Annotated in this window: 45 protein-coding genes, 2 tRNA genes and 1 riboswitch; of the genes, 19 read left to right on the top strand and 28 right to left on the bottom strand. The window is 73.1% G+C overall.

What is annotated here, in order from left to right; genetic code table 11:
- Positions 1-116 precede the first annotated feature (116 nt).
- Positions 117-1,406 carry an extracellular solute-binding protein gene (locus ACFVQZ_RS19830; protein WP_030492709.1) on the bottom strand — a complete coding sequence of 430 codons (1,290 nt, stop codon included), beginning with the start codon at positions 1,404-1,406 and terminating at the stop codon, positions 117-119.
- A 282-nt stretch (positions 1,407-1,688) separates the two neighbouring features.
- Here ACFVQZ_RS19830 and ACFVQZ_RS19825 point away from each other — a divergent pair, with 282 nt between their 5' ends.
- The 6 genes from ACFVQZ_RS19825 (at position 1,689) to ACFVQZ_RS19800 (ending at position 8,812) form a co-directional block, all read left to right on the top strand.
- Positions 1,689-2,453 (top strand): GntR family transcriptional regulator, encoded by a 765-nt coding sequence (locus tag ACFVQZ_RS19825; RefSeq protein ID WP_030492710.1) that lies wholly within the window; start codon positions 1,689-1,691, stop codon positions 2,451-2,453.
- 188 nt (positions 2,454-2,641) lie between these two features.
- On the top strand, positions 2,642-2,896 hold the full coding sequence (locus tag ACFVQZ_RS19820) for a DUF3311 domain-containing protein (RefSeq protein ID WP_383624315.1): 255 nt from the start codon (positions 2,642-2,644) through the stop codon (positions 2,894-2,896).
- Positions 2,893-4,518, top strand: coding sequence for a monocarboxylate uptake permease MctP (gene mctP / locus ACFVQZ_RS19815; RefSeq protein WP_030492712.1), 1,626 nt, complete (start codon positions 2,893-2,895; stop codon positions 4,516-4,518). The genes ACFVQZ_RS19820 and mctP overlap by 4 nt, the downstream gene beginning before the upstream one ends.
- 83 nt (positions 4,519-4,601) lie before the next feature.
- The gene (locus tag ACFVQZ_RS19810; protein ID WP_030492713.1) at positions 4,602-5,105 is read left to right on the top strand and encodes a GNAT family N-acetyltransferase; all 504 of its coding nucleotides are present in this window, start codon (positions 4,602-4,604) and stop codon (positions 5,103-5,105) included.
- 54 nt (positions 5,106-5,159) lie between these two features.
- Positions 5,160-5,298, top strand: a riboswitch (cobalamin riboswitch).
- Between the two features lie 125 nt (positions 5,299-5,423).
- Entirely contained in the window at positions 5,424-7,802 is a 2,379-nt protein-coding gene (locus tag ACFVQZ_RS19805; protein WP_383624312.1) for a ribonucleoside-diphosphate reductase subunit alpha, read from the top strand.
- A complete protein-coding gene (locus ACFVQZ_RS19800; RefSeq protein ID WP_030492715.1) occupies positions 7,793-8,812 on the top strand; it encodes a ribonucleotide-diphosphate reductase subunit beta in 1,020 nt (339 codons plus the stop codon). The genes ACFVQZ_RS19805 and ACFVQZ_RS19800 overlap by 10 nt, the downstream gene beginning before the upstream one ends.
- A gap of 25 nt (positions 8,813-8,837) precedes the next feature.
- On the opposite strand, the gene ACFVQZ_RS19795 is transcribed toward ACFVQZ_RS19800, so the two are convergent.
- The 9 genes from ACFVQZ_RS19795 to ACFVQZ_RS19755 form a co-directional block, all read right to left on the bottom strand.
- A complete protein-coding gene (locus ACFVQZ_RS19795) occupies positions 8,838-9,137 on the bottom strand; it encodes a hypothetical protein (protein WP_383624309.1) in 300 nt (99 codons plus the stop codon).
- Between the two features lie 3 nt (positions 9,138-9,140).
- Positions 9,141-9,791, bottom strand: a complete 651-nt coding sequence (gene def / locus ACFVQZ_RS19790) for a peptide deformylase (protein ID WP_030492719.1) — start codon at positions 9,789-9,791, stop codon at positions 9,141-9,143.
- A gap of 66 nt (positions 9,792-9,857) precedes the next feature.
- Complete coding sequence (locus ACFVQZ_RS19785; protein ID WP_030492720.1) at positions 9,858-10,838, bottom strand: hypothetical protein; 981 nt, start codon at positions 10,836-10,838, stop codon at positions 9,858-9,860.
- An 80-nt stretch (positions 10,839-10,918) separates the two neighbouring features.
- Positions 10,919-12,175, bottom strand: coding sequence for an HD-GYP domain-containing protein (locus ACFVQZ_RS19780; RefSeq protein ID WP_383624305.1), 1,257 nt, complete (start codon positions 12,173-12,175; stop codon positions 10,919-10,921).
- Positions 12,172-13,536 carry an HD-GYP domain-containing protein gene (locus tag ACFVQZ_RS19775; RefSeq protein WP_383624581.1) on the bottom strand — a complete coding sequence of 455 codons (1,365 nt, stop codon included), beginning with the start codon at positions 13,534-13,536 and terminating at the stop codon, positions 12,172-12,174. Before ACFVQZ_RS19775 ends, ACFVQZ_RS19780 begins: the two co-directional genes overlap by 4 nt.
- A gap of 122 nt (positions 13,537-13,658) precedes the next feature.
- Positions 13,659-13,982, bottom strand: a complete 324-nt coding sequence (gene rsrA / locus ACFVQZ_RS19770) for a mycothiol system anti-sigma-R factor (RefSeq protein ID WP_383624303.1) — start codon at positions 13,980-13,982, stop codon at positions 13,659-13,661.
- Positions 13,979-14,635 carry a sigma-70 family RNA polymerase sigma factor gene (locus ACFVQZ_RS19765; protein ID WP_030492724.1) on the bottom strand — a complete coding sequence of 219 codons (657 nt, stop codon included), beginning with the start codon at positions 14,633-14,635 and terminating at the stop codon, positions 13,979-13,981. The genes rsrA and ACFVQZ_RS19765 overlap by 4 nt, the downstream gene beginning before the upstream one ends.
- A 251-nt stretch (positions 14,636-14,886) precedes the next feature.
- Positions 14,887-15,522, bottom strand: coding sequence for an alpha/beta family hydrolase (locus ACFVQZ_RS19760; protein WP_383624301.1), 636 nt, complete (start codon positions 15,520-15,522; stop codon positions 14,887-14,889).
- Between the two features lie 38 nt (positions 15,523-15,560).
- Positions 15,561-16,376 carry an SOS response-associated peptidase gene (locus ACFVQZ_RS19755; RefSeq protein ID WP_030492726.1) on the bottom strand — a complete coding sequence of 272 codons (816 nt, stop codon included), beginning with the start codon at positions 16,374-16,376 and terminating at the stop codon, positions 15,561-15,563.
- A gap of 49 nt (positions 16,377-16,425) precedes the next feature.
- Between ACFVQZ_RS19755 and ACFVQZ_RS19750 the strand changes: the two genes are divergently transcribed.
- The 4 genes from ACFVQZ_RS19750 (at position 16,426) to ACFVQZ_RS19735 (ending at position 19,919) form a co-directional block, all read left to right on the top strand.
- Positions 16,426-17,109, top strand: coding sequence for a M50 family metallopeptidase (locus ACFVQZ_RS19750; RefSeq protein ID WP_030492727.1), 684 nt, complete (start codon positions 16,426-16,428; stop codon positions 17,107-17,109).
- Between the two features lie 19 nt (positions 17,110-17,128).
- The gene (gene aroA / locus ACFVQZ_RS19745; RefSeq protein WP_383624297.1) at positions 17,129-18,481 is read left to right on the top strand and encodes a 3-phosphoshikimate 1-carboxyvinyltransferase; all 1,353 of its coding nucleotides are present in this window, start codon (positions 17,129-17,131) and stop codon (positions 18,479-18,481) included.
- A 3-nt stretch (positions 18,482-18,484) separates the two neighbouring features.
- On the top strand, positions 18,485-19,495 hold the full coding sequence (gene rsgA, locus ACFVQZ_RS19740; protein ID WP_383624295.1) for a ribosome small subunit-dependent GTPase A: 1,011 nt from the start codon (positions 18,485-18,487) through the stop codon (positions 19,493-19,495).
- Positions 19,496-19,595: 100 nt separating this feature from the next.
- The gene (locus tag ACFVQZ_RS19735) at positions 19,596-19,919 is read left to right on the top strand and encodes a multidrug efflux SMR transporter (RefSeq protein ID WP_030492730.1); all 324 of its coding nucleotides are present in this window, start codon (positions 19,596-19,598) and stop codon (positions 19,917-19,919) included.
- On the opposite strand, the gene ACFVQZ_RS19730 is transcribed toward ACFVQZ_RS19735, so the two are convergent.
- Positions 19,811-20,446, bottom strand: a complete 636-nt coding sequence (locus ACFVQZ_RS19730) for a TetR/AcrR family transcriptional regulator (RefSeq protein ID WP_383624292.1) — start codon at positions 20,444-20,446, stop codon at positions 19,811-19,813. The two genes, ACFVQZ_RS19735 and ACFVQZ_RS19730, sit on opposite strands and share 109 nt — an antisense overlap.
- Before the next feature lie 124 nt (positions 20,447-20,570).
- On the opposite strand from ACFVQZ_RS19730, the gene hisN reads away from it, so the two are divergent.
- The 3 genes from hisN (at position 20,571) to ACFVQZ_RS19715 (ending at position 22,397) form a co-directional block, all read left to right on the top strand.
- Positions 20,571-21,383: a histidinol-phosphatase gene (gene hisN, locus ACFVQZ_RS19725; protein ID WP_383624289.1), complete on the top strand. Its 813-nt coding sequence runs from the start codon at positions 20,571-20,573 to the stop codon at positions 21,381-21,383.
- 137 nt (positions 21,384-21,520) lie between these two features.
- Entirely contained in the window at positions 21,521-21,907 is a 387-nt protein-coding gene (locus tag ACFVQZ_RS19720) for a CBS domain-containing protein (RefSeq protein ID WP_030492733.1), read from the top strand.
- Positions 21,908-21,980: 73 nt separating this feature from the next.
- Positions 21,981-22,397 (top strand): Fur family transcriptional regulator, encoded by a 417-nt coding sequence (locus ACFVQZ_RS19715; protein WP_030492734.1) that lies wholly within the window; start codon positions 21,981-21,983, stop codon positions 22,395-22,397.
- A 145-nt stretch (positions 22,398-22,542) separates the two neighbouring features.
- Here ACFVQZ_RS19715 and ACFVQZ_RS19710 read toward each other — a convergent pair.
- The 4 genes from ACFVQZ_RS19710 to ACFVQZ_RS19695 form a co-directional block, all read right to left on the bottom strand.
- Positions 22,543-22,616, bottom strand: a tRNA-Met gene (locus tag ACFVQZ_RS19710).
- 47 nt (positions 22,617-22,663) lie between these two features.
- Positions 22,664-24,706: a sel1 repeat family protein gene (locus ACFVQZ_RS19705; protein WP_383624285.1), complete on the bottom strand. Its 2,043-nt coding sequence runs from the start codon at positions 24,704-24,706 to the stop codon at positions 22,664-22,666.
- Between the two features lie 202 nt (positions 24,707-24,908).
- Positions 24,909-24,982 (bottom strand) — tRNA-Met (locus tag ACFVQZ_RS19700).
- Positions 24,983-25,025: 43 nt separating this feature from the next.
- Positions 25,026-27,926 carry a UPF0182 family protein gene (locus tag ACFVQZ_RS19695; protein ID WP_383624282.1) on the bottom strand — a complete coding sequence of 967 codons (2,901 nt, stop codon included), beginning with the start codon at positions 27,924-27,926 and terminating at the stop codon, positions 25,026-25,028.
- 135 nt (positions 27,927-28,061) lie between these two features.
- On the opposite strand from ACFVQZ_RS19695, the gene ACFVQZ_RS19690 reads away from it, so the two are divergent.
- Complete coding sequence (locus ACFVQZ_RS19690; protein WP_030492737.1) at positions 28,062-28,601, top strand: PPA1309 family protein; 540 nt, start codon at positions 28,062-28,064, stop codon at positions 28,599-28,601.
- Positions 28,602-28,635: 34 nt separating this feature from the next.
- On the opposite strand, the gene ACFVQZ_RS19685 is transcribed toward ACFVQZ_RS19690, so the two are convergent.
- From ACFVQZ_RS19685 to ACFVQZ_RS19670, 4 genes are all read right to left on the bottom strand, one after another.
- Entirely contained in the window at positions 28,636-29,724 is a 1,089-nt protein-coding gene (locus tag ACFVQZ_RS19685; protein WP_030492738.1) for a PDZ domain-containing protein, read from the bottom strand.
- A gap of 84 nt (positions 29,725-29,808) precedes the next feature.
- Complete coding sequence (locus tag ACFVQZ_RS19680; RefSeq protein ID WP_081958880.1) at positions 29,809-30,021, bottom strand: hypothetical protein; 213 nt, start codon at positions 30,019-30,021, stop codon at positions 29,809-29,811.
- A gap of 201 nt (positions 30,022-30,222) precedes the next feature.
- A complete protein-coding gene (locus ACFVQZ_RS19675) occupies positions 30,223-30,684 on the bottom strand; it encodes a molybdenum cofactor biosynthesis protein MoaE (protein WP_030492739.1) in 462 nt (153 codons plus the stop codon).
- Positions 30,685-30,764: 80 nt separating this feature from the next.
- Positions 30,765-31,874 carry an SDR family oxidoreductase gene (locus ACFVQZ_RS19670; RefSeq protein ID WP_030492740.1) on the bottom strand — a complete coding sequence of 370 codons (1,110 nt, stop codon included), beginning with the start codon at positions 31,872-31,874 and terminating at the stop codon, positions 30,765-30,767.
- Between the two features lie 191 nt (positions 31,875-32,065).
- On the opposite strand from ACFVQZ_RS19670, the gene ACFVQZ_RS19665 reads away from it, so the two are divergent.
- Both ACFVQZ_RS19665 and ACFVQZ_RS19660 read left to right on the top strand, forming a co-directional pair.
- Positions 32,066-33,517, top strand: coding sequence for a zinc-dependent metalloprotease (locus ACFVQZ_RS19665; protein ID WP_383624277.1), 1,452 nt, complete (start codon positions 32,066-32,068; stop codon positions 33,515-33,517).
- Entirely contained in the window at positions 33,514-34,035 is a 522-nt protein-coding gene (locus ACFVQZ_RS19660) for an NUDIX hydrolase (RefSeq protein ID WP_383624273.1), read from the top strand. The genes ACFVQZ_RS19665 and ACFVQZ_RS19660 overlap by 4 nt, the downstream gene beginning before the upstream one ends.
- 71 nt (positions 34,036-34,106) lie before the next feature.
- On the opposite strand, the gene ACFVQZ_RS19655 is transcribed toward ACFVQZ_RS19660, so the two are convergent.
- From ACFVQZ_RS19655 to ACFVQZ_RS19640, 4 genes are all read right to left on the bottom strand, one after another.
- On the bottom strand, positions 34,107-34,862 hold the full coding sequence (locus ACFVQZ_RS19655; RefSeq protein ID WP_030492743.1) for an AIM24 family protein: 756 nt from the start codon (positions 34,860-34,862) through the stop codon (positions 34,107-34,109).
- A 19-nt stretch (positions 34,863-34,881) separates the two neighbouring features.
- On the bottom strand, positions 34,882-35,562 hold the full coding sequence (locus ACFVQZ_RS19650) for an AIM24 family protein (RefSeq protein ID WP_030492744.1): 681 nt from the start codon (positions 35,560-35,562) through the stop codon (positions 34,882-34,884).
- A gap of 14 nt (positions 35,563-35,576) precedes the next feature.
- Complete coding sequence (locus tag ACFVQZ_RS19645; protein WP_030492745.1) at positions 35,577-37,235, bottom strand: TerD family protein; 1,659 nt, start codon at positions 37,233-37,235, stop codon at positions 35,577-35,579.
- Between the two features lie 123 nt (positions 37,236-37,358).
- The gene (locus ACFVQZ_RS19640; protein ID WP_081958881.1) at positions 37,359-37,904 is read right to left on the bottom strand and encodes a M48 family metallopeptidase; all 546 of its coding nucleotides are present in this window, start codon (positions 37,902-37,904) and stop codon (positions 37,359-37,361) included.
- Between the two features lie 181 nt (positions 37,905-38,085).
- On the opposite strand from ACFVQZ_RS19640, the gene ACFVQZ_RS19635 reads away from it, so the two are divergent.
- Together ACFVQZ_RS19635 and ACFVQZ_RS19630 are read left to right on the top strand one after the other, a co-directional pair.
- A complete protein-coding gene (locus ACFVQZ_RS19635; RefSeq protein WP_383624267.1) occupies positions 38,086-39,294 on the top strand; it encodes a ThiF family adenylyltransferase in 1,209 nt (402 codons plus the stop codon).
- Positions 39,287-40,657: an AarF/ABC1/UbiB kinase family protein gene (locus ACFVQZ_RS19630; protein ID WP_030498055.1), complete on the top strand. Its 1,371-nt coding sequence runs from the start codon at positions 39,287-39,289 to the stop codon at positions 40,655-40,657. Before ACFVQZ_RS19635 ends, ACFVQZ_RS19630 begins: the two co-directional genes overlap by 8 nt.
- Before the next feature lie 15 nt (positions 40,658-40,672).
- On the opposite strand, the gene ACFVQZ_RS19625 is transcribed toward ACFVQZ_RS19630, so the two are convergent.
- The 5 genes from ACFVQZ_RS19625 to ACFVQZ_RS19605 form a co-directional block, all read right to left on the bottom strand.
- Positions 40,673-40,855: a hypothetical protein gene (locus ACFVQZ_RS19625; RefSeq protein WP_030498054.1), complete on the bottom strand. Its 183-nt coding sequence runs from the start codon at positions 40,853-40,855 to the stop codon at positions 40,673-40,675.
- A gap of 99 nt (positions 40,856-40,954) precedes the next feature.
- Positions 40,955-41,314, bottom strand: coding sequence for a hypothetical protein (locus ACFVQZ_RS19620; RefSeq protein WP_030498053.1), 360 nt, complete (start codon positions 41,312-41,314; stop codon positions 40,955-40,957).
- On the bottom strand, positions 41,311-41,679 hold the full coding sequence (locus ACFVQZ_RS19615) for a WhiB family transcriptional regulator (protein WP_030498052.1): 369 nt from the start codon (positions 41,677-41,679) through the stop codon (positions 41,311-41,313). The genes ACFVQZ_RS19620 and ACFVQZ_RS19615 overlap by 4 nt, the downstream gene beginning before the upstream one ends.
- A 171-nt stretch (positions 41,680-41,850) precedes the next feature.
- The gene (locus ACFVQZ_RS19610) at positions 41,851-42,183 is read right to left on the bottom strand and encodes a hypothetical protein (RefSeq protein WP_030498051.1); all 333 of its coding nucleotides are present in this window, start codon (positions 42,181-42,183) and stop codon (positions 41,851-41,853) included.
- 172 nt (positions 42,184-42,355) lie between these two features.
- Positions 42,356-44,563, bottom strand: a complete 2,208-nt coding sequence (locus tag ACFVQZ_RS19605) for an ATP-dependent DNA helicase UvrD2 (RefSeq protein ID WP_383624260.1) — start codon at positions 44,561-44,563, stop codon at positions 42,356-42,358.
- Between the two features lie 240 nt (positions 44,564-44,803).
- Between ACFVQZ_RS19605 and ACFVQZ_RS19600 the strand changes: the two genes are divergently transcribed.
- Positions 44,804-45,058, top strand: coding sequence for a mycoredoxin (locus tag ACFVQZ_RS19600; protein WP_030498049.1), 255 nt, complete (start codon positions 44,804-44,806; stop codon positions 45,056-45,058).
- Positions 45,059-45,113 lie beyond the last annotated feature (55 nt).

Genomic DNA, 45,113 nt, shown 5'->3' with positions numbered 1-45,113 from the left:
GCGCATCAACCAGCAGTAGTCCCACCCCGGGGGGGGGGGGGGGGGGGCGCCCCCCCCCCCCCCCCCCGGGGGGGGGGGGGGGGGGGGGCCCCCCCCCCCCCCCCACCGGGGTGGGACTACTGCTGGTTGATGCGCTCGGCGATGACCTTGTCGGCCTCTTCGCCGGCCTTCTGCGGGTCCTCGCCCTTCAGGACCTTGGTCATGTAGCCCTTGATCGGGTTGGGCTCGGTCTCGACGTTGGCCCAGCCACCGGTGATCGGGGTGATGTGACCGACCTCGGCGACCTTGACCATGGCCTCGGCGAAGGAGCCGGCCTCCGGCTGGACCTGCGCGGACGGGTCGACGGGGATGATGCCGCCCTTGTTGGCGGTGCCGTACGACTCCAGCTGCTTCTTGTTGGTGACGAAGGCCAGCCACTCCTTCGCGAGCTCCTGGTTCTTGGAGCGCTCGGCGACGGCGAGGTTGGAGCCGCCGAAGAAGACGGAGCCCGGCTTGTCGGCCGTCTTGCCCGGGATCGGGAAGTAGCCGAAGTCGGCCTTCTTGCCGGCCTTCTCGATGGCGGCGATCGCGCCGCCGGCCTCCCAGCCGAGACCGATCCAGGAGGAGACGCCGCCCTTGGGGACGATGTCGACGGACTGCTGCGGGGTCGCCTCGTCCTTGTCCTTCGGAGCGGTCGAGAAGGACTGCAGCTCCTTGTAGAAGTTCATGGCGGCGGCGGCCTGCGGGGTGGCCAGGCCACCCTTCCACTTGTCGCCGTCCTTGACCGCGAGCTCGCCGCCCTCGTCCCACAGGAAGCCGGCGAAGACGTACCAGCTCTGGCCGGGCAGGTAGAGGGGCTGCGACTTCGGGTCGGCGGCCTTGAGCTTCTTCAGGCCGTTCACCCACTCGTCGCGGGTCTTCGGCGGGGTGACGCCGGCCTTCTTGAAGGCGGCCTTGTCGTAGATCACGACGCGGCTGGCGGCCCACCACGGAGCGGCGTAGAGCTTGCCGTCCAGCTCGGCCGAGGGCAGCATGCCCTTGCTCCAGTTGTTGTAACCGAGCTTGTCCTTCTCACCCGTGAGGTCGGCGAGGCCGCCGGTGACGGCGTAGCCGGTGGTCTGGGTGTTGCCGAGCTCCAGGACGTCCGGCGGGGTGTCCTCGGAGAGGGCCGTGGTGACCTTGGTCTGGATGTCGGTCCACTGCTGGACCTCGACGTTGACCTTGACGCCGGGGTGGGCGGCCTCGAACTCCTTGTTGACGCCGTCGATCCACTCCTTGGGAGCGGAACCGTCCATGACCCAGACGGTGAGCGACTTGTTGCCGCCCTCGGCCTTGTCCTTGTCGCCACCGCTGTCGGAACCACCACACGCAGCGATGGAGACCATCATGCCCGCGACGCCGATCGCCGCGATGAGCTTGCGCTTCACGCCACCCTCCTCAGGGATGCCTGCAACCCCTGCCCACCGCGCGAAGACATACGTCAGGTAATGCTCGTGGGGCTGGGACCTGGTCTTTAATGGTTTAGACCAGTACCCGGAGCTTGGCCTAGACCTTTGGGGGTGTCAAGGGTGTATAAGAAGGGCAGTCGCGTCCGTTATCGGACCGACACCTGAGGGAGGCCGACGACCCGTGACCGGTCCGTGCCACCATGTGAGCCGCGACAGACGGAGGAGCCGGTGACGGCAGCAGCACAGTCGGGAAGGCAGGCCATGGCCACGGAGGCGGGCAGCACGGAATCAGAGGGCGGGGCGGCGACCCGCACCGCGCGCGTGCCCAAGTACTACCGGCTGAAAAGGCACCTCCTCGACATGACGGAGACCCTTCCGCCCGGCACCCCCGTGCCGCCGGAGCGGACGCTCGCGGCCGAGTTCGACACCTCGCGCACCACCGTGCGCCAGGCCCTCCAGGAGCTGGTCGTCGAGGGCCGGCTGGAGCGCATCCAGGGCAAGGGCACCTTCGTGGCGAAGCCCAAGGTCTCCCAGTCCCTCCAACTGACCTCGTACACCGAGGACATGCGCGCCCAGGGCCTCGAACCCACCTCGCAGCTCCTCGACATCGGGTACGTGACCGCCGACGACACCCTCGCCGGACTGCTCGACATCACGGCCGGCGGCCGGGTGCTGCGCATCGAGCGCCTCCGCCTCGCCAACGGCGAGCCGATGGCCATCGAGACCACCCACCTTTCGGCCAAGCGCTTCCCCGCGCTGCGCCGTTCGCTCGTCAAGTACACCTCGCTCTACACCGCCCTCGCCGAGGTCTACGACGTCCACCTCGCCGAGGCCGAGGAGACCATCGAGACCTCCCTCGCCACCCCGCGCGAGGCCGGACTGCTCGGCACCGACGTCGGCCTGCCGATGCTGATGCTCTCCCGCCACTCGCTGGACGCCCAGGGCGAACCGGTGGAATGGGTGCGCTCGGTCTACCGCGGCGACCGCTACAAGTTCGTCGCCCGCCTCCAGCGCCCCAACGGCTGAAAATCGATCTGAACCCGTACCCCGGCACATCCGTGTGATGTGTCGGGGTACGCCGTTTCCCGGGGCGCGGTTCGACGCCGAGACCCGCCCGATACACGTCCGTTATTCGGACGAGGGTTCCCAGGAAGTGAGCGGTCCCCTACATTTCCTCGGCATTAACCGGTGATCAGTGAGGGGACGCACTCGCCATGACAGAAACCACGACCGGGAAACAACCGGTCATCACACCCGCCAGGATCGTCATAGCGCTCTGTCTGGCGGCGCCGTTCGTGGCGATGCTCTGGGTCGGTTCCTACTCGAAGACCGAACCCCTCTTCGCGGGAATCCCGTTCTTCTACTGGTACCAGATGCTCTGGGTGCTGGTGTCGACCGCGCTCACGATGATCGCGTACAAGCTGTGGCAGCGCGACCAGCGCGCCCGCAAGGGGGGTGACGCGCGATGAAGGACGGCGTCAACGGCGTCGCGCTCGCCGTCTTCGTGTTCTTCTTCCTGGCCGTCACGGTCATGGGCTTCCTCGCCTCCAAGTGGCGCAGGGCCGAGAACGAGAACAGCCTCGACGAATGGGGCCTCGGCGGCCGGTCCTTCGGCACCTGGGTCACCTGGTTCCTGCTCGGCGGCGACCTCTACACCGCGTACACCTTCGTCGCCGTCCCGGCGGCCATCTACGCGGCGGGCGCGGCCGGCTTCTTCGCCGTCCCGTACACCATCCTGGTCTACCCGCTGATCTTCACCTTCCTGCCGCGCCTCTGGTCGGTCTCGCACCGGCACGGCTACGTCACCACCTCCGACTTCGTGCGCGGCCGGTTCGGCTCCAAGGGCCTCTCGCTCGCCGTGGCCCTCACCGGCATCCTCGCCACCATGCCGTACATCGCGCTCCAGCTCGTCGGCATCCAGGCCGTCCTGGACGTGATGGGCGTCGGCGGCGGCGAGACCACCCACTGGTTCATCAAGGACCTGCCGCTGCTGATCGCCTTCGGCGTGCTCGCCGCGTACACGTACTCCTCGGGCCTGCGCGCCCCCGCGCTCATCGCGTTCGTCAAGGACACCCTGATCTACCTCGTCATCGCCGTGGCGATCATCTACATCCCGATCAAGCTCGGCGGCTTCGACGAGATCTTCGCCAAGGCCGGCGAGGCGTACGCGACGGTCAACCCGGCCACCGACAAGCCGCGCGGCTCCCTGGTGCCGGGCGAGGCGAGCCAGTGGACGTACGCGACGCTCGCGCTCGGCTCGGCGCTCGCGCTCTTCATGTACCCGCACTCGATCACGGCGACCCTGTCGTCGAAGAGCCGCGAGGTCATCCGCCGCAACACCACGATCCTGCCGCTGTACTCGCTGATGCTGGGCCTGCTCGCGCTGCTCGGCTTCATGGCGATCGCCGCCGGCATCAAGGTGAGCAACGGCCAGCTCGCCATCCCGCAGCTCTTCGAGAACATGTTCCCCGACTGGTTCGCGGGCGTCGCGTTCGCCGCCATCGGCATCGGCGCGCTCGTCCCCGCCGCGATCATGTCGATCGCCGCGGCCAACCTCTTCACCCGCAACATCTACAAGGACTTCATCAAGAAGGACGCCACCCCCGAGCAGGAGACCAAGGTCTCCAAGGTGGTCTCGCTGCTGGTGAAGGTCGGCGCGCTCGCCTTCGTCCTCACCATGGACAAGACGGTCGCCATCAACTTCCAGCTCCTCGGCGGCATCTGGATCCTCCAGACCTTCCCGGCCCTCGTCGGCGGTCTGTTCACCAACTGGTTCCACCGCTGGGCGCTGCTCGCCGGCTGGGCCGTCGGCATGGTCTACGGCACCGCCGCCGCGTACGGCGTCGCCAGCCCGACCCAGAAGCACTTCGGCGGCTCCTCCGCCGAGATCCCCGGCATCGGCGAGATCGGCTACATCGGCCTCACCGCCTTCGTCCTCAACCTCGTCGTCACGGTCGTCCTCACCTTCGTCCTCCGGGCCCTCAAGGCCCCCCAGGGCGTCGACGAGACCTCCCCGTCGGACTACACGGCCGACGCCGGCGACGCCGGGGTCAGCACCGAGCTCCCGAAGGTGGGGGCCGGCACCCACTGATCCGGCGGTACGCGGACGGTGGCGAGGGCCCGGGGGCGGAAAACCCCGGGTCCTCGCCCGTTCCTGCGGGCAGACTGCCCGCCATGGACTTCACGATCAGGGCCGTACGGCCCGAGGAGTACGAGGAACTCGGCGAGATCACCGCCCGTGCCTACCTCGACGACGGACACCTCACCTTCGGCGAGGACGACCCCTATCTGCCGGTGATGAAGGACGTGGCCCGGCGGGTCGCCGAGGCGGAGGTGCTGGTCGCCGTCGACGCCGACGGCCGGCTGCTCGGCGGGGTGACCTTCACCGCCGGCGGTGGCGCGTACGCGGACGTCGCCGGGCCCGGCGAGGCCGAATTCCGGCTCCTGGCCGTCGCCCGCGCCGCGCGCGGCCGGGGCGTCGGCGAGGCGCTCGTCCGGGCCTGCGTCGAACGGGCCCGGGCCCTCGACGGCTGCACCCGGATGCTGCTCTCCACCCAGGACCGGATGGCGGAGGCCCACCGGATCTACGAGCGGGTCGGCTTCACCCGGCTCCCCGAACGGGACTGGAGCCCCGTTCCGGAGCTGTCGCCGCTGCTCGTCCTCGCCCTGGACCTCTGACCGCACCGACGTCCGGCGACACAACATGTGGGGGGTGCCGCGATCGGCGCCCCCCACATGTATGCTCGTGCTCGCTGTCGACGCAGGGGAATCCGGTGCGAATCCGGAACTGTCCCGCAACGGTGTGCTTCGTGCGCTTTCCTCACTTCCGCACGGGCGAGTCCGAGCACCTGCGCGCGGTGCGCCCGGTCCGACCGTTCCGGGCGCCGACGACGTCCGGGCCTCGCGGAATGGGCCGGTGGACGCGGGCGCTTCCGCGCGTGCGCACGCCCGCCCTCCCCCGCCGCTGCCCCGGGCCGAGCGAGGGAGAGCCCCCACGTGACCATCGCGCCTGCGGGTCCGTCAGCCACCGAGGCCGCCACGAGCGAGAGCGACGGCCCCGGAACCGTATTGCTGCGGACCCTGACCGACCTCACCGCCGACCTCACCGACACCGACCCCGGCCGGGTCGCCGCCGCCGCGCTGCGCGGCCGGCACGCCGGATCGGACGAGGCGGAGCTGCGCGAACTGGCCACCGAGGCCGCCGCCGGACTCATCTCCGAGGACCCCGCCTACTCCCGGCTCGCCGCCCGCCTGCTCACCCTCACCATCGCCGAGGAGGCCGCCGGACAGGGCGCCGTCTCCTTCTCCGCCTCGGTCGCCACCGGCCACCGCGAGGGCCTGATCGCCGACCGCACCGCCGCCCTCGTCGCCCGGCACGCCGCGCGGATGGACGCGCTGATCGACCCGGCCGCCGACGACCGCTTCGGCTACTTCGGCCTGCGGACGCTGTACTCCCGCTACCTGCTGCGCCACCCGCTCACCCGCAAGGTCATCGAGACCCCGCAGCACTTCATGCTCCGGGTCGCCGCCGGCCTCGCCGAGGACGACTCGGACCGCGCCCTGGACGAGGTCGCGGCGCTGTACGGGCTGATGAGCCGGCTGGACTACCTGCCGTCCTCCCCCACGCTCTTCAACTCCGGCACCCGCCACCCGCAGATGTCCTCCTGCTACCTGCTGGACTCCCCGCAGGACGAGCTGGACTCCATCTACGACCGCTACCACCAGGTCGCGCGCCTGTCGAAGCACGCCGGCGGCATCGGCCTGTCGTACTCCCGCATCCGCTCGCGCGGTTCGCTGATCCGCGGCACCAACGGGCACTCCAACGGCATCGTGCCCTTCCTGAAGACGCTGGACGCCTCGGTCGCCGCCGTCAACCAGGGCGGCCGGCGCAAGGGCGCCGCCGCCGTCTACCTGGAGACCTGGCACGCCGACATCGAGGAGTTCCTGGAGCTCCGCGACAACACCGGCGAGGACGCCCGCCGCACCCACAACCTGAACCTCGCCCACTGGATCCCGGACGAGTTCATGCGCCGGGTGAACGCGGACGCCGAGTGGTCGCTCTTCTCCCCCGCCGACGTGCCCGAGCTGGTCGACCTGTGGGGCGAGGAGTTCGACGCCGCCTACCGCGCCGCCGAGGCGAAGGGCCTGGCCCGCCGGACCATCCCGGCCCGCGACCTGTACGGCCGGATGATGCGGACCCTCGCCCAGACCGGCAACGGCTGGATGACCTTCAAGGACGCCTCCAACCGCACCGCCAACCAGACCGCCGAGCCCGGCACCGTCGTCCACTCCTCCAACCTCTGCACCGAGATCATCGAGGTCACCAACGACGGCGAGACGGCCGTCTGCAACCTCGGCTCGATCAACCTCGGCGCCTTCGTCCACCCCGAGATCGGGGGCATCGACTGGGCCCGCCTGGACGACACGGTCCGCACCGCCGTCACCTTCCTCGACCGGGTCGTCGACATCAACTTCTACCCGACCGAGCAGGCCGGGAACTCCAACGCGAAGTGGCGCCCCGTGGGCCTCGGCGCGATGGGCCTCCAGGACGTCTTCTTCAAGCTGCGGCTGCCCTTCGACTCCGCCGAGGCGAAGGCACTGTCCACGAGGATCGCCGAGCGGATCATGCTCGCCGCGTACGAGGCGTCCGCCGACCTCGCCGAGCGCAACGGCCCGCTGCCGGCCTGGGAGCGGACCCGCACCGCGCGGGGCGTGCTCCACCCCGACCACTACGACGTCGAGCTGAACTGGCCGGAGCGCTGGGCGGCGCTGCGCGAGCGGATCGCCGCCGTCGGCATGCGCAACAGCCTGCTGCTCGCCATCGCGCCGACGGCGACCATCGCGTCGATCGCCGGCGTGTACGAGTGCATCGAGCCGCAGGTCTCCAACCTGTTCAAGCGCGAGACGCTGTCCGGCGAGTTCCTGCAGGTCAACACGTACCTGGTGGACGAGCTGAAGCGGCTCGGCGTGTGGGACGCGCAGACCCGGGAGGCGCTGCGCGAGGCCAACGGCTCGGTGCAGGGCTTCGGCTGGGTGCCGGCCGAGGTGCGCGAGCTGTACCGCACGGCCTGGGAGATCCCGCAGCGCGGCCTCATCGACATGGCGGCGGCCCGCACCCCGTTCCTGGACCAGTCGCAGTCCCTGAACCTGTTCATGGAGACGCCGACCATCGGCAAGCTGTCGTCGATGTACGCGTACGCCTGGAAGCAGGGCCTGAAGACGACGTACTACCTGCGCTCCCGCCCGGCGACCCGGATCGCCCGCGCCGCGTCGGCGTCCGCCGCCACCCCGATCCCCGTCCAGCAGGCGGCCCCCGACGCGGACGCCGTCGCCTGCTCCCTCGAAAACCCCGAGTCCTGCGAGGCATGCCAGTGACCACCCGTACGAACAACCTCCTCGACCCGGGCTTCGAGCTGACGCTCCGCCCGATGCGCTACCCGGACTTCTACGAGCGCTACCGGGACGCCATCAAGAACACCTGGACCGTCGAGGAGGTCGACCTCCACTCGGACGTCGCCGACCTCGCCAAGCTCACCCCCGGCGAGCAGCACATGATCGGCCGGCTCGTCGCGTTCTTCGCGACCGGCGACTCGATCGTGGCGAACAACCTGGTGCTGACGCTCTACAAGCACATCAACTCCCCCGAGGCGCGGCTCTACCTCTCCCGCCAGCTCTTCGAGGAGGCCGTGCACGTCCAGTTCTACCTGACCCTGCTGGACACCTACCTGCCCGACCCGGACGACCGCGCGGCGGCCTTCGCGGCCGTCGAGAACATCCCGTCGATCCGCGAGAAGGCGCAGTTCTGCTTCCGGTGGATGGACTCGGTCGAGAAGATCGACCGCCTGGAGACGCGGGAGGACCGCCGCCGCTTCCTCCTCAACCTGATCTGCTTCGCCGCCTGCATCGAGGGCCTGTTCTTCTACGGCGCCTTCGCGTACGTCTACTGGTTCCGCTCGCGCGGCCTGCTGCACGGCCTGGCGACGGGCACCAACTGGGTGTTCCGCGACGAGACCATGCACATGAACTTCGCGTTCGAGGTCGTGGACACGGTCCGCAAGGAGGAGCCGGAGCTCTTCGACGACGAGCTGCGGCAGCAGGTCACGGACATGCTGCGGGAGGCGGTCGAGGCGGAGCTCCAGTTCGGCCGCGACCTGTGCGGCGACGGCCTGCCCGGCATGAACACCGAGTCGATGCGCGAGTACCTCCAGTGCGTCGCCGACCAGCGCCTGGTCCGCCTCGGCTTCGCCCCGGTCTACGGCTCGGAGAACCCGTTCTCCTTCATGGAGCTCCAGGGCGTCCAGGAACTCACCAACTTCTTCGAACGCCGCCCCTCCGCCTACCAGGTGGCGGTCGAGGGCACGGTCGACCTGGACGAGGACTTCTGACCTCGCAGGTGGGGGGCGGCCGGTCTCAGCCGACCGCCCCCCACCGCACGGCCGCCACGACGCCCAGCAGCACCGCCGGCACCACCCACGGCCAGCCCATCACCCGCCGCACGGACGGCGCCAGCCACAGCGCCACCACGGCCCCGGCCGCACCGACGGCGATCGCCCCGGCCAGCTCGATCCCGGCGTAGGCGTCGTCGTCCCACACCCCGGACGGCCGGATCGTCACCGCGAGCCGGCAGAAGTACCCCGCCACCAGCGTGAGCAGCCCCACCGGCACGGCGAACACGACCCGCAGCCACCGGCGGTCGTCGTCGGGCGTCACGCGTCAGTCGTTGGGGACGACCGGGTAGCGGGGGGTGCCTTCTTCCATCTGGCGGAGGGCGTCCTTGCGGTCGCGCTTGGAGAGCTTGTCGATGTACAGGAAGCCGTACAGGTGGTCCGTCTCGTGCTGGAGGCAGCGGGCGAAGTAGCCGGTGCCGCGGACCTTGATGGGGTTGCCGTGCAGGTCCTGGCCGTGGACCTCGGCGTAGTCGGGGCGGGCCAGGGCCGCGTAGGCGGTGGGGACCGAGAGGCAGCCCTCGTTGGAGTCGTCGAGGTGGCGGCGGTCGGCCGGGAGGTCCTGGAGCACTGGGTTGACCACGTGGCCGGTGTGGCGGACGCCCTCGTCGTCGGGGCAGTCGTAGACGAAGACCTTCAGGCCGACGCCGATCTGGTTGGCGGCGAGGCCGACGCCCTCCGCGGTCTTCTGGCTGGCGAACATGTCGTCGACCAGGGCCGCGAGTTCGGGGCCGAACTCGGTGACGTCCTTGCACTCGTGGTGCAGCACCGGGTTGCCGACGACCGTGATCGGGCGGGAGGTGCCCCGCTCGCGGTGGGCGAGCTCACGCGCCTCGCAGTCCTCGGTGTCCACGATGTAGCCGTCGTCGTCCAGGGCGTAGCCCGTGAAGATCTGCTCGCCCGTCTCCTGCTGCGCCATGTGCCGCCGCGCCTTCCTGAAAACCCGATTCCGTCGGGGACAGCCTACGGGGCCGGGGCGGAAGGCTCAGCAGACCTCTTCGAGATCGCGCCATTCCCGGCTGTCGGGGCTGTCGGCGACCCAGCCGTCGAGGAGGCCGCGGACCAGGTCGGCGGGGGCGGCGATGCCGCACTCGCGCTCGGGCACCCACAGCTCGCCGGGCGAGCGGTGGCCGAGCGGCCCGGGGTGGCCGGGCTCGCTGTGGTCGTGCGGGTCGACGTGGTCGCCCTCGCCCTCGGCGCTGGGCATGGTCGACTCGGAGCAGGCGCGGCACAGCAGCCGTACCGACGACGACCAGTCCTCGGCGGCGAAGCCGGCCTCGGCGGCCAGCTGCTCCAGGGCGTCCCGGTCGTCCTCGGTGGCGGCCTCCAGGAGGACGACCCAGGTGGGGACGGGGGACGGCGCCCACAGCTCGATCTCGTCGAAGACCGGGTAGGAGGGGCCGGCGCTGGTGGTCCGCTCGCCGTTGGGCACGCCGTCGTGGAGGACGACCTCGCCCCAGCGGCGGCCGGAGGACGGCAGCGGGATGGAGAGGACCTCGATGCGGGCCGGGTCGAGCCGGCGGCCCCAGACGACCTCGGCCTCGCCCTCGGGCGAGAGGCGGACGGCGGCGCTGCCGAGCTCCATCCCGGCGGGCTCGCCGGTGGCGGAGGATGCGCCGGGGACCTTCAGCCCGTACGCCTGCCAGGCGCGGCGGGCCAGCGGCCAGTCCTGGAGGGCGGTGGCGGCGATGCCGACGTTCCACCAGTCGGGGGCGCCGGTCTCCTTGTCGAGCAGGGCCACGGCCCGCAGTCCGGCGGCCCGCGCCTGCTCCCAGTCGTGCCGGAACTTGTGCAGCAGCGCCAGGTTGAACCAGGACTCGGAGAGCCAGGGCTCCAGATCGGCCGCCCGGGTGAGCAGCGCGCCCGCGTCCTCGTACCGGCCGTCGCCGATCAGCGTGAACGCGCGGTCGGTGGCCTGCCGCCACGAGGCGGAGGGCCGATGCCGTACCTTCCCGAAGATCCTCACGATTCCCGCCTGCCCGGTCGCTTCACCCTCTTGTTCGCATCCAACCATGCCGGGTCGGACGCGCGCTCATTACCCATGGGTTACCCCGTGGGGACCGAGGTCACCCCCGGCGTTCCGCCGCGGGCCAGGACCCGGGCGAGGCAGGCGACGACGTCGGGGTGGTAGTCGCGGGCGGTGCCGAGGCGCAGGCGCTCCAGGGCTTCCAGGGCGGTGGCGGCGCCCTCCCCCGCGAGGTCGTCGTAGGCGTTGACGGCGCGGACGATCCGGGCGGCGGGCGGTTGTTCGCGGTACGGGTCGGCCTGCCGCTCGACGATCTGGGCGACGGCCGCGGGGACGCCGGTCATGCGGACGACCTCGCCGCCGAGCAGCGCGATCCGGCGCTGCTCGGCGGCGGGCAGGAGGGCGGTGGCGCCGCCGGCGACGGGGTCGACGAGGGACAGCTGCCCGATGTCGTGCATGAGGGCGGCGTACTCCAGGACGGTCAGCTCTGACCCGCCGAGGCCCAGCTCGCGGCCGACGGCGGTGGAGAGGGCGGCGACCCGGCGGGCGTGGCCGGGCGGGGTGCAGCCGGCGATCTCGGTCGCCCGGGCGAGGGAGGTGATGGTCTGCCGGTTGACGGTGCGGATGGCCTCGTACCGCCGGAGGGAGACCTGGGTGAGCAGGAGCGGGACGGCGAGTACGGGCAGCGCCCAGAGCCCGGCGGCGCCGACGCCGAGGGCCATGACGACGCCGGTGGCGCAGACGGCGGAGCCGATGCCGAGGAGGGCGCGCAGTTCGTCGCGGAGGAGGGGGCCGTACGGGTAGGCGGTGCGGGCGCGGAGCAGCAGCGCGGCGAGTACGGCGTCGCAGAGGCCGGTGAGGCCGAGGACGAGGAGCAGGAAGAGGGCGTAGGCGGCGCCGAGGCCGAGTCGTCCGGTGACGGTGCCGGAGTTGTAGAGGGGCTGGAAGCAGAGGGCGGCGAAGCCGACGGTGAGGACCCGGCGGGCGAGGTGGTCGAGGCCGGGGCCGTGTCCGCGGGCGACGTGCGGGACGATCCCGGCGAGGCCGCCGGCGCAGGCGACGGCGACGACCTGGAGGACGCCGTGGGTGGTGGCGGCGCCGGCGTCGTCGCCGAGGAGGGCGTACGCGAGGGCTCCGGCGGCGGCGAGCGGAGCGGGTTCGCGTTCGCCGGGGTGGGCGCCGCGGCGGGCCAGTTCGCCGAGGGCGACGAGGGCGCCGAAGGCGAGGGCGTTGCCGGGTTCGGCGACGCCGTGCCAGAGGGTGTGGGCGAGGCCGGCGGCGCCGAGGAGGAGGGCGGCGCCGTGGACGGCGCCGACGGTGACCGCCCCGGGTCTCATGCGGGCTCCTGGGTCTTGGCGGTGCGCGGGCCGGGGGTGCGGGGTCCGGGGACCTGGGTGCCGGGTTCGTCGGCGGTGACGGCGGTCTGCCGGCCGTCCCGGGCGAGGGCGCGGACGAGCGCGTCGACCATCCGGGGGTCGAACTGGGTGCCGGCGCAGCGGCGGAGTTCGGCGAGGGCGGTGGCGACGGGCCGGGCGCGGCTGTAGGTGCGGGTGGAGGTCATGGCGTCGAAGGCGTCGGCGACGGCGACGACGCGGGCGCATTCGGGGATCTCGTCGCCGCGGAGCCCGTAGGGGTAGCCGCTGCCGTCGATCCGTTCGTGGTGGTGGAGGACGGCTTCGCGGGCCTCGCCGAGGAAGCCGATGCCGCGGATCATCTCGTGGCCGTACTCGGGGTGGAGTTCGATGATCCGGCGCTCCTCGGGGGTGAGCGGGCCGTCCTTGCGGAGGACGCGGGTGGGGACGCCGAGCTTGCCGACGTCGTGGAGGATGCCGGCGAAGCGGACGGTGTCGAGGCGGTCGCCGTCCATGCCGAGTTCGCGGGCGATGAGGACGGAGGCGTGGCCGACGCGTTCGCTGTGGCCGCGGGTGTAGCTGTCCTTGATGTCGACGGCCTGGACGAGGGCGCGGATGGTGGCCTGGTGGGCGGCGCGTTCGCGGTGGTACTGGGCGAAGACCCAGCAGGAGAGGTACATGGGGAGGAGGACGAGGAGGGCGGCGGCGGGGCCGTGGGCGCTGCGCCAGAGGACGCCCATCATGAGTCCGGCGAGGCCGTGGACGAGGTGGGGGGCGAGGGCCCGGCCGAGGAGGCCGCGCCAGGCGGCGCGGAGCGGGAGGCCGTCGGCGGTGGCGCGGATGCCGCCGTCGAGGGCGGTGAGGGCGAGGCAGAAGACGAGGGACGCCGCGAGGGCGGGGAGTAACGCGAGGGGCAGGTCGGGGGCGCCGGGGCCGAGGGCGGCGGGGGCGCCGAGGGCAGCGGCGGTGTGGGCGGCGGCCCAGGCGGCGAGGGCGGTGGCGGCGGCGCGCCAGGTGCGGCGCCAGCCGGCGGGGGGTTCGCCGACGCGGGCGAGGAGGCCGCCGGGGAGGGCGGCGAGGGCGGCGGCGGCCGGGGGCAGCAGCAGGGCGGCGGCGAGCAGGACGGGGAAGAAAGACCCGGCGCCCACGGGGACGGAGCCGCCGGGGGCGCGGCCGAGGAGGCGGCAGCGGGCGGGCAGCTCGCAGAGCGCGTACAGGGCGGCGAGGAGTCCGGCCGTCGCCCAGGGGGTGGGAGACGGGGGGAGGAGTGCGGGCAGGGCGCACGCTCCGGCGCCGAGGGCGGCGCAGACGATGTACGCGCGGGCCGTTCGCGGGAGGGGCTTCACGACCGTCACGCGGTCACGCTAGCGAGGACGGCGGCCGCGGGAGGCGGGCCCTCGTCGATTCCTCCCAACGGGTGATACAAGCTGACGGGTGCACGGGCGAAGGCCCGCACACCCGTCCGAGGTCATTCCTGGGCGGCCGGTGTCTGCGGCGCCGGGCTCTCCGCCGCGGCGTCCTGCTCGGGCACCAGGTGCCCGGCGCGGATCAGCTCGATCCGGCCCATGACCTTGGCGCGCAGGTCGGTGGGGACGTCGTCGCTGCCGCAGCAGCGCTTGACGAGCTTCTTCACCGCCTGCTCCAGGCCGTACTTCTCCAGGCAGGGGGAGCACTCCTCGAAGTGCACCTCGAACTTGGTGCACTCACCGTCCGGCATCTCCCGGTCGAGGAACTCGTAGAGATGGTCGAGGACTTCCGAGCAGTCCGTCTCGTGCGGGTCTCCGCAGCTCATGAGTCCGCGCCTTTCAGATCCTTGGACGACTCTCCGGCGCCGGCGGGGACGAGGCCGCGCTCGCGGGCGTAGTCCTCGAGCATGCCGCGGAGCTGGCGGCGGCCCCGGTGCAGGCGGGACATCACCGTACCGATGGGGGTCCCCATGATGTCGGCGATCTCCTTGTAGGCAAAGCCCTCGACGTCCGCGAGATAGACCGCGATGCGGAACTCCTCGGGGATCGCCTGCAGCGCTTCCTTCACGTCCGAGTCGGGGAGGTGGTCGAGCGCCTGCGACTCGGCGGAGCGCAGACCGGTCGACATGTGCGACTCGGCGCGGGCTAGCTGCCAGTCCTCGATCTCCTCGGCGGCGCTGCGCTGGGGCTCGCGCTGCTTCTTGCGGTACGAGTTGATGAAGGTGTTGGTGAGGATGCGGTACAGCCAGGCCTTGAGGTTGGTGCCCTCGCGGAACTGGTGGAAGGAGCCGTACGCCTTCGCGTAGGTCTCCTGCACCAGGTCCTCGGCGTCCGCGGGGTTGCGCGTCATCCGCAGCGCGGCCGAGTACATCTGGTCGAGGTAGCCGAGGGCGTCCCGCTCGAAGCGCGCGTTGCGCTCCTCGGTCGTCTCCTCGGGGCCGTCGTCGGTCCCTGTGTCGGTCCCAGTGACCGGACCCACCTCCTCCAGCGCGGTGACGGGGCCGGTGCCGGACCCGCTCGTCTCGGAGGATAGACGAGGATCGGCTCCGCCCGCCGCCCGAATCGGGACGGCCTTGGGGGCGGGCAGCACGGTCCAGTCGAGCTCGGCGGACCTGGCCCGCTCCGGGCAGATGGTCGAACCCATGCGACGGACTCCCTCTCTCGCTTCTCTCACCGACGCTCACCACAACAGCGGCCCCTGCGCGTGCATTCCCGGGCCGGGAGCGGGTGTCAGGACAGGGCGGCGAGCCAGTCGGTGACACCCGCCACGACGCGTTCGACGGTCTCGTCCTGGCCGGCCGGCGCCCGCTTGGCGACGGCGAAGCCGTGGTCGCCGTACGGGATCTCCACGAGTTCGTACGTCCCTCCGGCCGGGAACTCGTCCGGCCGTCCGAAGGGGTCGTTGCCGCCCTGGACGACGAGCGTCGGGAGGCCGGTGCCGAGGAGTTCCGCCGCGCGGGAGCTCTCGGGCCTGCCCGGCGGGTGCAGCGGGAAGCTGAGCGCGAGGACGGCGGCGGCGCCGAGCTCCGCGCCGGTCCGGCAGGCGACCCGGGCCCCGGCGCTGCGCCCGCCCGCGACGACCGGGAGGCCCGGCGCGGCGAGGGCCGGCCACACCCCGCGCCAGCCGGTGTCGAGGGTCTTCGGCGCGGGCGCGACCTTCTTGCCGGCGACCCGCCAGGGCTGCTCGACCAGGGCGACGGTGACGCCGTGGGCGGGCAGCGCGGCGGCGAGCGCGGCCAGATCGCGGGCCTCGATGCCGCCGCCGGCGCCGTGGCCGAGGGCGAGGACGCGGCGGGGCCGGGGGGCGGGGTGCCAGGTGATACGGGCGTCACCGGCGTCGGTGGGCACGGTCTCGGTCTTCGTCACGTCCCCATCCTGCCGTCCCCGTCCGCGCCGGGCGGCGTTCAGAACAGCGTGCCGACCTCGGGTCCGGCCAGTTCTGCAAGGAGTTCGGGGCCGTTGTTGCGGACGTTGCTGACGGCGGTGGAGACCGGGTAGGCCCGCATCAGGCCCCCGGGCGGCGGGGCGAGCAGGGCGCGCAGCTCGTCGAGGCCGGTGGTGGCCGGGTCCAGCCAGGCGTCCCAGCGGTCCTCGGTGAGCATCAGCGGCATCCGGGGGTGGATCTCGGCGAGCGAGCCGGGGCCCTCGGCGGGCGCCACGCCGAGCGGGCCGGTCTCCGCCTCGGTGGTGATCACGGAGCAGGTGGCCCACCAGGCGTCCGGGTGCTCGGCCGGCAGCGCGGGGTCGCGCCAGAACTCGTACAGCCCGGCCATCGCGAAGACGGAGCCGTCCGCCGGGGTCACGAAGTACGGCTGCTTCCGGGGCCGCTTCCGCTTCCCCTCGACCTCCAGGTCGCGCTCGGCTGCGCCGGTCACCCACTCGTAATAGCCGTCGGCGGGCAGGATGCAGCGGCGGGCCTGGAAGGCGCGCTTGAAGGACGGCTTCTCGTGCAGCGTCTCGGCTCGGGCGTTGATCATCCGGGCGGCGCCCTCCGGCGACTTCGACCAGGACGGGACCAGTCCCCACTTCAGGGCGCGCAGCTGGCGAACCGGGCGGCGCGTCTCCGCGTCTTTCACAGGGCGTTCGAGGACCGCGTAGACCTCCTTGGTGGGGGCCACGTTCCAGTCCTGCTCCAGGGTCTCCTCCGGCTCCCACTTCTCGATCCCGAAGACGTCCACGAGGTCCTCGGGCCGCCGGCTCGCCGCATAACGTCCGCACATACGTGCCACACTGCCACGATCCCCGAGCCAGAGAGGAGCGTTCCGGAGGATGGACCTCTTCAGCCCGCAGGCCGCCCCGGCGGAGTGGCTGGTGATCGCCACCGGCGTCGCCGCGCTCGCCGTCACCGTGCCCCGGCGGATCTGGCTGGTCGCGCGGAACGCGATCACCATCGCCCACGAGGGCGGTCACGCCCTGGTCGCCCTCGCCTGCCGCCGCCGGCTGATGGCGATACGGCTCCACTCCGACACCAGCGGCCTCACCGTCACCCGGGGCCGCCCGACCGGCCTCGGCGTCGTCCTGACCCTCGCCGCCGGCTACACGGCGGCCCCGCTGCTCGGCCTCGGCGGGGCGGCGCTGCTCGGCGCCGGCCGGGTCGCGGTGCTGCTGTGGGCGGCGACCGCGCTGCTGCTCGCCGTGCTGGTCATGGTCCGCAACGCGTACGGGATCCTCTCCGTGCTCCTCACCGGCACGCTCTTCGTCCTGGTGTCGTGGCTGGCGGCCCCGGAGGTCCAGGCGCTCTTCGCGTACGCGGTCGTGTGGTTCCTGCTCCTCGGCGGGGTGCGGCCGCCCTTCGAGCTCCAGGCGAAGCGCCGGCACGGCGGGGCCCCGGACTCGGACGCCGACCAGCTGTCCCGGCTCACCCACGTGCCCGCCGGCGTGTGGCTGGCCTTCTTCCACACGGTCTCCCTCAGCTGCCTGATCGGCGGTGCCACCTGGCTTCTGGGCCGCTGACCCCCCGTACAGTGAGGGCATGACCGCAGCTTCCCCCGCGCACCCCGATCCGTCGCCGTCCACCGCCCCCGCCGAGCCGGACCTCTGGCCCGCCCCGTACGCGAGCGGCCCCGTGGACGCGACCGTGACCGTGCCCGGTTCGAAGTCGGTCACCAACCGCGCCCTGGTGCTCGCCGCGCTCGCCGCCGAGCCCGGCTGGGTGCGCCGCCCGCTCCGCTCCCGCGACACCCTCCTGATGGCCGAGGGCCTGCGCACCCTGGGAGTGAAGATCGAGGAGGGCGTGGGCCCGGACGGCACCGGCGAGGCGTGGCGGATCATCCCCGCCCCGCTGCGCGGCCCCGCCACGATCGACGTCGGCAACGCCGGCACCGTCATGCGCTTCCTGCCGCCGGTCGCCGCCCTCGCCGACGGCCCGGTCCGCTTCGACGGCGACCCCCGCTCCCACGAGCGCCCGCTGCACGGGGTGATCGACGCGCTGCGCGCGCTCGGCGCCCGGATCGACGACGAGGGCCGCGGCGCCCTCCCGATGACCGTGCACGGCTCCGGCGGCCTGGACGGCGGGACCGTCGAGATCGACGCGTCCTCGTCCTCCCAGTTCGTCAGCGCCCTGCTGCTCTCCGGCGCCCGCTTCAACCAGGGCGTCGAGGTCCGGCACGTCGGCGGCCGGCTGCCGTCGATGCCGCACATCCGGATGACCGTGGACATGCTCCGCGCGGTGGGCGCCAAGGTCGACGAGCCGGAGCACGGCGGCGAGCCGGACGTGTGGCGGGTCGCCGCGTCGGCGCTGCGCGGCCGGGACCTGGTCATCGAGCCGGACCTGTCGAACGCGCAGCCGTTCCTGGCCGCCGCGCTGGTCACCGGCGGGCGGGTGACCGTCCCCGACTGGCCGGCCCGCACCACCCAGCCGGGTGACGAGCTGCGCCGGATCTTCACCGAGATGGGCGGCTCCTGCGAGCTCACCGACGCCGGGCTCACCTTCACCGGCACCGGCCGGATCCACGGCATCGACGTGGACCTGGGCGAGGTCGGCGAGCTGACCCCCGGCATCGCGGCGGTCGCCGCCCTGGCCGACTCCCCCTCCACCCTGCGCGGCGTGGCCCACCTGCGGCTGCACGAGACCGACCGGCTGGCGGCCCTCACCCGGGAGATCAACGGCCTCGGCGGCGACGTCACCGAGACCGAGGACGGCCTCCACATCCGCCCGCGCCCGCTGCGCGGCGGCGTCTTCCACACGTACCACGACCACCGGATGGCGACCGCGGGCGCCATCATCGGCCTCGCGGTGAAGGACGTGCGGATCGAGGACGTGGCGACCACGGCGAAGACCTTGCCGGACTTCCCGGGGATGTGGACCGAAATGCTCGGAGCCTGAACCATGCGGCACTACGGCAAGCGCACCGACGAGGACGACATCCGCCAGCGCCCCAACCGCAAGGGCACCCGGCCGCGGACCAGCATCCGCCCCAAGCACGAGGACGCCGTCGAGGGCATGGTCCTCACCGTGGACCGCGGCCGGCTGACCTGCCTGGTCGACGACCGGACCGTGCTCGCGATGAAGGCCCGCGAGCTGGGCCGCAAGGCGGCCGTGGTCGGCGACCGGGTCTCGCTGGTGGGCGACCTGTCGGGCGAGAAGGACACGCTGGCCCGGATCGTCCGGATCGGGGAGCGCAGCTCGGTGCTGCGCCGCACGGCCGACGACGACGACCCGTACGAGCGGGTGGTGGTGGCCAACGCCGACCAGCTCGCCATCGTCACCGCGCTCGCCGACCCCGAGCCGCGCCCGCGGCTGATCGACCGCTGCCTGGTGGCGGCGTACGACGGCGGTCTGGAGCCGTTCCTGGTGATGACCAAGTCGGACCTGGCGCCGCCGGAGAAGCTGCTGGAGCTGTACGGCGACCTGGACATCCCGCACGTGGTGGTGAACCGCGAGGAGCTGTACGACGGCGGTGCGGCGGACCGGGTCCGGGAGCACCTGGACGGCCGGGTGACGGCCTTCGTCGGGCACTCCGGCGTCGGCAAGACGACGCTGGTCAACGCGCTGGTGCCGGAGGGGAAGCGGCGGATCACCGGGCACGTGAACGCGGTGACCGGCCGCGGCCGGCACACCACCACCTCGGCGCTGGCGCTGCCGCTGGACGCGGTGGACGGCTGGGTCATCGACACGCCGGGCGTGCGGTCGTTCGGCCTGCACCACGTGGATCCGTCCCGGGTCATCCACGCCTTCCCCGACCTGGAGCCGGGCACGGAGAACTGCCCGCGCGCGTGCAGCCACGACGAGCCGGAGTGCGCCCTGGACGCCTGGGTGGCGGAGGGGCACGCCGATCCGGCGCGGCTGTACTCGCTGCGGCGGCTGCTCTCCACCCGGGAGCGCCGCGAGGGCGACTGAGCCGCCGCCCCCGGCCGGCCGGGTTTACGGCCGCTCCCAGACCGGTAAGGACATAACCGCACAAGTGCGGCTGATCCGGACCGGGTGGGAGGCGGGGACGATGGCGTGGCTGCTGGTGGTGGTCGCGGGGCTCCTGGAGACGGGCTTCGCGGTCTGCCTGAAGCTCTCGCACGGTTTCACCCGGCTCTGGCCGACGATCGCCTTCGCCTGTTTCGCCCTGGGCAGCTTCGGGCTGCTGACGCTCGCCCTGAAGAAGCTGGACGTGGGCCCGGCGTACGCGGTGTGGACGGGGATCGGGGCGGCCGGCACCGCCATCTACGGCATGGTGTTCCTCGGCGACCTGGTCTCCACGCTCAAGATCGTCTCGATCACCTTCGTCATCGTGGGGGTCATCGGCCTCCAGCTGTCCGGCTCGGCGCACTGACCCTCCGGCGGCAGCGCCGGGGCGACGACGTGGCTGACGGCGAGCCGCAGGACCAGCTCGCAGCCGGCCGCCCACCGCTCCCCCGCGCAGCGCGCGCCCGCCGCGAGGAGCTCCCCCGGCGCCGGCGCCCCGGCGTCCGCCCGCCGCTGGGCGGGTACGGGGGCGGGCGGGGCGCCCGGCCGGACCGGGCGGGGGCGGGGCAGTCCCTCGGTCCAGGCGCCGGTGAGCAGCGAGCGGAGTATCGGCCGGTCGCCGGCCCGGGCGACGGTCCACTCGGCGAGGGCGGCGAGGTCGCGGGCGGAGGGTTCGGGGGCGGCGAGCAGCCGGCGGACGCCGTCGAGGTAGGCGTCGGCCTCGTGCCGGACGAGGGCCCGGGCCAGCCCCTCCTTGCTGCCGAACTCGTTGTAGAGGGTCTGCCGGGAGACCCGGGCGGCGCGGGCGAGGTCGGCCATCCGGACGGCGGACCAGGGGTGCCGGGCCAGGGCTGCCAGGGCGGCGTCGAGCAGGGCCTCGCGGGCGGTCGGCATGGGCGCCTCCGGTCCGGTCGGTGGTCCCCCAGCGTCGGCAGGGGCGGGGGCGCTGTCAAGGGCACGGGGGCCGGGGGCGAGACGGTTCGCCGGGCGGTGCGGGGGCGGCGCTAGAGTGCCGGGCATGGCCGATTACCACGATGACCTGCGTCTTGCCCATGCCCTCGCGGATGCCGCCGACGCGGCCACCATGGCCCGCTTCCGGGCGCTGGACCTCAAGGTCGAGACGAAGCCGGACATGACGCCGGTGAGCGAGGCGGACCGGGCCGCCGAGGAGCTGATCCGCGCGGAGCTCCAGAAGGAGCGGCCCGGGGACGCGATCCTGGGCGAGGAGTACGGCGTGGAGGGCACCGGCCCGCGCCGCTGGGTGATCGACCCGATCGACGGCACCAAGAACTACGTGCGCGGGGTGCCGGTGTGGGCGACCCTGATCGCGCTGATGGAGGAGGGCGAGGACGGCTTCCAGCCGGTGGTCGGCGTGGTGTCGGCGCCGGCGCTGGGCCGCCGCTGGTGGGCGGCGAAGGGCCTGGGCGCCTTCGCGGGCACCGGGCTGGACGAGGGGACCCGGATCGGCGTGTCCGGGGTGGCGTCGCTGGCCGACGCCTCGTTCGCGTATTCGTCGCTGAGCGGCTGGGAGGAGCGCGGCAGGCTCGACGCCTTCCTGGACCTCACGCGCGCGTGCTGGCGGACCCGGGCGTACGGCGACTTCTGGCCGTACATGATGGTCGCCGAGGGCACGGTGGACCTGTGCGCGGAGCCGGAGCTGTCGCTGTGGGACATGGCGGCGGTGGCGATCGTGGTGCAGGAGGCCGGCGGCGCGTACACCGGCCTGGACGGGCGGCCCGGCCCGCACAGCGGGAACGCGGCGGCCTCGAACGGTCTGCTCCACGCGGAACTGCTGGGGCGCCTGGGGCACGCGGCGGCGCCGGACGCCTGAGCGCGCCCCCGCCCGCCCCCGGGGGCGCCCCGCGCGCCCCCTTGTCGGCCCCCTCCCCCGGTGCGAGTCTGAGACTCCCCCGCTTGTGCGCTTGTGAATCGCCTCACGTGGGCGGTTCCGAGGAGGTGGCTCCATCCATGCTCGTCCGTGACGCCATGAGCACCGTCATCCTCACCATCGGCCCCGCCCACACCCTCCGGCAGGCCGCCCGGCTGATGTCCGCCCGCCGGGTCGGCGCCGCCGTCGTCCTCGACGGCGACGCCGGGCTCGGCATCCTCACCGAACGCGACGTCCTCAACTCCCTCGGCCTCGGCCAGGACCCCGACCGCGAGACGGCCGGCTCGCACACCACCCGCGACGTGGTCTTCGCGGCGCCCGGCTGGACACTGGAGGAGGCCGCCGAGGCGATGACCCGCGGCGGTTTCCGCCACCTGGTCGTCCTGGACGGCCTCGGACCGGTCGGCATGGTGTCGGTCCGCGACATCATCCGCTGCTGGCTCCCGGCGCACAGCGCGGCCGAGTGAACCGGCCCGGCCCGTGTCCCACGGGCCGGAAGGCCGTTCCGTCCGTTTTCCGCCCGCTGTTACCCTGGCCTTCATGAGCGACCTGTTGGAACGACTGCGCGGACGCGGCTGGCGGATGACCGCGCAGCGCCGCGTCGTCGCCGAGGTCCTCGACGGCGACCACGTGCATCTCACCGCCGACGAGGTGCACGCCCGCGCCGTCGAGCGCCTGCCCGAGATCTCCCGTGCGACCGTCTACAACACGCTGGGCGAGATGGTGACGCTCGGCGAGGTCATCGAGGTCGCCACCGACGGCCGCGCCAAGCGGTACGACCCGAACGCGCACCGGCCCCACCAGCACCTGGTCTGCGCCGGCTGCGGCGCGATCCGCGACGTGCACCCGGCGGGCGACCCGCTGCGGGACCTGCCGGACGCGGAGCGCTTCGGCTTCACGATCTCGGACGTCGAGGTCACCTACCGCGGCCTCTGCCCGAACTGCGCGGCGGCCTAGCGACGACCGAAGAAGGGCGCCCTTCCTGACGCAGGAGGGGCGCCCTTCCCGCTTCGCGCGCCCGCGTCCCGCTTCCGTCCCCGCGTCCCGGGAACGCCGAAGGCCCGGATCATCGGGAGACGATCCGGGCCTTCGGGCTACTGAGTAGCGGGGACAGGATTTGAACCTGCGACCTCTGGGTTATGAGCCCAGCGAGCTACCGAGCTGCTCCACCCCGCGTCGGTGAACACCACCTTACGGGACCCCGGTGACAGGAGCAAATCGCATTACGCCGTGAGCTCCTCGTGCAGCGCCTCGCTGAGCCGCGCGGCCCGCTCGGCGACCTCGGCCGGGCCGAGCTTCACCGCGCGGGCGCACCAGGTGCGGCCCTCGGACAGCTCGCCGCGGCGGGCGGCGAGCAGGCCGAGCCGGAGCGCGGCGCGGCCGTGCCCGGCCCGGGCGGCCCGGGTCCACCACAGGGCGGCCTCCCGCTCGTTGCCCTCGCGGGCGAGGAGCAGCCCGAGGTTGAAGGCGCCGTTGCGGCTGCCGGCCTCGGCGGCCTCCCGGTACCAGCGGGCGGCCCCGGCGAGGTCGCCGCGCCCGGCGGCGAGCATCCCGACCCGCACCTGGGCGCGCCGGTGGCCCTGCTGGGCGGCCCGCTCGTACCACTCCTCGCACTCGGTCTTCTGGTCGACGGGGGCGCCGAGGACCACCGGGCCGGGCTCGGGGCGGCGGGCGTCGAGGACCGTGGCCAGCCGGAAGGCGGCCTCGGCGCTGCCGCCGCCGGCGGCGCAGCGCAGGTGCCGTTCGGCGGTCTGCTCGTCGCCGTCGCGCAGGGCGGCGATGCCGACCTGGAGGGCGGCCTCGGTGTGCCCGGCGGCGGCGGCCCGCTCGTACCAGACGAGGGCGGTGCGGTCGTCGTCGCGGCCCGCGTGGATGATGCCCAGGTTGAAGGCGGCGTCCACCGAGCCCGCCTCGGCGGCCTTGGAGAACCACGGCTCGGCGCCGCCCGCGTCCCCGGCCTGGAGGAGCAGCACGGCGAGCGCGTTGGCGGCCTCGCGGTGGCCGGCGTAGGCGGCGCGGCGGTACCACTGCTCGGCCTGCGGGAGACGGTCCTGGGCGGCGCAGAGCAGCCCGAGGTTGTAGGCGCCGTTGACGTCGCCGGCGTCCATGGCGGCGCGGTACCAGCGCTCGGCGGTCTGCTGCTCGCCGCGGGCGGCGTGCAGGGCGCCGAGGGCGTTGGCGGCGTTGCCGTCGCCGTCCTGGGCGGCGCGCAGCCACCAGACGGCGGCGCTCTCCTCGTCGCCGGCGTCGCGCAGCAGGAAGCCGAGGGCGCAGGCGGCCTTGGCCTCGCCCTCCTTGGCGGCGCTGAGGTACCAGCGTCCGGCCTCCTTCAGCTCGCCGCGGTGTTCGAGGATGGCGCCGAGGTGGAGGGCGGCGCGCCGGTGTCCGCGCGCGGCGGCCTGCCGGAACCACTGCTCGGCCTCGCCGAGCAGCCCGGCGCCGGCCGCCTCGGCGGTGCGGGGCGCGGCGGGCTCGGGGCGCGCGGCGCCGGACGCGCGGTCGCCGGCGCGGAGGGTGTCGGCGGCGCGGAGCCGGCCGGCGGTGTCGTAGGCGTGGCCGGGGCGGCCGGCGGCGGGGCCGTAGGCGTGCGGGCCGCGGTAGGACTCGGTGGCCCGCCGCTCCAGGGCGAGGGCGAGCCGGTACGCGGCCTCCCGGTGGCCCTGTTCGGCGGCGGCGCGGAACCAGCGCTCGGCGCCGACGTCGCTGCGGTGCTCCAGGAGGTCGGCGAGGGCGTAGGCGCCGAGGGCGTGGCCCTGTTCGGCGGCCTGGCGGAGCCAGTACTCGGCGGCGGGTTCGTCGCCGCGCTCGCGGTGGTGGCGGCCGAGGGCGTGGGCGGCGGGGGCGGAGCCGGCGACGGCGGCGACGCGCCACCAGCCGGCGGCCTCGTCGGGGTAGCCGCGCTGGTGGAGCAGGACGCCGAGGTTGTTGGCGGCGGCCCGGTCGCCCTCGGCGGTGGCGGCGCGCAGGAAGGGCTCGGCGCCGGCGAGGTCGCCGCGGCGCAGCAGCAGGGCGCCGAGGGCGCTCATGGCGTCGGTGTCACCGCGCTCGGCGGCCTTGCGGTGCCGGGCCTCGGTCTCGGCCTCCGTCTCGGCCTCGGTGTCCGGGCCGGGGTCCGGGACGGTGTGCGTGCCGGTTCCGGCGGGGGTGTCGGCGGCCACGTCGACGGCCGGCACTGCCTCGATGATCTCGTCCGCGGCGTTTCTGGCGTGCCGCTGCACAAACCGCCCTGTCTCCAACAGAGTTGCCCTGTCCCCCATAAATACCATCGTCGCACCACCCGCAACCCGCGCACACCCGGTATACCGCAGCCCGTGAGGTCACCTCAGCGTTTTGTCGACATGCCCACAGAGAGACAAGTCAAACACGAGACGCCTCAACTCGCCCCTTCCGTACCGCTCTTCTGCGCCCCCCGTCACCACGACACGCGACGAGGGCCCGGATCCTTATGGATCCGAGCCCTCGTGTCAGTAGCGGGGACAGGATTTGAACCTGCGACCTCTGGGTTATGAGCCCAGCGAGCTACCGAGCTGCTCCACCCCGCGTCGGTGATGTCACACTATCACGACGCGGGGTGAAGGCCGCAGGTCAGCTGCCGGAAGCGCGCTGCGGCTGGATCTTGGCGCCCGCTTCCGCGGCCTTCTCGAGCGCGGCCTGGAGGTCGTCCTGGGCCTTGCCGTAGGCCGCCCAGTCGCCCTTCGCGAGGGCCGCCTCGCCCGCGTCGTACGCCTTCTGGGCGTCGGCGATCGCCTGCTTCAGCGCCGCGTCGGCCGAGGCCGGCGGCTGCGGCTCGGTCGGCTCGTCGGTGTCCGGCGGGGACGGCGGGGCCGTGCCCTCCACCCCGAAGACCGCGTTGAGCGCGTCCGTGAGGTTGTTCTCGAACACCGTGGTGTCCTTGGTGGTGTCGCCGTCCGGCTGGTCGGCGTCCACGTAGGAGACCGCGACCTTCTTCAGGAGCGGGTAGAGCGCGTTCCGCCCCTGGGCGTAGACCGGCTCCACGTACAGGAACCCGCCGTCGAGCGGCACGGTGAGCAGGTTGCCGTACTGGATGTCCGAGTCGGCGCCCTTCATGTCGCGGACGAAGGTGGCGACGTCGGGCAGACCGTTGAGCTTGCTCTGCACCTGCGCCGGTCCCGGCACGTCCTCGGTGACCCGGAGGAGTCTCAGCCGGCCGTACTCCTTGCTGGTGGCGTCGGCGTCGACCGCCATGAAGCCGCCCAGGTTGGGCCGCCCGTTGGGGGTGAACGTCGTGGTCAGCGAGAAGCGCTGCTCCGCGTCCCCGGGCATCTTCATGCTCAGGTAGTACGGCGGCACGGCGACGTTGTCCTTGTTGGTCGGGTCGTCCGGCACCTGCCAGGCGTCCGAGCCGCTGTAGAACTGGGCCGGGTCGGTGACGTGGTAGCGGGTCAGCAGCTCGCGCTGGACCTTGAACATGTCCTGCGGGTAGCGCAGGTGCTCCAGCAGGCCGGCCTTGATGTCCGCCTTCGGCTTCACCGTGCCGGGGAAGGCCTTCATCCAGGTCTTGAGGACCGGGTCCTCGGTGTCCCACTGGTACAGGGTGACGGAGCCGTCGTAGGCGTCGACGGTGGCCTTCACCGAGTTGCGGATGTAGTTGACCTGGTTCTGCTGGGCGACGACCGCGCGCTGCTGGTTGCCGACGGTCAGCGAGTCGGCCGTGGTGTCGCCGAGCGTGGTCCGCGAGGCGTACGGGTAGCCGTTGCTGGTCGTGTAGGCGTCGACGATCCACTGGATGCGCCCGTCGACGACGGCCGGGTAGGCGTCGCCGTCGATGGTCAGCCAGGGGGCGACGGCCTCGACGCGCTGCTTGGGCGTGCGGTTGTACAGGATCCGCGAACCGTCGCCGATGGCCCCGGAGTAGAGGATCTGCGGCTCGCTGAAGGCCACCGCGTACGCGGCGCGGTTGAAGGCGTTCTCCAGGCTGACGCCGCTCTTGCCCTGGTAGCTGGTGGTCTTCTCGCCGTTCTCCTCGTAGTCCAGCTCCTTCTGGGGGCCGCCCACGATCGAGTACTGGTCGGTCTTCTCGCCGTAGTAGATCCGCTGCTCGTACTTCCCGAGCTCACCGGTGGTCGGGAGGCCCGACTCGGTGAAGACCGGGGAGCCGTTGGCGTCGGTCTGGGTGCCGCGGGCCATGATGGCGCCGTAGCCGTGGGTGTAGGTGAAGTGGTCGTTGATCCAGTTCCGCTTCGGGATGCCGCGGATGTTCAGCTCGCGCAGGCCAATGACGATGTCCTGGCCCTTGTAGCGGTCCACGTCGAGCGTCGTCGGGAACTGGTAGTACTTCCGCTTCTGCTCCAGCTGCTGGAACGTCGGCGAGACGATGTTGGGGTCGAGGAGCCGGTAGGCCGCCGCCGAGTCGGCGTCCGTCCGCAGCTTGTCCTTGGCCTTGACCGTCGACTTGCCCGAGTAGTTCTCCAGCTTGGTGTCGTCGATCGCGTACGCCTTGCGGGTGGCGTCGATGTTCTGCTGGATGTACGGGGCTTCCTTGGCCTGCTCGTTCGGCTGGACCTGGAACTTCTGCACGATCGCCGGGTACAGGCCGCCGATCAGCACCGCCGACAGCACCATCAGGCCGAAGCCGATGACCGGCAGCTGCCAGGTGCGGCGCCACAGGGTGGCGAAGAAGAGCACCGCGCAGATGACGGCGATGCAGAAGAGGATCGTCTTCGCCGGCAGGTAGGCGTTGGCGTCGACGTACCTGAGGCCGGTCCAGTTGCCGGTGGCCTTGAAGTCGCTGGACTTCACCGCCAGGCCGTACCGGTCGAGCCAGTACGCCACGGCCTTCAGGGCGACGAAGACGCCGAGGAGCACCGAGAGGTGGCCGGTGGCGGCGGCGGTGGCGCGGGCACCGGGGCTGGTGACCCGCAGTCCGCCGTACAGGTAGTGGGTGATCGCCGCGGCGATCAGCGACAGCACCACGGCGGCGAAGCCGAAGGCCAGCAGGAAGCGGTACCAGGGCAGGTCGAAGGCGTAGAACGAGACGTCCTTGCCGAACTGGGAGTCCTTCTCGCCGAAGTCCACCCCGTTCACCCACATGAGCCAGGTGCGCCACTGGCCGGAGGCGGAGGCGCCGGCGATCAGGCCCACCAGGGCGGTGACCGCGAGCAGCACCCACTTCTTGAAGGGGGCGACGCCCATCCGGTACCGGTCGAGGCTCTGCTGCTCCAGCGACATGGCGCTGAGCGGCGGCCGGAGCCGGTACGCCAGCCAGATGTTGAGGCCGACGGCGAGACCCATGAGCAGGCCGAAGACCGCGAACAGCCCGATCTTGGTCCACAGGGTGGTGGTGAACACGGACGAGTAGTGGACCGAGCGGTACCACAGCCAGTCCGTCCAGAACCCGGCGAACATCACGAACGCCATGGCCAGGACGGCCAGCACGCCCAGTGTCATCAGCAGGGTGCGGGCCCGCCGGGACGGCCGGCCGACTCTGATCCTTGGCCCGGACGGGCCTCCGCCACGGTCCGGCATCTGGAAAGCCAACGTGCGCCCCTCGGTGTTGATGCGTCGGAATGCGGGCCCCGCGATCGTAGGGCCCACAGATGCAACTTACCGACGCTTTACCTAGTTCCCGTCTCCGGGGGAAGAGGAGGCAGGATATTGGTCATGTCCAACGTTTCCCCCTCGGGCCCGCCGATGGCCTCCAGTCCCCTCACCCGCGCGGTGCTCGAGATCGACGAGTACGCCTCGGGTCTCGGCTGGGACCGGCCCGCCCGTCTCTTCGCCCTGGTCGACACCGCCCGGCTGCGGGCCCAGGCGCCCTCGCTGAAGCTCGGTGAGGACGCCACCGCCTACACCCCGATCGAGCAGGAGGAGATCCCCAAGGGGAAGCCGCTCGACGAGTTCCTCGGCACGATCGCCTGGCCCGAGGCGGTCGCGGGCTGCGCGCTGACGGTGGAACGGCTGATGCTGCCGCCGTCCGCGGAGGCCCAGGTCCCCAAGGACCTCAGCGGCGCCAGGCTGAACAAGTGGGTGGCCGCGCACCCGGACCGCCAGGAGGTCCGGATGACGGTCGCCGTGCTGCGGGACGGCACCCGGGAGGCCGCGATCCGGCTGCGCGAGAAGGACTCCCCCACCGAGGTGCTGACCGGCCCGGACCTGGTGCCGGGGCTCGCCGAGGCGCTGGCCGCGACCTTCGAGGGCTGAGCCGTACGGGGCGCTGGGCCGGTTCCGTACCGGCTCAGCCCTTCGCGCAGCGCGGGAGGCCCGCGGTGTCGCCCGCGCGGAGCTTCGCCAGGGACTTCGTGGCGTCGTCGATGGTGTCGACCTTGATGAGGGTGAGCCCGTCGGGGACGTCGCTCGCCGCGGTGGCGCAGTTGTCGGCGGGGGTGAGGAAGTACTCGGCGCCCGCGTTCCGCGCGCCGACCAGCTTCATCTGGATGCCGCCGATCGGGCCGACCTCGCCGTCGTCGTCGATGGTCCCGGTACCGGCGACGAACCTGCCGCCGGTGAGACTGCCCGGGGTCAGCTTGTCGACGATGCCGAGCGCGAACATCAGACCGGCGCTGGGGCCGCCGACGTCGGCCAGCTTGATGTCGATGGTGAACGGGAAGACGTGGTCGGTGCCCGCCTGGATGCCGACGATCGCCCGGTCGCCCTCCTCGGACTTCGCGGTGGTGAGGACCACCTTCCGGGTGACGGTCGCCTCCTTGTGCGCCTTCTCGGCGGCGGCGGCCTCCTTGGCCGGGACGACGGTGAACTCGACCTTCTCGCCCGGCTTGCGCTTCGTGACCTCCGCGGCGACGTCGCCGGGCTCGGTCACCGCGGCGCCGTCGACGGCCTTGATCACGTCGCCGGCGTGCAGGGTGCCCTCCGCCGGGGAGCCCTTCACCACGGAGGCGACGACGACCCGGGTGGTGAAGGGGATGCCGAGCTCGTCGAGGGCGGCCACCTTGGCGCTCTCCTGCGACTGGCTGAACTCCTCGGCGTTCTCCTGGCTCGACTCCTCCTCCGTCTTCCCGTCCGGGTAGAGGGTGTCGTGCGGCACGACCACGTTGTCGTGCGCCAGCCAGCCGTAGACCGCCTCTACGGCGTTCATCTTGTAGTCCGCGCTGGTGACCCTGACCGTCGTCATGTTGAGGTGGCCGTCGGTCGGGTAGGTCTTGCGGCCGGAGATCTGGAGGACCGGCTCGCCGCGCGCCTCGCCCAGCGTGTTGACCGTAGGACCGGGACTCATCTCCGCGTACGGCACCGGGATCAGGACGCCGGCGATCAGCAGGCAGATCAGGACCAGGGTGGAGGCGAGCATCGTCGCGGTGCGGCGTGGCATGGAACGACAGTACGGGACTCGCCTGTGCGCGCACCCGTGGGGCGGTCCGTCCGGGACGCCGTCAGGGCGCGGCGGGGACGGCGGTCAGGACTCGGCGGGGGCCGGTTCGGACGCCGTGCGGAAGGCGTCGGCGCGGGGCGCGGCCGGGTGGGAACGCTCCATGGCGTCCCGGAAGCGGGCGTAGCCGGCGAGTTCGGCCACGTCGCCTATGGTCTTGTTCCTCTGGACCCAGCTTCCCCATATCGCCGCGCCGACGACTGCGAAAAGCGGAATCAGCAACCAGGCGAGCGCTGCCATCCCGACCTCCCATCCCCAGTGAGTTGATCAGCAGATTATTCATCTGTGCCAACAACGCTCGGGCCTGGGGGCCGGTTACGCAAATCGGGCGTTCGGCTACGGGGTGTCGGCGCGTCGCCTTGCCACCCCGAAGGGGGTTCAGCAGGCGCCCACCCTCCCCCAGACTCCGTCCGGGGGGACCCCCAGCCTCGGGGCGAGCGCTCAGCAGGCGCCCACCCACTCCTCGGTGCCGTCCGAGAAGGTCTGGTGCTTCCAGATGGGGACCTCGTGCTTGAGGTCGTCGATGAGCTTGCGGCACGCCGCGAACGCCTCACCGCGGTGCGGGCAGGACACGGCGACGACGACCGCCAGGTCGCCCACGGCGAGGTCGCCGACGCGGTGGACGGCGGCCAGGGCGCGGACCGGGAAGTCGGCCACGACCTTCTCGGCGACCCGGCGCAGCTCCGCCTCGGCGCTCGGGTGGCACGAGTAGCCCAGCCGGTCGACATCGGCGCCGCCGTCGTGGTTGCGCACGGTGCCGACGAACAGGGTGGTGCCGCCCGCGGCGTCGTCGCCGACGGCGCGGAAGACCTCGTCGACCGAGAGCGGGGTGTCGCGGATGGCGAGGAGCTTGATCGGGTCGTCCGCGGCCAGCTCACCGGGGTGGTCGTGCGTCGTGGTCATGCGGTCCATGGTGCCGCACGCCTCCGACATCCCGGAATAGCGTTTTCGACCGGTGGACCGGGCCCCTCCGTCGGAGGGTCCTACAGGCCGCGCCGCTTCCGCATCTGCCGGACCAGGGCCGCGGTGCCGAGGAGGGCCACCGTCGCGCCCGCCGCGCCCGCCGCCGTGGCGTCCTTGCGGCCCAGCCGCCGGCCGGCGACCGTGTGCCGGCCCTGGACCTCCTCCAGCAGCGCCGCCAGGACCTCCTCGTTGGTCCACTTCGGCCGCCAGCCCGCGTCGTGGAGCCGGCCGACGCTCACCACCCACGGGTGCATCGTGTAGGCGAGGTCGCCCGCCGGGGACGGCGTGAGGCCGATCCGGTGCAGCCGGGCCGCCGCGCCGAGCGCGACCGCGGAGGGCAGCTCCATGCGCCGGATCCCCGACAGCTCCTCGACCTCCTCCTGCTCCAGCCAGCCCTCGCAGCCGACCGCGAACTCGCCGTCGACCTTCTCCAGGGCCGCGTACTCCAGGGCGCTGACCAGGTCCTCCACGTGGCAGAACTGCCAGGTGGGCCGGGATCCGGCGACGACCAGGAGGCGCGGCGACTCGAAGTAGCGGGTCAGTGCCGTGTCCGTGCCGCCGACGAGGACGGCCGGGCGGACCACGGTCACGTTGAGGCCGGGGTGGGCGCGGGAGCCGCGGCGGCCGAGCCGTTCGATCTCCAGCAGGTCGCCGACGCCGGTGGCCTCGGCGGTGGCCCGCAGCTCGGCGTCCTCGGAGAGCGGGATGTCGTTGTCGGGGAGGGCGCCGTAGACCATGGTCGAGGTGCACAGCACGACCCGGTGGACGCCGGCCGCCGCCGCGGCCGTGAGGACGGTCTGGGTGCCGCGCACGTTGTACGCCGTCCGGGCGGCCGGGTCGGTCTCCAGGTCGAGGTCGACGGCGAGGTGCACGACCACGTCGGCGCCGCGCAGCTTCTCGGCGATGGCCGGATCCCGTACGTCGAGGACGTGCCAGGTGGCCTCCGCCACCTCGCCGCGCCGCTCGTCGACGGCGACGACCCGACGGACCTCGTCCGAGGCGGCGAGCCGGGCGGTCAGCAGGGCGCCGACGCCGGTGGCGGCGCCGGTCACCGCGACGACGGGGCCGCGCGCGGCGGACCGGGTTGAGTGGTTTCGCGCTCCGCGAACCTGCGGATCTGGGGAACTCACCGACCGACTCCAGAGGTTGTCTTCAGTACGTACGGGGATGACGCGTACGGACCAGGTGGCGTCCATCCTGCCGCAGGGCACGGCCCGGCGGAGACGTGAGCCCATATCCGACCCGGATGTCTACGCTGGTGTTGTGCAGCGGGCAGTCGCCGCCGGCAGGAGGCCGGTGGCCCTAGGAGCCGAGGAAACCTGTGAGTGACACCCCATTCGGATTCGGCCTTCCGCCGGAGGAGCCGGAGGACGGCGACGAAGGCAAGAAGAAGGACCCCGCCGGAGGTGGCCAGGGGTCCGGCGGCCAGGGCGGCAACCCGTTCGGGGCGAACCCGTTCGGTTTCGGCATCCCCGGCATGGGCGGCCAGGGCGGCGCGGACAACCCGTTCGCCGCGATGTTCGGGTCGATGAATCCGAACGACCTGGGCGCGGCCTTCCAGCAGCTCGGGCAGATGCTCAGCTACGAGGGCGGTCCCGTGAACTGGGACATGGCCAAGCAGATCGCGCGCCAGGTGGTCGCCCAGGGCACCGCCGACGGCGTCAAGGACGCCAGTGTGGGCCCGGCCGAGAAGTCCGCGGTCGAGGAGGCGGTCCGCCTCGCCGACCTGTGGCTGGACCAGGCGACCTCGCTGCCCTCCGGCGCGCACACGGCGGTGGCGTGGAGCCGCGCGGAGTGGGTCGAGGCGACCCTGCCCGCGTGGAAGGAGCTGGTGGACCCGGTCGCCGAGCGGGTCGGCACCGCCATGGGCGACGTGCTGCCGCAGGAGATGCAGGCCATGGCCGGTCCGCTGATCGGCATGATGCGGTCGATGGGCGGCGCCATGTTCGGCCAGCAGATCGGCCAGGCCATCGGCGCCCTCGCGGGCGAGGTCGTCGGCTCGACCGACGTCGGCCTGCCGCTCGGTCCGTCCGGCCGCGCCGCGCTGCTCCCGCTGAACGTGACGGCGCTCGGCAAGGACCTGGGCGTCCCCGCCGACGAGGTGCGGCTCTACCTGGCCCTGCGCGAGGCCGCCCACCAGCGGCTCTTCGCCCACGTGCCGTGGCTGCGGGCGCACCTGTTCGGCGCGGTCGAGTCGTACGCGCGCGGGATCAAGGTCGACACCTCGAAGCTGGAGGAGGCCGTCTCCCAGCTCGACCCGACGCACCCGGAGCAGCTCCAGGAGGCGCTGCAGTCCGGCATGTTCCAGCCGCAGGACACGCCCGAGCAGAAGGCGTCCCTGGCCCGTCTGGAGACGGCGCTCGCGCTGGTCGAGGGCTGGGTGGACGCGGTGGTCCACGAGGCCGCCAAGACCCGTCTGACCTCGGCGGACGCGCTGCGCGAGACGCTGCGCCGGCGCCGCGCCAGTGGCGGTCCCGCCGAGCAGACCTTCGCCACCCTGATCGGCCTGGAGCTGCGTCCCCGCCGGCTGCGGGACGCGTCCCGGCTGTGGGCCTCGCTCACCGACGCGCGGGGCGTCGACGGCCGCGACGCTCTGTGGGAGCACCCGGACATGCTGCCGACGGCGACCGACCTGGACGACCCGGACGGCTTCGTCCACCGCGAGCAGCTGGACTTCTCCGAGCTGGACAAGATGCTCGGCGAGGCCGCCCGCGGCGACGCGCCCCAGGACGGCGACGGGGACGGCGGCGGGAACGGGGACGACAGCAAGTGACCCTGCACGACGACGCGGTCCTCGTCCTGAAGGAGTACGAGGGCCAGCCGGAGCTGCGCGAGCTCTACCTGGAGCACCTGGCGGCGCATCCGGACGGCATGTACAAGCCCTGCTCGGCCGGTCACCTCACCGGCAGCGCGCTGGTGATCGACCCCGCGCGCGGGCGGGTGCTGCTGACCCTGCACAAGAAGCTCGGGCTGTGGCTCCAGATGGGCGGCCACTGCGAGGAGGGCGACCCGACCCTGGAGGCGGTGGCGCTGCGCGAGGCCGCCGAGGAGTCGGGGATCGCGGGGCTGACGCTGCTGCCCGGCGGCCCGGTGCGGCTCGACCGGCACCCGATCCCCGCGCCGTGCCACTGGCACCTGGACGTGCAGTACGCGGCGCTCGCGCCGACGGACGGCGTGGAGCGGATCAGCGACGAGTCGCTGGACCTGAAGTGGTACGCGTACGACGAGGTGGCCGCCGTCGCGGACACCTCGGTGGTGCGGCTCCTGGAGGGCACGCTGGCCCGCCTGTGAGGTGACGGCACGGCGAAGGGCCCCCGGTCGCGACCGGGGGCCCTTCGCCGTGCGTGCCGCGGGGCGCGGGGTCAGTTCCAGGCGTTGTTCTGGTTCTGGCCGTGGGCGCCGTGCTGGCCGACGCCGAACTGGGCGGCGACGCCCTGTCCGATCGCCGCGTTCTGCGGGGGCATGACCTCGCTGGGCTGCACGAGGGCGAAGCCCTGGCCGAGGAAGCTGAGCTCCCAGCCCTCGCCGGTGCTGCCGCGGCGGCTGCGGACGCTGGTGTTGTGCGTCTGGGCCTGCATCTGGACCCGCAGCGAGGTGGACCAGGCGACGATGGCGTCCGCGTCGGCGCTGACGTACTTCTCCGGGGTGACCTGGAGCATCAGCGGCTGGCCGGACGTCATCAGGGCGACCTTGCCGCGGCCGGTGATGTTCAGCTGGTACTTGCCGGTGCCGGAGACCCCGTACTGGCTGTCGACGGCGATCACCTCGGTGTGGAGGCTCGTGTCGAGCGCGAGCACGTACGCGCTGTCGACGGTCAGGCCCTCGTGGTCGACCTCCACGACGTGGATGTACTGCGCCAGGTTGGCGAAGTAGACCGTGCCCTGGCCGGAGCAGCGCATCAGGTCGAGGCCCTCGCCGGTGCGGGCGCGGGCCTGCCGCTGGCTGCTGGACTGGTACTCGCCGTCGAAGTCGACGAGGCCCTGGTAGGCGACCATGGCGCCCTTGCGGGCGAGGATGTCGTCGTGGCCGGTGAGGCTGACCCGCAGCAGCTGCGGGTTCTGCACGACGTACCGCTCCTGGCTCTGCTGCTCGGCGTGGTTGAAAAGCGGGCTCTGCATGATGTGTTCTCGCTCCCCCTCAGCCCCGGACCCGAAGCCGGTCGCTGCTGTCCTCGCTGGGCTGTACGACGACGACGCCCTGGCCCGAGAAGGCCATCTGGAATGCCTCGCCGCTGCCCCGCCCGATGAGGGAGGACGCCTTGAAGCTGCGCTTGCCCTTGACCTTGAGGTTCGGCGACCAGGCGACGAGCGCGTCGGGGTCGACGTACGTCTCGTCCTCGCCCCGGCCGCAGTCGACGACGATCGGGGTGCCGCGCGAGGTGAGCGCGACCCAGCCGGTGCCGGCGATCTCCACGTTGAACAGGCCCTGGCCGGCGAACTTGGCGAGGCCCTTGACCCGCTCGACGCCCCACTGGAGGTGGGCGTCGAAGGCGAGGAGGTTGGTGCCGTTGACGGAGATCGAGTCGTTCTGGAGGTTGATCACGACGACGTCGGCGCCGTAGTCGGCGAGGTAGAGCAGGCCGTCGCCGGCGCACTTCATGATCGGCGCGCCTTCGCCGGTGGCCCACTCCTTGGCGACCTGGCGGACGGCGGGCGGGTTGGGCTCGTAGCTGATGAAGCCCTCGTAGGCGACCATCGAGCCGGCCCGGGCGTAGAGGTCCTGGCCGGAGGCCATGGCGACCTTGAGCATGGCGCGGCCGTGGTTCTCCATGCGCGCGGCGACGGGGGTCGGGGCGAAGCCCGCGAGCTGCTGGTTCATGGTGTCGGGCTCCCTCAGACCTCGTACGGCTGGACGACGATGAAGTTGCCGGGGGCGCCCCGGAACTGGAGGTTCACGGTCTCCCCGCTGTGGCCGGGGAAGGCGTTGCGCCGGAGCCGGACCTGGCTGGAGAGGATCACCTGCGAGGCGGCGGACCAGGCGACGACCGCGTTGCAGTCGGCGAAGGTCGTCGGGGTGACCGGGAGGACCACGGGGATGCCGTGGGTCTTGACGATCACCGTGCCGGTGCCCTGGAACTGCATGGTGAACAGGGCGCCGCCGGGGATGCCGTGCCCCTCGATGCGGCGGACCTCGTACTGGAGCGACTCGTCGAAGGCCAGCACGTTCTCCGCGGAGACGCAGATGGCGTCGCCCTGGAGCTCGATCGGGTGCAGATGGGCGCCGTTCTCGGCGAGGAAGACCTGGCCGCGGCCGGTGCAGCGCATCAGCTGCATCTCCTGGCCGGTGGCGTTGCCGACGATCCGGCCGGCGAAACCGGCGCCCTTGTAGGAGAAGTCGACCTTGCCCTGGTACATGACCATGGAGCCCTGCCGGGCGAGGACGGGGGTGCCGCCCATGGCCAGGTCGACCCGCATGAGCTGCTGGTTCTGCGGGGTCCAGCGGGCGCCGGTCGCGGTCTCCTTGAAGGGGGCGAGCGCGGCGGCGAGCCCGGCGCCGGTGGCGGGCGCGCCCTGCGGGACGCCCTGCGGCGGCATGCCGGGGGGCATGCCGGGCTGCTGTCCGTAGGGGGCGGGCTGGCCGTATCCGGGCTGCTGCCCGTAGCCGGGCTGCTGGCCGTACGGGGCCTGCGGCGGCTGCCCGTAGGGGGTGCCCGGCGGCGGGGTCTGGCCCGGGACCTGCCCGTAGGGGGCCTGCGGGGGCTGCCCGTACGGCCCGGGCGCGGCCGGCGCGGGGGGCGGCGGCACCGGGGCCGGCGCGAGCGGCGCGACCATCGTGGGCTGGGTGTGCACCGGCTGCGGGGCGGGCGGTGGGGTCGGCGCCTGCGGGCCGTAGCCGGGCTGCGGGGCGGGGGCCGGGGCGGCGGGGGCGGCGAACGCCGGGGGCGGCGCGGCCTGGGCGGGCGCGCCGAAGGCCGGCGCGGCCTGCTGGGGGGCGGCGGGCGGCTGGGCCGCGGGCTGCTCCTCCTCCAGGACCTCTCCGCCGAAGTTCCGCAGCAGCGCCGCGAGGCCGCCGTCGAAGCCCTGGCCGACGGCGGCGAACCGCCACACGTCCTTCAGGTAGAAGTCGCCGAGCATGACCGCGCGCTCGGTGGAGAACTCGGCACCCGTGAAGGCGTACCGGGCGACCTCCTCGCCGCCGGCGACGATCCTGATCCAGCCGGGGCCGATCTGCGACATCTGTCCGTCGCCGTCGATGGTGGCGGTGAAGGACAGCTTGTGGATCTGCGGGGGGATCCGGTCGAGGGTGACGCGGAACGACTCGGTGTCGCCGGACTGCGCGCCGAGCAGCTGGATGGACTCCTCGGGCGACTTCGGCTGGTTGAAGAAGACGAAGTAGCGGTCGTCCGAAAGGCGCTCGTCGGCGTCGAGGCCGAAGCAGCTGATGTCGAAGGTGAGCCCGGGCGCCGCGATCTGCACGCCCACGTACAGATCGGTGCCGGCGGTCAGATCACTGATCTTGGCCTTGTGGCCGCGTTGGAATTCCCTGGCCATGCGTAACGACCGTCCCCCATCCCGATGGCGAATGACTCGCGTCAGGCTAACCGCTGGGAGCGACATTGAGACAGGCCGGGGCGGTTCCGGTACGGAATCGGGAAGGACGGGCCGGAGGCGGGCTCAGGCCGTGGCGTCCTCGTCCGTCTCCTCCTCGTGGAGGTGCGGCAGGCCGGCGGCGGCGACCACTCCTTCGAGGTAACCGCGGGCCCGCTCGGTCCGGGGGTACGCCTCCAGGAGCCGCCAGAACGCGGGGCCGTGCCCGGGGACCAGCAGGTGCGCCAGCTCGTGCAGGAGGACGTAGTCGACGACGTACTCGGGCATCGGCTGGAGGCGGTGGGAGAGGCGGATGGTGCCCTCGGCGGGGGTGCAGGAGCCCCAGCGGCTGTTCTGGTTGGTGACCCAGCGCACCGAGTCGGGCCGGGCCCTGCCGCCCAGGTACCGGTCGGAGAGGCGGCCGGCCCGCTCGGCCAGCTCGGCGTCGCCGCGGGTGGCGCGGCGCTCCCTGTCCCGGTCCTTCGCGGCGAGCTTCTCCAGCATCACCCCGACCCAGCGGCGCTCCTCGGCCTCCGACATCCGGGCCGGGATGAGCACGATCGTCCGGTCCCCCTCGCGGTAGGCGGAGACGGATCGGGTACGGCGGGCGCTCCTGCGGATCTCGACTGGCACGCCCTCGACGGTACCGGGCGGCCCGGCGGAATCCCCGGGGTGTGACCGGGACGACGCCGGTTCGTATGACTTTCGCGCGGGCCTGTGGACAACTTTCCGCACCGTCGCGTCGCGGCGGGCAACCTGTTCCCGGGAGCGAAGACGCGCGGCCGATCAGGCCGCGGGGGAAGGCGGGGACGGGATGCATCCGATGGTGAAGCCGGCGCTGCGCCGGGCGTGGCGGAGTCTGACGTGCGCGCAGTACGGGGTGGCGCCGGCGCACGCGGTGGTGCTGGACGGGGTGGACGCGGCGACGGGCCGGCTGCTCGGGCTGATGGACGGGACGCGCGGGACGGCGCTGCTGCGGCGGGAGGCGGCGGAGCTGGGGCTGCCGGAGGGGCGGCTGGACGCGTTGCTGGGGCGGCTCGCGTCGGCGGGGCTGCTGGTGGAGGCGGGCGCCGGGCGGCCGGGGCGGGCGGGGCCGGCGGCGGGAGCGGTGGACGCGGCGCTGGATCCGCTGCGGGCGGATCTGGCCGCGCTGTCGGTGGTGGGCCCGGAGCCGGACCGGGCGCTGCGGACGCTGGCGGCCCGGCGGGAGCGGCGGGTGGTGGTGCGGGGCGCGGGGCGGGTGGGCGCGGCGGTGGCGGCGCTGCTCGCGGCGGCCGGGGTGGGCGAGGTGGAGGTGGTGGACGGCGGGCGGGTGGAGCCGTGGGAGACGGCGCCGGGCGGGCTGCCGGCGGAGGCGGTCGGCGAGCGGCGGGTCGCGGCGGCGCGACGGCTGGTGGCGCGCTGGGCGCGCGGTCCGGTGGCGGTGCGGCGGGCGGGCCGGCGGGCCGGGGCGGGGCCGGGTGCGGGCGGGGTGCCGGTGTCGCTCGTGGTGGTGGCGCCGCGGGACGGGCTGGGGGTGCGGGTGCCGGATCCGGTGGCGGCGGAGCCGTGGATGGCGGCGGGGACGCCGCACCTGTACGCGGGGGTGCTGGAGGCGACGGGCGTGGTGGGGCCGCTGGTGCTGCCGGGCGGGACGGCGTGCGCGCGGTGCCTCCAGGAGGAGGCGACGGACCGGGACCCGGCGTGGCCGCGGCTGCTGGCGCAGTGGCGCTCGGGGGCGCCGCATCCGCTGCCGGCGTGCGACGTGGCGCTGGCGGCGGCGGTGGCGGGGCTCGCGGCGGGGCACGCGCTGGCGTTCCTGGACGGGGAGCTGCCGGCGAGTACCGGGGTGCGCTGGGAGGCGGCGGCGCCGGCCCTGGGGTGGCGGTCCGAGAGGTTGGTGCCCCACCCGGCCTGTCCCTGCGGTGCCGCGCGCGGCAGGGTGGGGGCGGGCGTCTCAGCAGCCGGGGAGGCGCGGTCCACAATGGCGGGGCGCAGCCCTGCGCGGCACGGCAGTCTGGGAATTGGAGGGGCGCATGTCTGATCTTCCCCGGAAGGCGGTCACCCGGACCGCCAAGTTGGCCGCGTTGCCGCTGGGCTTCGCGGGCCGCGCGACCTGGGGCCTGGGCAAACGGATCGGCGGCAAGTCCGCCGAGTTCGTCGCCCGGGAGCTCCAGGAGCGCACGGCGGAGCAGCTGTTCAAGGTGCTCGGGGAGCTCAAGGGCGGGGCCATGAAGTTCGGCCAGGCGCTGTCGGTCTTCGAGTCGGCGCTGCCGGAGGAGGTGGCGGGCCCGTACCGGGCGGCACTGACGAAGCTTCAGGAGGCGGCGCCGCCGATGCCGGTGCGGACCGTGCACGGGGTCCTGGAGGAGCGGCTCGGGGCGGAATGGCGGGAGCTGTTCCTGGAGTTCGAGGACAAGCCGGCGGCGGCCGCGTCGATCGGGCAGGTGCACCGGGCGGTGTGGCACGACGGGCGCGAGGTCGCGGTGAAGGTGCAGTACCCGGGGGCCGGGGAGGCGCTGCTGTCGGACCTGGCGCAGCTGAGCCGGTTCGCCCGGCTGCTGGGGCCGCTGGTGCCGGGGATCGAGGTGAAGCCGCTGATCTCGGAGCTGCGGGAGCGGGTGACGGAGGAGCTGGACTACGCGCTGGAGGCGCGGGCGCAGCGGGAGCACGCCGAGGTCTTCGCGGACGATCCGGACGTGGTGGTCCCGGCGGTGGTGCACCAGGCGGAGCAGGTGCTGGTGACGGAGTGGATGGACGGCGTGCCGCTCGCGGAGGTGATCGCGGACGGCAGTCAGGAGCAGCGGGACCGGGCCGGTCAGCTGCTGGCCCGGTTCCTGTTCTCGGGTCCGGCGCGGACGGGGCTGCTGCACGCCGATCCGCATCCGGGGAACTTCCGGCTGCTGCCGTCCGGCGATGCCGCCGGGGACGGCGGCGGGGACGGCGGCGGTCCTGCGGGGTGGCGGCTCGGGGTGCTGGACTTCGGGACGGTGGACCGGCTGCCGGGCGGTCTTCCGGAGATGATCGGGACCTGTCTGCGGATGGCGCTGGCCGGTGAGGCGGAGCCGGTGTACGGGGTGCTGCGCCAGGAGGGTTTCGTGAAGGAGTCGGTGGCGCTGGACCCGGACGAGGTCCTGGACTACCTGCTGCCGATCATCGAGCCGGCGGCGGCGGAGTCCTTCGTCTTCACCCGGGGCTGGCTGCGGACGCAGGCGGCCCGGATCGCCGATCCGCGTTCCCCGGCGCACCAGCTGGGGCGGCAGCTGAACCTGCCGCCGTCGTATCTGCTGATCCACCGGGTGACGCTGTCCACGATCGGGGTGCTCTGCCAGCTGAACGCGACGGTCCGGCTGCGGGACGAACTGTCGGCCTGGCTGCCGGGGTTCGACGGGGACCCGGCGGCCTGAGGGCCGGGGGCCCGGTCACCACCAGGAGGAGTCGAGGCGGCTCTCGATGGCCCGGATGTGGGCGCGGGCGCACTCGTCGCAGAAGTACTGGCGGCGGCCGTTCTCGACGGAGCAGGTCCAGGTGAGGGGGAGGATGTCGGCGGTCCTGCCGCAGCGTGCGCAGGCCACGGGCTCCTCCCCGGCGCGGGGCTCGTTCATCCTCGTGACGATAGCCCGGCGGGGCGGTCGCGGCGGGGCAACGCACCGCGGGGGCCGGTCCGTTCGGACCGGCCCCCGCGGGGACGCCTGGTGGGGCGCTCAGTGCATGACGGCCATGGCCAGCGCGCGGCGGGCGCGCAGCGAGACGCGCTCGGCGCGGCGCTGCATGCGCCGGGCGGCGATCAGGCGCACGGCCTGACGTTCCGCCTCGGCCTCACGCTGTCGCTCGTGCATATGGGCACGGGCCAGGGCTTCTGGGATGAGTTGCATGTCGCGGGTCCTGTTCTGACGCAGCGCGGAGGCGCCGGCGGGGGTGAAGTCGGGGGTAGCGGAGCGGGTGGGCTCGGTGGCGGACGTGGTCATCGGGGCCTGCTTCTGGGGATCGTGCGTGAGGGGATGGTCGATCGTTCCGGTTCGCCTGGGGGCCTTGTGGGGTGCCTCCCAGGTGGGGGCGGTCATGCCGCGACCGGGTTCTTGCGCGGGCGGCCGCGGGGCCGCTTGCGGGCGACGACCACGCCCTGGACGAACAGCTCGCCGCCCCAGACGCCCCAGGGCTCGCGGCGCTCCTTGGCGCCGGCGAGGCAGGCCGCGACCAGCGGGCAGGTCTTGCAGAGGGACTTGGCGTACTCGACGTCCGCCGGGGACTCGGCGAAGAAGACCTCCGGGTCGTAGGCACGGCACGGGACGGGGACGCCGAGGTTCTCGATGGCGTCGTCGAGCGCGGTGAGCGATGTCAGGGGGGTCAAGGTGTGGTCCTCCGTGAGGCCGGACGGGGGGATCGTTTCGGAAGGCGGTACGGACGGGGCGTGCGCTTCGAGTTGCACGGGTGTCTTTCCTCGTCTGGTCGTTCCGGCCGGTGGGCCGGGTCTTCGGCTGGTACCGGGTGTCTCGTGTTCCGAGGCCCCTTCGCTCCGCCGTCCCCGTTCGGGGACAAACAGAAGGGCCGCGGATCCCGGGTGGGGTTCCGCGGCCCTGAAGGCGCCGGCCTGATCAGGTCAGGCTGGATCACTCCAGGGTTCGAGCCCACGGAAGGCCCACATCGTGTGGTGCTGCGTCGTCTGCTGCTTGCCGGCACCGGCCGCCGCGAAGCCATAGGCCGTGAATCCGGCCTTGCCCTCTTCAGCCACCCGTGCCTTGGTCGGTCGCTCGCTGCGCTCGATGACGGCCATGCCGCGACCGGACAGACCGGTGACGGGCAGACCGCTGCCAAGGAGCGCGACGGCGGAGAGGCCGAGGGTGCAGGCGGAGACGACCGAGCGATCGGTCATTTTGGCGGTGCTGACGACGGTGCTGGTGCTGACGTTGGTGCTGATGATGTTGCTGATCACTGGAATCGCCTCCTCTCGGCGTCTCGGAGAGCTCGGGTGCGAGCCGGGCTCTCGATGTTCATTTGGACAAGTACAGCACGAGACAGGGCTTCATATGAAGCCGCTGTTGCGTGGTTAAGAACCTATGGGGCTTGACGGGGCGGGCGCAAACTATTTTTCCCACGAGTTTCGATCAGACGTCCTCCTCGTCCTCCGCACCCTCGTGACCTGGCTCTTCGCCCGCGCAGAGGGCGAGAACGTCGGCTCCGAAGCGGTCCAGCTTCCGGGCTCCGACGCCGGCGATCACCACGAGCTCGCCCCGGGTCGCGGGGACCCGCTCGGCGATCGCCATGAGCGTCTTCTCGGTGAAGACGCAGTACGCGGGCTGGCCGAGCTCCCGGGCGCGCCGGTCGCGCCAGGCGTGCAGCCGCTCGTACAGGCCCTCGTCCATGTCGGAGGGGCAGTCCTCGCAGCGGAGCAGTTTCATCGCGCCGGCCTCGGTGAGGGTGGTGCCGCAGACCCGGCAGCGGACCGGGCCGCGCGGGCGGCGGCGGGCGGTCGCGGCGGCCGGTCCGCGGTCGCCGCCGCGCTCGATGCCGCCGCCGGTGGCGCCGTACCCGGCGGTCCGGCTGCCGGAGCCGGGGCGGAGTCCCTTGAGGAAGCGGCTGGGGACGCGGCCGGGCCGGCCGCCCGGGGAGCGGGAGAGCGCCCAGGAGAGCGTGAGGTGGACGCGGGCGCGGGTGACGCCGACGTACAGGAGCCGGCGCTCCTCCTGGATCTGCTCGTCCGTCTTGGCGTAGGTGATCGGCATCATGCCGTCGGTGAGGCCGACCAGGAAGACGGCGTCCCACTCCAGGCCCTTGGCGGCGTGCAGGGACGCGAGGGTGACGCCCTGGACGGTGGGGGCGTGCTGGGCGGCGGTCCGCTCGTCGAGTTCGGCGATCAGGTCGGCGAGGGTGGCGCCGGGGCGGGCGGCGGCGAAGTCGTCGGCGAGTCGGGCGAGCGCGGCCAGCGACTCCCAGCGGTCCCGGACGGCGCCGGAGCCGGCGGGCGGCCGGGTGCTCCAGCCGTGGCCGGAAAGCACCGCTCGCGTCTGGGCCGGGAGGTCCTCGGCGCCGTCGAGGATCGAGTCGTTCGCCCCGAAGCGGGCCGCGCCGCGCAGGGCGGCGATCGCCTCCCGCACCTCCTGGCGCTCGAAGTAGCGCTCGGCGCCGCGCAGCTGGTAGGGGACGCCGGCGTCGGCGAGGGCCTGCTCGTAGACCTCCGACTGGGCGTTGATCCGGTAGAGGACGGCGATCTCGCCGGCCGGGACGCCGGCGGCGATCAGGTCGCGGACCCGGCGGGCGGTGCCCTCGGCCTCGGCGGGCTCGTCGGCGTACTCGGTGTAGACGGGCTCGGGGCCGCGCTCGCGCTGCGAGACCAGCTCCAGGCGGTGGTCGGCGGCCCGGCCGCTGGCCTGGTCGAGGAGGCCGTTGGCGAGGTGGACGACCTGGGGGGTGGAGCGGTAGTCGCGGACCAGCTTGACCACGGTGGCGTGCGGGTGCCGGACGCGGAAGTCCAGCAGGTGGTCGGGGGTGGCGCCGGTGAAGGAGTAGATCGTCTGGCTGGCGTCGCCGACCACGCAGAGGCTGTCCCGGTCCCCCAGCCACTGCTCCAGGAGCCGCTGCTGGAGCGGGGAGACGTCCTGGTACTCGTCGACGACGAAGTGCTGGTACTGCCGGCGGACCTGCTCGGCGATGTCGGGCCGGTCCTGGAGGATGCCGACGGTGAGCAGCAGCACGTCCTCGAAGTCGATCACCGAGCGCTCGCCCTTGAGCTGCTCGTACATCGCGTAGAGCTTGCCGGTCTCGGCCGGGTCCCGGGGGGCCTCGCGGCGGGCGCGCGCGACGGCCGCCGGGTAGTCGGCGGGGACGGTCTGGGTGACCTTGGCCCATTCGATCTCGGAGGTGACGTCCCGCAGCTCGTTCCGGTCGAGCCGGAGCCGGCAGCGGGCGGCGGCCTCGGCGACCAGCGGGGCCTTGCGCTCCACGAGCCGGGGCAGCGGGCCACCGATCGCTTTCGGCCAGAAGAACTGGAGCTGGCGGAGGGCGGCCGAGTGGAAGGTGCGGGCCTGCACCCCGCCCGCGCCGAGCTGGCGGAGCCGGCCGCGCATCTCGCCCGCCGCGCGGTTGGTGAAGGTGACGGCGAGCACGCTCGCGGGCGGCAGCACGCCGGACCGCACCCCGTACGCGATCCGGTGGGTGATCGCCCGGGTCTTGCCGGTGCCCGCGCCCGCGAGGACGCAGACCGGGCCGCGCAGGGCCAGGGCGACCTCGCGCTGCTCGGGGTCGAGCCCGTCGAGCACCGCGTCGGCGGTCTCCGGGACGCCCGGGAAGAGAGGGGAGTGCGTTGCTGCTGTCACTCCGCCATGCTGCCAGGTCGGCCGGGCCGGTGCGGCGCGTCGTCCACAGGCCGGGGCTCGCGGTCGTACCGTCACATGATCGTCACCCGTACCGCCGCCCGATCGACGGTCCCGCCGCCGCGTGATCGCCCCGGTCGCCCGTCGGGAGCGGCGCAGCTCACCCGGCGGGCGGGAATGGGCGGCCGGGTGGCGTACGTTCTTCCTTCGGCACGACCCCCGACCGATGAGGAGCGCCTGGCCATGCAGGGCACTGTGACGATGTACAGCACCGAGTGGTGCGGCTACTGCCGCCGGCTGAAGAGCCAGATGGACCGCGAGGGCATCGCGTACGACGAGATCAACATCGAGCAGGACCCCGCCTCGGCCGCCTTCGTCGAGAAGGCCAACGGCGGCAACCAGACCGTCCCGACGGTCCTGGTCGTCTCCGCCTCCGGCACCGAGTCGGTCATGACCAACCCGAGCCTGGCGCAGGTCAAGCAGGCGCTCGCCGTCTGAGGCGTCCCGGGTACGCGCGAAGGGCCCCGTTCCGGCCGGAACCGGGCCCATCGCG

The sequence above is a fragment of the Streptomyces sp. NPDC057854 genome (assembly GCF_042797055.1).
Lineage (GTDB): Bacteria > Actinomycetota > Actinomycetes > Streptomycetales > Streptomycetaceae > Streptomyces.
Note: the sequence above shows the minus strand (reverse complement) of the source record. Positions and strands in the feature narration are given on the sequence as shown.

Coding starts and splice junctions, on each gene's coding strand:
- mctP (WP_030492712.1), top strand. CDS start 2,893: ATGAAGGACGGCGTCAACGGCGTCGCGCTCGCCGTCTTCGTGTTCTTC.
- ACFVQZ_RS19695 (WP_383624282.1), bottom strand. CDS start 27,926: ATGCCGGACCGTGGCGGAGGCCCGTCCGGGCCAAGGATCAGAGTCGGC.
- ACFVQZ_RS19620 (WP_030498053.1), bottom strand. CDS start 41,314: ATGACCGCCCCCACCTGGGAGGCACCCCACAAGGCCCCCAGGCGAACC.
- rsgA (WP_383624295.1), top strand. CDS start 18,485: ATGCGGCACTACGGCAAGCGCACCGACGAGGACGACATCCGCCAGCGC.
- ACFVQZ_RS19755 (WP_030492726.1), bottom strand. CDS start 16,376: ATGTGCGGACGTTATGCGGCGAGCCGGCGGCCCGAGGACCTCGTGGAC.
- ACFVQZ_RS19635 (WP_383624267.1), top strand. CDS start 38,086: ATGCATCCGATGGTGAAGCCGGCGCTGCGCCGGGCGTGGCGGAGTCTG.
- ACFVQZ_RS19630 (WP_030498055.1), top strand. CDS start 39,287: ATGTCTGATCTTCCCCGGAAGGCGGTCACCCGGACCGCCAAGTTGGCC.
- ACFVQZ_RS19645 (WP_030492745.1), bottom strand. CDS start 37,235: ATGGCCAGGGAATTCCAACGCGGCCACAAGGCCAAGATCAGTGATCTG.
- ACFVQZ_RS19600 (WP_030498049.1), top strand. CDS start 44,804: ATGCAGGGCACTGTGACGATGTACAGCACCGAGTGGTGCGGCTACTGC.
- aroA (WP_383624297.1), top strand. CDS start 17,129: ATGACCGCAGCTTCCCCCGCGCACCCCGATCCGTCGCCGTCCACCGCC.
- rsrA (WP_383624303.1), bottom strand. CDS start 13,982: ATGAGCTGCGGAGACCCGCACGAGACGGACTGCTCGGAAGTCCTCGAC.
- ACFVQZ_RS19810 (WP_030492713.1), top strand. CDS start 4,602: ATGGACTTCACGATCAGGGCCGTACGGCCCGAGGAGTACGAGGAACTC.
- ACFVQZ_RS19690 (WP_030492737.1), top strand. CDS start 28,062: ATGTCCAACGTTTCCCCCTCGGGCCCGCCGATGGCCTCCAGTCCCCTC.
- ACFVQZ_RS19655 (WP_030492743.1), bottom strand. CDS start 34,862: ATGCAGAGCCCGCTTTTCAACCACGCCGAGCAGCAGAGCCAGGAGCGG.
- ACFVQZ_RS19715 (WP_030492734.1), top strand. CDS start 21,981: ATGAGCGACCTGTTGGAACGACTGCGCGGACGCGGCTGGCGGATGACC.
- hisN (WP_383624289.1), top strand. CDS start 20,571: ATGGCCGATTACCACGATGACCTGCGTCTTGCCCATGCCCTCGCGGAT.
- ACFVQZ_RS19680 (WP_081958880.1), bottom strand. CDS start 30,021: ATGGCAGCGCTCGCCTGGTTGCTGATTCCGCTTTTCGCAGTCGTCGGC.
- ACFVQZ_RS19820 (WP_383624315.1), top strand. CDS start 2,642: ATGACAGAAACCACGACCGGGAAACAACCGGTCATCACACCCGCCAGG.
- ACFVQZ_RS19825 (WP_030492710.1), top strand. CDS start 1,689: ATGGCCACGGAGGCGGGCAGCACGGAATCAGAGGGCGGGGCGGCGACC.
- ACFVQZ_RS19780 (WP_383624305.1), bottom strand. CDS start 12,175: ATGAGACCCGGGGCGGTCACCGTCGGCGCCGTCCACGGCGCCGCCCTC.
- ACFVQZ_RS19650 (WP_030492744.1), bottom strand. CDS start 35,562: ATGAACCAGCAGCTCGCGGGCTTCGCCCCGACCCCCGTCGCCGCGCGC.
- ACFVQZ_RS19675 (WP_030492739.1), bottom strand. CDS start 30,684: ATGACCACGACGCACGACCACCCCGGTGAGCTGGCCGCGGACGACCCG.
- ACFVQZ_RS19730 (WP_383624292.1), bottom strand. CDS start 20,446: ATGCCGACCGCCCGCGAGGCCCTGCTCGACGCCGCCCTGGCAGCCCTG.
- ACFVQZ_RS19720 (WP_030492733.1), top strand. CDS start 21,521: ATGCTCGTCCGTGACGCCATGAGCACCGTCATCCTCACCATCGGCCCC.
- ACFVQZ_RS19800 (WP_030492715.1), top strand. CDS start 7,793: ATGCCAGTGACCACCCGTACGAACAACCTCCTCGACCCGGGCTTCGAG.
- ACFVQZ_RS19705 (WP_383624285.1), bottom strand. CDS start 24,706: ATGGTATTTATGGGGGACAGGGCAACTCTGTTGGAGACAGGGCGGTTT.
- ACFVQZ_RS19750 (WP_030492727.1), top strand. CDS start 16,426: ATGGACCTCTTCAGCCCGCAGGCCGCCCCGGCGGAGTGGCTGGTGATC.
- def (WP_030492719.1), bottom strand. CDS start 9,791: ATGGCGCAGCAGGAGACGGGCGAGCAGATCTTCACGGGCTACGCCCTG.
- ACFVQZ_RS19685 (WP_030492738.1), bottom strand. CDS start 29,724: ATGCCACGCCGCACCGCGACGATGCTCGCCTCCACCCTGGTCCTGATC.
- ACFVQZ_RS19735 (WP_030492730.1), top strand. CDS start 19,596: ATGGCGTGGCTGCTGGTGGTGGTCGCGGGGCTCCTGGAGACGGGCTTC.
- ACFVQZ_RS19625 (WP_030498054.1), bottom strand. CDS start 40,855: ATGAACGAGCCCCGCGCCGGGGAGGAGCCCGTGGCCTGCGCACGCTGC.